Here is a 54,659-nt window from a genome sequence, read left to right as displayed (position 1 = left end):
CATCGAGTGGACTTCCGGGGGGACTGCGGGGGGGACTTCCGGGGGTGGGCTGCGGAGGCGAGCGGGATCAGGGACGGCGATAGGTCACCTGTGGATAAGTCTCGGCATTGGTGACGGTGGCGTGCACGTTGTATACCGTGCGCACCAGGTTCTCCGTGATCACAGTGTTCGGGGTTCCCGATGCCACGATGGTGCCGTGGTTCAGGACGATGATGCGATTGCAGAACATTGCGGCGAGGTTGAGGTCGTGCAGCGCGATGTAGCTGCTCAACGGTAGTCCTGCGACGAGGGTCAAAATCTCGAGTTGATGTTGGATGTCGAGGTGATTGGTCGGCTCGTCGAGCAGTAGTTCGGTGGGCTGTTGAGCCAGGGCGCGGGCGATCTGGACGCGTTGGCGCTCGCCGCCGGAGAGGGTGTGCCAGCGCCGGGTGGCTTTCGACGCCATGCCTGTGTCGGTGAGCGCTCGGGCTATTGCGGCGTCGTCATCGAGGGCGTTGCCGCCGAGGATTCCGTGGTGCGGGATTCGTCCGAGGCGGACGACATCGCGGACGCTGATGTCGACATCGGTGTCGGAATGTTGGTCGACCATCGCCACGCGCCTCGCGACGCGTCGTCGACGCAGTGTTCGGAGGCTCTGCCCGTCGAGCAGCACGTCGCCGTTGTCGGGGGCGACGATGCCCGCGAGGATTCGTAGAAGTGAGGACTTGCCCGAACCGTTGGGGCCGATCAAACCGATGGTCTCGCCTGGATCCGGCACGAAGCTGATGCCGTCGAGGATCGGATGTCCGCCGCGTGACCAGCGAATGTCTCTGGCGTGCAGTGTCATCGGGATCTCCTGAGCCGGAACAGAATGAGCGCGAAGGCAGGCACTCCGATGAGTGCGGTGACCACCCCGACGGGAATCTCTTGCGGCGCGAACACCGTTCGGGCGATGGTGTCGACCCAGACCATGAAGATCGCGCCGATCACCACCGTCGTCGGCAGCAATCGTCGGTGCCGCGCGCCGACGAGGAAGCGGGCGGCATGCGGGAGCACCAGCCCCACGAATCCGATGGCACCAGCTGCACTGACGAGGGCCGCCGTGATCAATGCGGTGATGACCAGCAACAGGATTCGCACCCATTTCACCGGAACGCCGAGGGAGGCAGCCGCGTCGTGCCCGAACGTGAATGCATCGAGGGCGGAGGTGCTGAACAGGCAGACCACCATTCCGACGAGCGCCACCGCGCCGCACAGCGCCACGTCTGTCCAGTCGGCACCGCTCAGGGACCCGAGCAACCAGAACAGCACCCCGCGGGTTTGTTCGGCATCGGCCGAGGAAATGACGATGAACGACGTCAGAGCCGAGAACAGTTGTGTGCCGGCCACTCCCGCCAGCACCACACGGTCGTTGCCGCCGCCCGCACCAGCGGCGAGGAGCATCACCAGCACGAACGACAGCAGCGCACCCGCGAACGCTCCGGTCGACAGCGACAGCGCACCGCCACCCACTCCGAGCACGGCAACCACGACAGCACCGGTGGACGCGCCCGACGAGATACCCAGGACGAACGGGTCGGCAAGTGGATTGCGCAACAGCGACTGCATGATGGCGCCACACAAAGCCAGACCGGCGCCGCAGACTGCTGCCAGCAGGGTTCGGGGCAGCCGCAACTCCCAGACGATGCCGTCCTCGATGCGACTCACCTCCGCTGCGCCGATCCCCATGTGTCCCAGTATCACTCGATACACGTCGGCAACCGACACGGTGGCCGGACCGATCGTCACAGCCACTCCGATCGAGAGCACCAACACCACACAGCCACCGAACAGGAGCGGGATCAGTAACCCGCGATCGGTTCGGCTCATCGGGTCGCGAATCCCCAATTCTGCAGAGCAGCAGCAACTTTCTCGACTCCGTCGACGGTCCGAATCGACGGGTTGAGATCGGCACCGTTGACGACGATGTAGCGCTTGTCCTCGACGGCGGTCAGCCGACTCGTGACGGCATTCGATTCGAGGAAGTCGATCTTGCTGTCGAGGGCGTCCCCGGTAATGCTGCGACGGCTCAGATCCGCCAGCACGAGCGCAGTGGGATTGCGATCGGCAACGCTTTCCCAATTCACCTGTGGCCATTCATCGGTGGTGTCGGCGTAGATGTTCCGAGCCCCTACCGAATCGGTGATGATGCCCGACGACCCGCAGCAGCCCGCCATGTACGGGGTGTCGGTGTCGGCGAACCAGTACGCCAACGTCGCACCCGATGCGTCGACGGTATCGGAGGCTTTCACGAAGCGGTCCTGCAACTCCGCGACGAAGATCTCGCCGCGGTCACGGACGTCGAAGATGGCCGCGAGATCGCGGATCTCCTGATACACGGTCTCGATCTCGAGTGGTGCCGTGCGCGCACCGTCGGAGTTGACGCTGTCGTCGGTCTTGCCGTTGCAGTCGGTCGGAGAGAGATAGCTCGGGACGCCGAGCTGCTGGAACTGGTCCCGATCGGCGACGCCTCCCGGCCCGAGGGTGCCGCCGAACGACGCGGAGACGAAGTCCGGTTCGGTGTCGAGCACCACCTCGAGGGAGGGCTTGTTGTCTGCCAGCCGGGGCACCCGCGCGTTCTCCGACTCGAGGTCGGCGCGAACGGGATCGGTCCAGGTGGCGGTGCCGACCATACGGTCGGCCAAGCCGAGGGAGAGCAGAATCTCCGTCGAACTCTGGTTCAGAGATACCGCACGCTGTGGCGGCGCATCGACGACGATGTCGCGGCCGCAGTTCTCCACGGTCAGCGGGTAATCGGCTGTGGCGGCGGCGGCAGTGTCGATCGTCGGTGGGGACGAGCAACCGGCCACGGCAAGGACGGAGACAGCGCCGAGTACGGCGAGTGTGGTGCGCATCGAAGAGCTTCCTGCTTGGGGCTCGTGTCGCGGAGCCGCGGGTGGGGGTGAACCACGACGCCCGAGCATTCGGACTTCGAGCTCTCACCCGTCACCGTTGCGCGCCAGCTCCGGATTTGCACCGGATTCCCTCGTTCGTCGCGTGCTGACCCTATCGTGTGCCTTACCCGAATGGTCAGCGTGCTGCTACCGTCACGGTCTCCGGTGAGACGGTGCGAGGAAACGTGTTGCGCGCCAGGACAACCACCAGCAGTGCTGCGACGACGAGAATCGTGGCGGCGGCGGTGACGGTCACGATGCCGCTGATGTCGACGAACACCCCACCCACCAGCGCACCCGTTGCGATGGCCAGCTGGAAGGCAACGACATAGATCGCCGACGCCTTGTCGGCGTCGGCCGAGGCCGCCCTGACCACGGCAGACTGAATGCACACCGGGATCGTGGTGAATGCCAACCCCCACAACGCAATGGCACCGATGGCGAACACAGCCAGTCCACCCGGCGCTCCGGTCAGAGTGCACCACAGGATCGCGACCGCAGCGGCGACCGCGCCCAGAGCCGCGATGGTGGAGTGCCGCGGCCACCGGTCGTAGCTTCTGCCGATCACCCAGATGCCGACCACCCCGAACAGGCCGTACAGCATCAACATCAGGGTCAGCGTCGTGCCCGCCGAGCCGATCGCACGGTCGACGATCAGTGAGAAGTACGTGTACGCGACGAAATGGCCGAGGACGGCCAGGAACGTCACGCCGCACAGAATGGCCAGGGTGCCGTCGAGCACCCGCGGTGTCTTTTTCTGTTCCGAGCTCGCTCGGGCGACCGGTAGCGCCGGAAGTACGAAATACAGTGCCACCGCGATGGCCGTCGCGACGACCCCGAGAATCGTTGCAGCCGTGCGCCATCCGAACCATTGCCCCATCGCTGCGGTGAGTGGGTTGCCCGCGACCAGCGCCAGAGAGGTGCCGGCGTACACCGTGGCGATGGCCTTACCCTGCTTTCCGGGCAACGCGAGCGACGCCGCGACGGGCGCGACGACGGCCCAGAATATTCCGTGCGTTGCGGCGCACAGCATTCGGGAGATCACCAACATCGGATAGCCGACCGATACCGCGGACATCAGTTGCGACAGTGCCAGTGCGGCAACGGTGATGACGACGACGCGTCGCCGCGGCCACTCCCGCACGACCCTGATCAACGGCATCGTCATGGCAGCGACGCCGTACGCGTAGAAGGTCAGCAGCAGGCCTACGGCCGATTCGCTGACACCCAGGTCGCCGGAAATCTCGGGGAGCAAACCCACGGGCAAAGTTTCCGCCGTGACGTAGATGAAGGCGGCCGCGCCGAGCACCAGCAACTTCGGTAGGGGTGAGGACATGTTGTGTAACGTTACACAGGACCTCGTTATCGCGCTACAGTTGCGAGGTGAGCAATCGGGTGACCATGGCGGATGTTGCAGCGTCCGCAGGCGTGTCCACCATGAGCGTGTCGTACACGTACAACCAACCGAGTCGAGTCTCGGCGGCCACCAGGGACCGTGTCCACGCGGCAGCGGCCCACCTCGGCTACACCGGACCCAACCGCGCTGCCCGCTCGCTGCGTAGCGGTAAGCACAACAGCATCGGCGTCGTACTCGGAGAAAAGCTCACCTACGCCTTCGAGGACCCGCAGGCTCGACGCTTTCTGTCGGGTATCGCCGACGCGTGCCTCGACGCCGACACCGCATTGGTGATGCTGCCGAACCTGCACCGGGACAACGACAATGCACGGATCCGGGACGCCCAGGTCGACGGGTACGTCGTGTGGACCACCGAGATCGACGACCCACTTCTCGACGTGCTTGTCGGTACCGGCCGCCCGACCTGCGTTCAGGGCGGGCCCCACCACCCCGGCCTCGAATGGATCGCCATCGACGACCGAGCAGCAGCCGATGCAGTCGCCACCGCCGCGTTGACCAGCCGCGCACACCCTGCGATCGTGGCTCTCCGACCTGATTCGCGACGCGAATCCACAGTCGTGCCCGGCGCGGACGCGTCGGACATCTCGATGCCGGTGACCCGAGCCCGGCTCGAGGGTTACCGCGATGCCTGCGTACGTCTCGGAATCGACTGGTCGACCGTGCCGACGCTGTTCACCACCCACAACGCTCGCGGAGAAGGCGACCGGGCTGCACGACTGTTGCTACAGGACGCCGTCGTCGACACATTGCTGGTGATGAGTGACGAGCTCGCCCTCGGGGCACTCGACGCTGCGGCGGCGACCGGAATAGAGATTCCGACGCGACTCGCCGTCACCGGGTGGGACGACTCCCCCGTCGCTGCAGCGGCCGGGTTGACCACCGTCGCACAGTCGTTGTTCGATCAAGGACGCTCGTCGGCCCGGTGGGTACTCGGACTGAGCGAGACGGTGGATGCAGCGGGATGGAGTGTCGAGAAGCGGAGATCGACAGGACGCGAAAACGACCCGCGAATCGAGGGCGGCGTGCTCTAATAGACCTTAAAAAGGGGATGCTCCCTGTTTATAGCGCAAAAGCAAACTCTTGGGCTACTATGACTCATGGCTGTCCGGCCACGAGGGGGAACAGTGAGCCGAGAGCACGACGCGCAGCGCCGTCATGTCGCCGGCCCTGGTTACGACACGCTGACCGGGCTGCCCAGTCGCAGCGAAATTCTCGCCCTCATCACCATCGAGCTCGACACCCAGCCCTCCGACCACCACTTCAGCGTCCTGCTCGTCGACATCGACGGATTCCGAGAATTCAACGACGCCCTCGGACCCGCCCAAGGTGACGCCCTGCTGTGCATGATCGCCGACCGACTCGCTGCGTCTCTGCGGCCCGGCGACACCATCGGCCGACTCTCGGGCGACGAATTCGTTGTTGTCGCCAAAGGATGTCACTCCATCTCCGCCCGCGCCATGGCCGCAGGATTCGCGAGCATCTTCGAGCCCGTATTCGAACTCGGCGAACGGCAACTCACCCTCACTGCCAGCGTCGGAGTCGCCTCCAGCAACGACACGGACATCAGCGCAACGCAATTGCTTCACAATGCCGCCGCAGCCATGCACGCCGCCAAAGCCGTCGGACGGAACAAATATCACGTCTTCACCGACGAGTTGCACCACACCAACCGCACCCGACTCGAACTCATCGAACGACTGCGCGGCGTCGCCATGATCGAACGCGAACTGACGATGGTCTACCAGCCCATCGTCGAACTCGCGACAGGATCCGTCGTCGGCGCGGAAGCGCTCATCCGCTGGAACCACCCCGAACTCGGCCTCCTGATGCCCGACGCATTCATCCCACTCGCCGAAGACGCCGACCTCATCGTGCCGCTGAGCATGTGGATCATCGCCGAAGTCGCCCACACGATCGCCGACTGGCAGGCCCGCAACATCCACCTACAGGTCGGGGTCAACATCAGCCCGGCCCACTTCGCCACCGGAACCCTCGCCACCGACGTCATCGACATAGTCGACACCTACCGCATCGAACCCGGACGGCTCGCACTCGAACTCGCCGAATCACAGACACTCCACAATCTCGACGCAGTCCACTACCAACTCCGCGACGTTCAGCGCCACGGCGTCCTCATCGCCATCGACGACTTCGGTGCCGGCTTCTCATCCCTCGAGCGCCTCGCGACCCTCCCCGTCGACACACTCAAAATCGACAAATCGCTCACCCAGCACCTCGACAGCGACAATCTCCACCGCCGCCGAGCCATGACCACGCTCTGCACCGCTCTCGTAAACGTCACCACCGAGCTCGGAAAAGACACCGTCATCGAGGGAATCGAGACCCCCGAACAACTCCAGATCTGCACCGACATGGGCGTAACCTTCGGCCAAGGACACCTACTCGGACGCCCCATGTCCGTTGCGGCACTCGAACAAATCCTCGCCCTACACAGCACCCACAGCGAATCCGCATAACCCGAGGACCCGAACGTGAAGATCGACAACGAAATTCAACGCTTCACCGACGCACCCCGAGCCCAACTCTCCACCATCAACCCCAACGGCACACCACACCTGGTACCGATCGTCTTCGCCGTCTCGCCCACCGGCGACCGTATCTTCACCGCCATCGACTGGAAACCCAAGACAACCCAGAAACTCCAGCGACTCGACAACATTCGCGCAGACCCCGCCGTCAGCCTCATCGTCGACCACTACTCCGACGATTGGTCACAACTCTGGTGGATCCGCGCCGACGGAAACGCGCACATCGTCGACACCGCCAGCGACGAAGGCACATCGGCAACAGACGCCTTGGTCGCCAAATACAGGCAATACAAGAACAACAGACCCGACGGGCCAGTGATCATCATCGACAAACTGTCGTGGAGATCCTGGTCCGCCTCCTGACCCGCCCCCCCGCCCACTCAATGTGACATTTGGTGGCCTTTTCGACTGTCAATGGCACATCGAGTGGACATGCCGGCGCTTACGCACGCAGAAAATCGTTCGCCGGTGTGTCGGGTTCCCGTCAGACTGTGCGGCATGGCCTGTGTACCCCCCGATCGAATTGTGACCGAACGCCTCGTGATTCGTCGCGAGTCGGTGCACGATGCCGATGTCATTGCCGATGCAATCGATCGCAATCGCACTCGGCTGCTGCCGTGGATGGGGTGGGTGACGGACGCAGCTGCCGAGGCTTCGACGCAGGTCGCTCGTATTGCAGACGCCGGCGAGCAATGGGAAGCCGGGGAGGTGTTCGACTACGGAATTTTCGAGCTCGCCGACGGCTCGTTTCTGGGCAAGATCGGTATGCATCGCAGGATCGGGCCATCCGGAATCGAATTGGGATACTGGCTCGACGTCAGGGCCGAGGGCCGTGGAGTGATCACCGAAGCCACCACTGCGCTCGTACGGGAGGCGCTCGAGCTGGAAGACATCGAGCGGGTCGAAATCCATTGTGATGCAGCGAACTCGAGGAGTCAGGCCGTACCGCGGAGGCTTGGTTTCGCCCTCGACAGGATCGAGAATCGACCGATAGCAGCTGCGTCCGAGACCGGCCGTCACATGGTGTGGGTATATCAACCGGACTGTCGGTAGTTCAGGTCCGTTCTGGGGCGCACCGTCACGTTGGGTCGGTCTCTGGCCCTGGCCTGGGCGTAGCGTGCTCGCAAGTCCCGCAGCACCCGTTCTGGATCATCACGAATATCACTCGGCAGATGGGTCACGACGATGAGACCGGCGTTCTGCGCTCGCTCGCGCCGCGCCACGGTCGCCCGGTGGGCCGCGGGCGACAGGTGAAATTCGAGTGAGTCGATCTCCCAGTCCAATGCGACGTCGTCGAGCCAATTGTCGGCGATCAGCAGGAGCTTGCCGTGTTCGTCGTACACGGCCACATTGTGTTGCATCGCCGGAAGTCCGCTGCGTCCGTACAGCTTCTGGGCCTGGGCTTCGGCCACAGAATGCGCGCCCGCGGCCAATTCCCTCAGCACTCGACGCGGCATCGCAGTCCCTCGCGTACTGCCGGCGTCGAGTTCTTTCATGATCGCGTCCACAGTGGCTGCCCCTCGCTGCACGACGCTCGCAATCAGCGCCATGCACTGCTCGGTGTTCCTCATCCGCCGAACCGCATCGCACAGGCACCGAACGATCGGCGCGACGCGAAGCCCCGACTTGATCTCCGCAGTCGGCATCCGCCACGTCCGCTCGATCGACGCGAAGCCCACCGACTTGCGATGTTGCGACTCGGGAATGAGTGCGAAGGTCTCCTCGAACGAGCCCGACGTGCCCAAACCGTGCAACGCCAACCCGGCACGGCCGCTGATGACCGCATCGCGCCCGCAGTAGATGGACACCGCGGTCGCGCGCTCGATCGGAGTCAACGGGCGATTCTTCAAGAACACCAACCCGGGCAGCGCGCGCGACCAGATGCCGTCGGGCAAGGTACGTCGAACAATTGTCTTGGACGCCACCCCGAGTTGGAGTAGATCAGCCGTCCTCACCAATCCGCGATCCGACGCAGCAGCGATCGCCTTCGCATCGATTCGTGCGCCGCCCCGCTTCATGCACATGATGATGCGCTGTCCGCACGACACGAATCAGACGCAACGATGGGAAACGAAAAGCCCTGTGGACAACTCACACCCTGTGGATAACTCGGGTCGCGACCCACGAGCCGCACTCCCCAATCGACAGTCCGAGTTGGCCGACAGGTCGACTCGGAGGTCCACTCGATGTGCCATTGACCGTCGAAAGGGCCACTGAACGTCACATTGAGTGGGCGAAATGTGCAGGCAGTGGTCGACTGACTCGGGGGCGACGGGGATACCGTCTACTTTGCATAGGTGCATTCTGACTTCGGGAGTGAGATATGACGGCGACAGCAGTTCCCTCGGAACGGTCCGGTTCTACGGCTCCGCGGTCGTTTGCTCCGCCGGAGCGCGGTCGTTTGCGTGAGGTTCCGCATATTGCGGGCCTGGTGCTCGGTGTGTTCGCGGTGCTGTTGTTTCTGTGGAGTCTGTCGCCGACTCTTCGTTTTCTGGTGCACGCCCCGCGCGAGTACGTGGACAACTATTACTTCGATGCGCCGGATACGAGTTTGTCGTGGGCTCTGGTTGTCGGGCTGTTGGCGGCAGCGTTGGCGAGTCGCAAGCGAATTGCGTGGTGGTTGCTGACGATTTATCTGGTGTTGCTGGCGATCACCAACGTCGTCGAGGGCATCACGGACGAGAGCATCAATTCGTGGATCGCGCTTGCGGTGCATGTGTTGATGGTGGGGTTGTTGATCGCAGCGCGCAAGGAGTTCTACACCCGGGTCCGGCGCGGTGCGGTGTGGAAGGCGCTCGGGGTGCTGGTGCTCGGTGCGGCGGTCGGGACGGTCGTCGGGTGGGTGCTGGTGGCGGCGTTCCCCGGGTCGTTGCCCGAGGGGCAGACGTTTCTGTGGGCGTTCAACCGCGTCACAGCGTTGGCGACGGTGGACAACGAGCAGTTCGACGGCAGGCCCAATGGCTTCGTCAACACTGCGTTGGGATTGTTCGGCGCGCTGGCGTTGCTCGGTGCCGTCGTCACGTTGTTTCGGTCGCAGCGGTCGGGCAATGCGCTCACCGGTCGCGATGAGTCGGCTCTGCGCGGCCTGCTGGACAAGTGGGGTGGCGACGATTCCCTCGGCTACTTCGCGACCCGCCGCGACAAGGGCGTCATCTTCGCCACCAGCGGCAAGGCGGCGGTCACGTATCGCGTCGAGGTCGGTGTGTGTTTGGCGAGCGGGGATCCGATCGGCAACCCCGAGGCCTGGCCCCATGCGATTTCGGAGTGGCTCGAGCTGGCCGAGAAATACGGTTGGACCCCAGCGGTCATGGGAGCCAGCGAGATCGGTGCCACGGCGTACAAGCGGGCCGGTCTGAGTGTCCTCGAACTCGGCGACGAAGCAATCCTGAAGACCAAAGATTTCAACCTCAATGGACGCGAGATGCGCCCCGTGCGTCAGGCGGTCAACCGGGCTCGCAAGGCGGGTGTCGTGGTCACCGTGCGTCGTCATCGCGATATTTCGCGCGAGGAGATGTCGGAGATCATTTCCTGCGCGGATGCGTGGCGCGATACCGAGACCGAGCGCGGATTTTCGATGGCGTTGGGCCGGTTGGGTGATCCGCTCGACGGCGATTGCCTTCTGGTGCAAGCAGTTCAGGGCGAGAAGGTGATCGGTGTTCTCTCGCTGGTGCCGTGGGGTCGTACCGGTGCGTCGCTGGATCTGATGCGCCGCGATCCGTCGTCGCCGAACGGGGTCATCGAGCTGATGGTGACCGAGTTGGCCACCGGTGCAGACAATTTCGGTGTCAGCAAGATCTCGCTGAACTTCGCGGTGTTCCGTGCGGCGTTCGAGGAGGGCAGCCGAATCGGGGCCGGACCGGTGCTGCGAATCTGGCGCGGCTTGCTGGTGTTCTTCTCCCGGTGGTGGCAGCTCGAGGCGCTGTATCGCTCGAACGTGAAGTATCGGCCCGAGTGGGAGCCGCGCTACCTGTGCTTCGCCGAAAATCGGGTGTTGCCCAAGGTCGGCGTCGCGTCGGCCATCGCGGAGGGCTTCGTGACTCTGCCGAGCTTCCGGCGCGCGTCGAAGCACACCGGATCCCATGTTTCAGTGCCGGCCGCGCTGGCCGACGCCGACCACATCCATCCCGACGGCAGTGGCCCCGACAGCGTGCCGGACGAGCCGACCCCGGCTCGTAAGCGCCCCGACCAGGTACGTGTACGCATGTCCAAGCTCGACCGCCTCGAACGCGACGGTGTCGAGGGTTATCCGGTCGCCTATCCCCCGACGCACACCATCGAGGCTGCGGCGGCATCGCCCCAGGGCACTACGGTGCGAATTGCCGGACGCATCCTCCGCATCCGAGATTACGGCGGCGTCGTATTCGCCGTGGTTCGGGACTGGTCGGCCGATATGCAGGTGCTTTTCGACCGCGATCGCGTCGGGGATTCGATCGAGAACTTCGGCTCCGATTTCGATCTCGGCGATCTCATCGAGGTCAGTGGCTCCATCGGTCGCAGCAAGCGCGGCGAGCTCTCGCTCATCGCTGCCGACTGGCGCATGAACGCCAAATGTCTGCACCCGTTGCCGGACAAGTACCGCGGACTGACCGACCCCGAGGCCCGGGTGCGGCAGCGCTACGTCGATCTGGCCATCAATCGTGACGCGCGTTCTCTGCTCATCGCGAGGTCGAATGTCGTGAAATCCCTGCGTGATTCGTTGGGAGACCGCGGCTACCTGGAAGTCGAAACGCCGATTTTGCAGCAGGTGCACGGCGGGGCGAACGCGGCCCCGTTCGTCACCCACATCAACGCCTACAACCTCGATCTGTACCTCCGCATCGCCCCGGAGCTGTATCTCAAGCGGCTGTGCGTCGGCGGCATGGAGAAGGTGTTCGAGATCGGCCGGGTGTTCCGCAACGAAGGGGCGGACTTCAAACACAATCCCGAGTTCACGATTCTCGAGGCCTACGAAGCTCACAGTGACTACGAGCGCGCAATGGTGTTGTGCCGTGAACTGATTCAGCGAGCGGCAGTGGCTGCGCATGGTCGCGAGATCATCCTGCGGCCCGACGGTCCGGACGGGGAGATGATCGAGATCGACATCTCCGGCGAATGGCCCGTCAAGACTCTGCACGGTGCCGTCGCCGACAAGTTGGGGGTGTCGGTCGAGCCGGCGACTCCGCTCGACGAGCTACAACGCCTGTGCGACGAGAACGACATTCCGTACGAGAAGTCCTGGGATGCAGGGGCCGTCGCCCAGGGAATGTACGAGCATCTGGTCGAGGACTACACAGAATTCCCCACCTTCTACAAGGACTTCCCGACGTCGATGTCCCCGTTGACGAGACCGCACCGCAGCATTCCGGGCGTCGCGGAGAAGTGGGATCTCGTCGCGTGGGGCGTAGAACTCGGCACCGCGTACAGCGAACTGACCGACCCCGTCGACCAGCGCAGACGCCTCACCGAGCAATCCCTGCTGGCGGCCGGCGGCGACGAGGAGGCGATGAGCTTGGACGAGGATTTCTTGCAGGCACTCGAACACGGGATGCCGCCGACCGGCGGGCTGGGCATGGGCGTCGACCGCGTCGTCATGCTGATCACCGGTGGAAGCATCCGGGAAACACTGGCGTTCCCGTTGGCCAAGCCACGTCAGTGACGGTCGGTCTCGACGGGACCGCTGGACGCGACGGCCAAAAACAAGGAGTATGACTGGAAACAGTGGCGAAAACCGGAAACGCGTCACCGAGATCGCCCTGGAGAAGACATGGACCGCGGAGCCCGAACCGAGCCGACTGCGTTGTTTCCCGTGAAACATCCCCCCGGACACTTCGTCGAAGTCGACGGCCAGCGCCTCCACATCCTCGCCCGAGGTTCCGGACCCACGATCGTGCTGTGCGGGGGGCTGGGCAGCAATTGGTTCGACTGGCAGGACACCGTGGAGATCCTCAGCGCCAGGCATCGCGTCGTGGTCATCGACCGTCCCGGATTCGGACTCAGCGACCCACTCCCGGCCGGCGCCACCCCTACCGTGAAAGGGGAGGCGGACCGCATCATCGGAGTTCTCGACGAACTCGACGTCACGGAACCGGCCGTCGTGGTCGGCCATTCCATTGCCGGCTTCTACGCCGAGGCCGTCGCGCGGCTGTACCCGTCGCGCATCCGCGGGGTCCTACTCCTCGACTCCAGCGCCGAATCCGATCCTCGACGTGTCATCCCTGCCGCCGTCCGGGTGAAAACCGCGCACATGATCGCGACGGCGCTCAGCAGAACCGGCCTGCAAACCCTGGCCGGCCCCCGCGTTCGCCGGGTCCTCAACCAAGCGACCCCGCCCGACGGCACACCGCAGGAGACGTTCGACTGGGTCGACGACATCTATCGCCGACCCACCTACCTCGCCGCCGCGCTGGTAGAGGACGTCGTCTATTCGGATCTCGCCGTGGAGCTGACACGTCTTCGCAAGAAGTCCCGGCTCGACGTACCCGTCATCGTGGCGGCCGCACACACGGGCCGACCGTCGCCGTGGGCCAAGAGATGGATCCGAACGCAACGGCGGCTCGCCGTGAAGTTGCGGGCCGATTTCACGATCCTCATGCCTGCACATCACCACGCCATGATCGACAAACCAGCCGAGGTGGCAGCCCTGATAACCGAACTGGTGTGACCCTCTCCGGCCGACGCACGTAACGTGTGTCACCGAGCCCGCAGCCCAAGACCCGAGCCGACGCTCGGCGATGGCGCGGTAGCACGAGAGGAAATCAAGCATGGGTGCGATCAGCACGACGCAGGGTCGACAGTCGAAACTACTCGGACTCGGCGTTCACCGCCCCGAGCGAGTAGTCACCAACGACGAGATCTGCGAATTCATCGACTCGAGTGACGAGTGGATTCAGACGCGATCGGGAATCAAGAACCGGCGCTTCGCCGAACCCGAAGAAAACGTCGTCCAGATGTCCATCTCGGCAGGGCGCAAAGCCCTCGAGGCCAGCGGAATCACGGCCGACCAGGTCGACACCGTCATCGTTGCCACCTCGACTCATCTGGAGCTGACACCCCAAGCGGCCGCGAAGGTAGCGCACGGACTCGGCACCAAGGGCCCGGCCGCATTCGACATCTGCGCCGGTTGCGCAGGCTTCTGCTACTCCTTGGCCGTCGCATCCGACCTGGTCAAGGCCGGAACTTCGAAGTACGTGCTGGTCATCGGCGCGGAGCAGCTCAGCGTCACCACCGACCCCTACGACCGCACCACGCGATTCATTTTCGCCGACGGCGCAGGTGCCGTCGTCGTCGGACAGAGCGACGAAACCGAGATCGGGCCCGCCGTATGGGGCTCGGACGGCTCGCAATCCGACGCCATCGTGCAGACCACAGACTGGTACGACTACATCACCAAAGCCGACTTGGAACGACCCTGGATCCGAATGAACGGCATCTCCGTCTTCCGCTGGGCCGCATTCGAGATGGGCAAGGCCGCGCAGAAAGTACTCGACGTCGCCGGCATCAAAACCGACGAACTGCACGCCTTCATCCCCCACCAGGCCAACAGCCGCATCACCGAGCTGCTGGCCAAGAGCCTCAACCTCGACGAGTCCACCCCCGTCGCCAACGACATCGCGGAAACCGGAAACACCTCGGCAGCCTCGATCCCCCTGGCAATGGAGGAACTCCTGCGAACCGGCAAAGCAAAAGCAGGAGATACCGCGCTGCTCCTCGCCTTCGGGGCAGGACTGTCCTACGCCGGACAGGTAGTCAAACTCCCCAACCTGTAGTCGATTCGGGACTGCACCAGAACCAGTGCACCCGGACCCCCAGTGCACTCGATGTGACGTTCAGTGGCCTTTTCGGCAGTCAATGTCACATCGAGTGGACTTGGGAGGCGGGTGTGGGCGCAATCGTGGTCAAGGCTGCCGTCGAGTCGTAGGGTTGTCGTATGCCGAAGCCTCCGCTGCCCGATGCCGCTGTCGAGTTGTTGAAGAAGGCGAATCCCGCTGTCATGGGTGTGGTTCGTGCCGATGGGACACCGATCACTGCGCCTACCTGGTATCTGTGGGAGGACGGGAAGATCGTGCTCAATTTCGACGCGTCCAGGAAGCGTCTCGAGCACATTCGGGCCAATCCGAAGGTCTCGGTTTCGGTGTTGGACGAGGCGAGTTGGTACACGCACGTGACGGTGCACGGTTCGATCGAGTTGCAGGGCGACCCGGATCTGGTGGACATCGATCGCATTTCGACGCACTACACCGGCAAGCCGTATCCGGTTCGGGATCAGCCGCGGGTGACCGGGTATGTGACCGTCGACGCGTATGTGGGCTGGGGCAAGCTCGGCTCGTAGCGTCGGTGGCGAACCGCTTGCGGCGGCAGTCTCGAGGTGTCACACTCCCGCAATGGTGAATCCGCAGGGCGAGGGCAGCGATCCGTTCGACGCATCGAACAAGGATCAGCCGTACCCGGGACAGCAGCAGTATCCGCAGTACCAGAACCCCCAATATCAAAACCCGCAGTACCAGAATCCCCAGTACCAGAACCCCCAGTACCCGTATGCCGGAGCGGGCTATCGGACTCCCGCGCCCACCAACACCCTGGCGATTGTCTCGCTCGTGTTGGCCGTTCTGGGGCTGACGTTTCTGCCGTTGATCGCATCCGTCTGTGCTGTTGTGTGCGGCCATATTTCGCGTGGTCAGATCAAACGCACCGGCGAAGGCGGGTCCGGATTCGCGACGGCAGGCATCATCGTCGGTTACGTGTCGATCGCGCTCTTCGTCATCATCGTGGGTGCGATCATTCTGTTCGCGGTCGCGGCGTCGACTTCATCCAGCTACTGAGACTTCATCCAGCTACTGAGACTTCATCCAGCTACTGAGACAGGCACGTCCAGGCGACTCTTCAGGCACGTCGCCCACACGCCTGCGATGAGGGCCAACGCAATGACGAACAGCGCCAACGCGTTCCATCCCAGGGATTGAAAGACGACTCCGCCGAGCCACCCTACGACGGACGATCCACCGTAGTAGAACAGGTTGTACAGCGAGGTCGCCTGGGCGCGGCCGTGCACGGCTCGTTGTCCCGTCCACCCCGATGCAATGGCATGGGCGGCAAAGAATCCCATGGTCAGGATCACCAATCCGATGAGGATCACGGCAAGGTTCGACGCCATGGTCAGCGCCACTCCGACAATCATCGTTGCGGTGGATCCGGCGAGAACTGCCGATCGCCCGTGCTTCGTCGCCAGCTTGCCCGCCACGCGCGAGGACACGGTTCCACTGAGATATGCCACGAAGATCAGGCTGATCAGCGATTGAGGGAGTCCGAACGGTACTGCTTCCAAACGGAATCCGAGGAAGTTGTAGATCGCGACGAATCCGCCCATCAGCAGGAAGCCCTGTCCGTACAGCGCGGCCATTCCCGGTTCACGCAAGTTCGTCCACAGCCGCCCCGGTAGGTCGCGGATCTCGCTGTGCACGAGCGTCGTTCGCGGCTTCGGGGCCAGCCACACGAACAGGGCTGCAGCCAGCGCTGCGATCACCGACACCGTCAACGTGCCGATGCGCCAATCGGTGTATTCGGCAACGGGTCCGGCGACGATGCGGCCCAGCAGCCCGCCCAGCGTCGTGCCCGAGACGTAGGTCGCGGCGGCCAGCGCGGTGTGACTGCGGTGCACTTCTTCGCTGAGGTACGCGATCGCGATGGCCGGGAGTCCACCCAGTGCAGCACCTTCGAAGAACCGAACGACCAGCAGCACCTCGAGCGACGGGGCAAGCGGTACCAGCAGGCCCAGCGTCGTCGCGGTGAGTATCGAGGCAGTCATCGCTCGCACTCGACCGATGCGGTCGGCCGCAACCGACCACGGGATCACCGACACTGCAACACCGACCGTCGCGAGACCGACCGCCAGCGAGGACTGCGACGGCGTGATGCCGAGATCGGCGGCGATCAGCGGCAGGATCCCCTGGACCGAGTACAGCTGAGCGAATGTCGCAACTCCGGCGAACAGCAACGCCAGCACGAGGCGTCGATATTCGCGTGATCCCCTCGGGTGTCCCTCCCACCCGAGGACGGTGGGCCGCGTCGTAGTCATACCGATCACGTTAGAAGTGCTTACGGTATTCGTCCAATGCATGAGAGGAACCCAACCGATACTGCGGCAATATGATTCGACCATGCGCCGCGAAACGATCGAGCTGCTCCCTCTGCTGCCGACCCTGGTCGCGGTGGCCGACACCGAACACATCACCGACGCCGCCCACGTCCTGGGCGTCCCGCAACCGACCGTCAGTCGTCAGGTCGCTCGCGCATCGACGATCCTCGGCACCGAGATCGTGGAACGACGCGGCCGCGGCATCGTGCTCACCAGCACCGGTCGAGTGCTGATCCCCTACCTGCAGCGGGCGTTGAGCGACATCGACGCCGGCATCGACGCCATGACCGAGCACGACGCCCGGGCCAGGGGCCGGATCGCCGTGGCGTTTCAGAACACGCTGGGCGAGGATGTCGTCCCCGCGCTGATTCGTCAGTTCCGCGTCGATCATCCGGCCGTGACGTTCGCGCTGGACCAGGGAGCACGCGCGCGCTGCCTGGAACGGCTCACCGACGGTGCGTCCGATCTGGCGTTCGTCTCGCTGAGCGCCGAACACACCGACGCCGATTCGTTCCAGCTCTACGACGAAAGGCTGATGCTCGTCGTCCCCGCCGATCACCGGCTGGCCGGCCGCAGATCGGTCGATCTTGCCGATACCGCCGACGAGGACTACATCGCGATGGGCCACGGCTTCGGGATGCGGTCGATCTGCGACGAGCTGTGGTCCGCCGCCGGCTTCACCCCGCGCATCGCGTTCGAGGGCCAGGACATCCACACCGTGCGCGGCCTCGTCGGTGCCGGCCTCGGTATCGCCATCCTGCCGCGAATACGCGCGCACGGGGGCGAGGGCGGAACCGTCGACATCGCGCTCAACCAGCCCGCGGCCCGCCGGCGCATCGGTATGGTGTGGAACCCGAGGGCCCACTCGCCGCGTCAGGTCTCGGCGTTCCGGTCCATGGTGCAGCGCAGTGGTCGGACACTCGTGATTAGGTGAGTCGATGCAACTGGTTCTGGTGCGGCACGCGCTGCCACAACGATCGGAGACCTCTGCCGATCCCTCTCTCGCCGAACTCGGCGTCGAACAAGCCCTGCGGGTGCCCGCTGCCGTAGCGCGGTTTCCGATTTCGCGGGTGCTGTCGAGCTCGCAGCTACGCGCCGTCCAGACTGCGCAGCCGCTCGCCGATCGGCTCGGAGTGACCGTCGAACCCGACGAGCGCTTGACCGAATACGATCGCGATTTCGGCGGCTACGTTCCCATCGAATCGGCCAAGACCGAGTTCCGCGAGGCATTCGACCGCATCAAAGCCGGGCATCTTCCCGAACAGGTCGATGAGCAGGCCTTTCGTCGACGCGTCCTGGCGGGGGTAGCCGACGTGGTGTCGACCAGCGCGCACACCGACACCGTCGCACTGTTCGCCCACGGCGGCGTGATCAACATTCTGCTGCAGGACATTCTGCAGACCCCGAAAGTCCTGGGGTTTCCGATCGACTACTGCTCGGTGACGCGCGTACTGTTCTCTCGCAGCGGTGCGAGGTCGGTCTCCTCGGTGAACGAGACCGAGCATGTGTGGGACCTACTCCCGCGCAACCGACAATCCACAGAGACCTCTTAGAGTCCCAGGTCAGCGGGGTCGAACCCTGCCCACCGAGTCGCTCGTTGGTCAATCCAGCCGCCGAGGGCAGTTAGCCTCGAACTCATCATGGGTGAATTGCGTATCTTCCGACGTCCTGCCGTTGCTCTCACCGCACTGGCGTTTCCTCTGGTAGCGGTGGGTGCTTTCGCCCTCGGCACCGGCTACGACCTCGGCGGCGAGTCCGCCTCGGAGAGCACCACCGTCGTCGCAGACACCGACCAGGCACCGGCGTCCGAACAGGCGACCGCGGATCCCCTCGCCAAGGCACGCAACAGCCTCAACAGTGCGTCGCTTCCCATCACGTTTCTCTCCAGTGGCATCGGCCAACTGACCGACGGCGGAACACAGCTCAACGACGGCGTCGGGCAGCTCGCCGACGGCATCACCCAGGCTCACGACGGAACCATCCAACTCGCCGACGGATTCGGACAGTACCGAGACGGAATCGGGCAGCTCGGCGACGGCGCGTCGCAGATCAGCGGTGGCGTCGACCAGGTCGTCGATCAGCTCGCCGGATTCGGAGCTCTGCAGGCCGACTTCACCGCGAAGCTCGCCGCCACGGCCGACCAGGTCGATCGCTTCCCGCACCCAGGATCCGACGCGGTCTCCGGTGAGATCCGCGGGGTGATCGACAACTTGAACACGCAGGCATTCGGTCCCGATACTCTCGCGCAGCTGCAGACCCTCAAGGACGGCGCTCAGCAGCTGTCCGGCGAACTCAACGACCCGAACAGTCAATTCCTCGGTGCCACCGCCCAGCTCGGCGACGCCACGGTGCAGCTACGGGACGGACTCGGCCAGCTCGATGACGGTGGACAACAGCTCAAAGCCGGTACCGATCAGCTCGTGACCGCCGTCAAGCCGGTCGAGGGCATCGTCAGCGGTATTGCCACCAACGTGCGCGACGCCTCCGCAGCACTTCCGCCGGGCACCGCTGCCGCCGGAGCGGACGAGACCACGTCCGATCAGAATCTCGCTGCCATCTCGACGTCCACCGGTACCGGTGCCACCCCGTACCTGATCGCCGCCCTGGTGGCCCTCGGGGCCCTCGGCTGCGTCAGTCTCGTGCGAGTGCTCGGCCGGGACAGCAAGCCGCGGTGGCTCGCCATCGGAGCAGCGGTGGCCGCAGTAGGGGTGAGCGCCGCATTCGCGTTTGCGTTCGCCACCGACGCGGCGATCGGACCGGTGGTCGGAGCAGGCGCATTCCTGGTCGTCTCCGCCGCCGCGTACCTCGCCGCCGCGGGTGCGATTCAGCGCGTGCTCGGGGCGGTCGTGGGGCAGATCGTCAACGTCGTTGCCCTCGCGGTGCAGGTCGTCGTCTGCGGTCTCGCGTACACCTCGACCGCGCCGATCTGGGGTGATCTCGCAGCATTCATGCCGATGAGCTACACCGCCGCCGGTGCCCGCATCATCGCGTCGGGCGAGATGAGCGGGACCGGCTGGCTCGCAATCGGTGCCACGGTGGCCTTGTTGGCCGTCTCGGCACTCGTCTACGCGAGCGCTCGGGGTGACTCAGCCGACGGGCCGGAGCGGGTGGATGGCGGGCGCGGCCGCGAGATGGGGACCGAACTCGCTTAGAGCCTTCTGCAGATGCGGAGTCTGCATATGCCCGTCCAGGTCCTCCTGCGACTTCCAGACCTCGATGGTGATGAAGGTGCCGGGCTCGACTGCCGACTCGAACAGCTTGTAGGAGACATTGCCGTCTTCTTTTCGTGATTCGGCGACCAGTGCCGACAGGCCGTCGCGGACGGCGTCGACGGCGTCCGGCTTGGCGATGATCGTCGCGACTACCTCGAGATCGTTGCTCATGATGAGTTTGTTCCTTCGTTCGGCGAGACACACTTTCCTCAACGAACGTACTCCCGGCCCACCTAAGCTGAGGTTGTCCACGCGGAAGGGAAGTCACAGTGAGCCACAGGGTCACCGAGCAGCGCGCCACGAAGAAGGATTGGCTCGGCCTCGCGGTACTGGTCGTACCCATTCTCGTCGTCTCGATGGATATGTCGGTGCTGTACCTCGCACTGCCGTTCATGACGGCCGACCTCGAGCCCAGTAGCAATCAGACCCTGTGGATTCTCGATATCTACGGATTCCTGCTCGCCGGCCTGCTCATCACCATGGGCTCTCTGGGCGACCGGATCGGCAGACGCGCCCTACTGATGATCGGCGCGGTCGTTTTCGGTGCCGCATCCCTCGCCGCGACCTTCTCCACCTCGCCCGAGATGCTGCTGGTGGCGCGCGCTCTGCTGGGCGTCGGCGGAGCTACCATCGCACCGAGCACCCTGTCGTTGATACGCAACATGTTTCACGACCCTGCTCAGCGCAAGGAAGCCATCGGCCTGTGGACGGCCGGATTCGCAGGCGGAGCCGCGGTCGGGCCTGTCATCGGAGGCGTTCTGCTCGAACACTTCTGGTGGGGCTCGGTGTTTCTGATCAACATCCCGATCATGGTGCTGCTGTTCGTCGCCGCCCCCTTGCTCGTCCCCGAGTTCAAGGACTCCGACCCCGGCAAGTTCGACCCGATCAGCGTGGTCCTCGCGATCTCCTCGATGCTCTCGATCGTCTACGCCATCAAACACGGTGCACAGGAGGGAATCGACGCGGCAACGATCACCACCGCCGTCGTCGGCCTGGCGCTCGGCACGGTGTTCGTCATCCGACAACGTAAAGCTGCGAACCCACTGATCGATGTGACGCTGTTCGCCGAACGTGCCTTCAGCGCAGCCGTTGTGGTGCAGTTCCTCGTCATCTTCGCCATGACGGGGTTCAGCCTGTTCGCCTCGCAGTACCTGCAGCTGGTCGTCGGGCTCGGCCCCCTCGAAGCCGGACTGTGGTTGTTGATACCTGCCGTCGCCGCGGCGGCCGGCGCCGTCCTGGCACCGACGCTGAGCAAGGTGATCAGCACCGGCACCATCATCGCGGGTGGCCTGCTGTTCATCGCGTTCGGTTGCGCAGCAATGGTGTTCGTTGCCGTGGACTCGGGGCTGCCGTTGCTGCTCACCGGTATGGCACTGCTGACCTTCGGGATCGGAGCTGCGTCGACACTCAACTCCGACATCGTGCTCACCGCAGCGGCACCCGAAAAGGCCGGAGCGGCATCGGCACTGTCGGAGACCGGAGCCGAACTGGGCGGCGCCGTCGGCATCGCCATCCTCGGCACTATCGGCAGCACGGTCTACCGCAACGGTATGGAAGACGCTATCCCAGCCGGGACGCCGGCCGAGATCGCCGACCCGGCGCGCGAGACCATCGGCGGTGCGGTCGCCGTCGCCGACTACCTGCCGGAACCGTTCGCCTCGCAACTGACCGACGTCGCCCACTCGTCCTTCATCGATGGATTCAACCTCGCGGCAGGTACCAGCGCTGTTCTGATGGCGGTCAGTGCAGTAGCAATCTTCGTGTTGCTACGACGTCAGACCGCGTCGGCGATGTAACGCGACAGCCATCGGGTTGCGGATTCACCGTTCTCGACGTCGTAGCTCTGGTACTCCTGGTGAACTCCCGAGCGGTAGAACGCTTCGATCTCGCGCGTGCGCTGCTCGTTGGCCTGGTCGGTGAGCTGACCCTGCAGCACCGGCAGGCCGCCTGCTGCCGCGAGATCGGCGATCAACGACTGCGCCTCCTGCGAGTACTGATCGGCCACATCGGGCGCTGGGTTGGAGGAGACCGCGAGGAAGCCGGCCACTCGCGCCACGTAATCGTCCTTGGGCGTCGAGCAATACAGATCGCCGACGGCGCAGAAGGTCCGCACCACCGGACTGACGTAGCCGAATCCACCGACGCGAGGTCCGCCGACGCCGGTACCCACCACGGCAGGCCCCACCAAAGCGTCGGTGTCGGAGCGCTTCGGGTCCGAGATCAGACCCACCGCTGCAATCCGATCCGCAGGCACGACGCCTACGCCGGTACCGATCGACGCGGCGAGATCACCGGCGGCATCGGCACCTTGGCTGTACCCGATGATTCCCAGTTTCGTTGCGCCGCAGCGATCGGCCATGGCCCTCAGCATGCCGCCCGCGTTCGTCACCGCGGCGGCGCGTGACTGCCCGTACACCTCTCCCTCCCACGGGAAAGCGGTGGCGGGGTACGAGACGTAGTCGGTGCGAATATCGCCACCGAGACGATCGGTGACGTCGGTGAGCATTCCCGGCTTCGGAGCGGCACCCGAGCTGGTCTCCCACGTTCCCGGGATGGCCACGACATACATCGACGGGCAGTCGCCTGGGTCGGCAACGGCGGGCGATGCCGCACCGACGATCGCACCGGACACGACAGTTGCCACGACGCCGATTCCGGCGCAGAACTTCTTGACACTCATGGGAGGGGGCCTCACTGGTGAAAGTCGAACCATCGTTGTTCGATTTCACAGTGCCAGGGGCCTGTGACCATCAGATGCCCACATGGTTAACGGACGTAACCGGGCGTCACATCGTCGTATTCGTTCGCCCCCCGGTTGGGATCAATGTGAGATTCAGTCACACAGAGTGCAACAAAGCCACATTGATCCCAACCGGGGGCGCAGTACGAACGCTCAACTACCGCTGCGGTGCCTGGGTGGGCACGATCGGTGCGGGCAGTGCCGTCACTCCCTGCAGGAAGGTATCGACGGCGGCCGCACACGAGCGGCCCTCGGCGATGGCCCAGACGATGAGCGACTGGCCGCGACCCATGTCTCCGGCGACGAAGACGCCGGGAACGTTGGTGACCCACTCGTTGGAACGCTCGACGTTACCGCGCTGGTTGAAGTCGACGCCCAGATCGCTGAGCAGGCCGCCCTTGGCCGGACCGACGAATCCCATGGCCAGGAGCACCAGATCCGCTTCGAGTGTGAACTCGCTGCCCTCGACCTTCTCGAACTTGCCGGCCTTGAATTCGACCTCGCAGGCTTCGAGTGCGGTGACCTTGCCGTCTTCGCCGACGAAACGCTCGGTGTTGACGGAGAAGACTCGCTCGCCACCCTCTTCGTGTGCCGAGGCGACCCGGTACATGAGCGGATACGTCGGCCACGGGGTGGACGTCGCACGCTCCTCGGGCGGTCGGGCCATGATCTCGAACTGGTGGATGCTCTCCGCACCCTGGCGGTGCGAGGTGCCCAGGCAGTCGGCACCGGTGTCGCCGCCGCCGATGATGACGACCTTCTTGCCGTGCGCGCTGACGGGAGGCTCGGTGATGTCGCCCTGCTGCACGCGATTGGCGTGCGGCAGGAACTCCATGGCCTGGTAGATGCCCTCGAGTTCACGGCCCTCGATGGGCAGATCGCGCCACGCGGTGGCTCCGCCGGAGAGGACGATGGAGTCGAATTGCTCCCGCAGCTCGTCCGCCGAGATGTCCACGCCCACATCGACGTTGGTGCGGAAGACGGTTCCCTCGGCTTCCATCTGCGCGAGCCGACGGTCGATGTGCCGCTTCTCCATCTTGAACTCGGGGATGCCGTAGCGCAGCAATCCGCCGATGCGATCGGCACGCTCGAAGACCGTGACGGTGTGACCGGCGCGGGTGAGCTGCTGTGCTGCTGCAAGTCCCGCGGGACCCGAGCCGACGACGGCAACAGTCTTGCCGGTGAGGTGCGTCGGGTAGACCGGGGTGACCCAGCCCTCTTCGAAGGCCTTGTCGATGATCTCGACCTCGACCTGCTTGATGGTGACCGGATCCTGGTTGATGCCCAGGACGCACGACGCCTCGCACGGAGCGGGGCACAACCGCCCGGTGAACTCCGGGAAGTTGTTGGTGGCGTGCAGTCGATCGATGCTGTCGCGCCACCGATCCTTGAACACCAGGTCGTTCCACTCGGGAATCAGGTTCCCCAGTGGGCAGCCGTTGTGGCAGAACGGAATACCGCAGTCCATGCACCGGCTGGCCTGGGTGCGCAGAGTGTCCTTCGAGAAGTCCTCGTAGACCTCTTTCCAGTCCATCAGGCGCAGGTCGACGGGCCGCCGCTTGGGCACCTCGCGGACGGTGTTCTTCATAAAACCTTGTGGGTCACCCACGAGCTGCCTCCATGATCGCTTCGTCCACGTCCGCGCCGTTCTTCTCGGCTTCGGAGATGGCCAGCAGTACCTTCTTGTAGTCGCGAGGCATGACCTTCACGAAATGGTTCACCTGTTGTGACCAGTCCGCGAGGATCCGCTCGGCCACCTCGGAGCCGGTCTGCTCCTGGTGACGAGTGACGATGCCGCGGAGCCAGGTGAACTCGTCACCCTCGAGCTCCTCGATATCGACCAGCTCGGTGTTGAGGTTGGCCTCGAACGTCTTGTTCGGATCGAAGATGAACGCGACGCCGCCGGACATGCCGGCACCGAAGTTACGGCCCGTCTCGCCGAGGATGACGACCTTGCCGCCCGTCATGTATTCACATCCGTGATCGCCGACACCTTCGACGACGGCCTCGGCACCGGAGTTGCGTACGGCGAATCGTTCGCCGACGACACCGCGAATGAGTGCCTCACCGCTGGTGGCTCCGAACAGGAAGACGTTGCCACCGATGATGTTGTCCTCGGCGACGAATCCCTTGGGAGCGTCCAGAGACGGCCGCAGCACGAGGTGTCCACCGGACAGTCCCTTGCCGACGAAGTCGTTGGCGTCACCGTGCAGACGCAGCGTCATTCCGGACGGCACGAACGCACCGAAACTGTTGCCGGCCGAGCCGGTGAACGTGATGTCGATGGTGTCGTCCGGGAGCCCGACGCCGCCGTAGGCCTTGGTGACCTCGTGCCCGAGCATCGTTCCGACGGTGCGGTTGACGTTGGTGATCTTGGACTCGAACGCGACCTTCTCGCCCTTGTCCAACGCGTTCCGGCTCGCCGAGATGAGCTGCTGATCGAGGGCTTTGTCGAGACCGTGATCCTGAACGCCCGTGTTGTAGAGGTTCTGGTTCATGAAGGCCGACTCGACCTCTTCGAGGATCGGCGACAGGTCCAGCTTGGACGCCTTCCAGTGCTCCTTGGCAGCGGTGGTGTCCAGCAGACCGACCTGGCCGACGGCCTCGTCGAGCGTACGGAAACCGAACTCGGCCATGAGCTCACGGACCTCTTCGGCGATGAACATGAAGAAGTTCTCGACGAATTCCGGCTTGCCCGCAAAACGCTTGCGCAGCAACGGGTTCTGCGTTGCAACGCCGACGGGGCAGGTGTCGAGGTGGCAGACCCGCATCATGATGCAGCCCGAGACCACCAGCGGAGCGGTGGCGAAACCGAACTCCTCGCCGCCGAGCAGAGCGGCAACCATGACGTCACGGCCCGTCTTGAGCTGGCCGTCGACCTGGACGACGATGCGATCGCGAAGACCGTTGAGCAGCAACGTCTGCTGGGTCTCGGCCAGACCGAGCTCCCACGGACCACCGGCATGCTTGACCGAGGTCAGCGGCGTCGCGCCGGTGCCGCCGTCGTGGCCCGAGATGAGCACCACGTCGGCGTGCGCCTTGGACACACCTGCCGCGACGGTACCGACGCCGACCTCGGAGACCAGCTTCACGTGGATGCGGGCCTGCGGGTTGGCGTTCTTCAGGTCGTGGATCAGCTGTGCGAGATCCTCGATCGAGTAGATGTCGTGGTGCGGCGGCGGCGAGATCAGACCGACGCCGGGCGTGGAGTGCCGCACCTCGGCAACCCACGGATACACCTTGTGAGCCGGAAGCTGGCCGCCCTCACCGGGCTTGGCTCCCTGTGCCATCTTGATCTGGATGTCGGTGCAGTTGGTCAGGTAGTGCGAGGTGACACCGAAGCGTCCCGACGCGACCTGCTTGATGGCACTGCGTCGCCAGTCGCCGTTCTCGTCCGGCTCGAACCGCGAGACGTCCTCGCCGCCCTCACCGGAGTTCGAGCGCCCGCCGAGACGGTTCATGGCGATGGCCAGGGTCTCGTGCGCCTCGGCCGAGATGGAGCCGTAGCTCATCGCACCCGTCGAGAAACGCTTGACGATCTCACTGGCCGGCTCGACCTCGTCGATCGAAATCGCTTGCCGCTCTTCGGTCTTGAAACGGAACAGACCTCGTAGCGACGCGAGCCGCTCGGACTGGTCGTCGACCATCTTCGTGTATTCCTTGAAGATGTCGTACTGACCGGTGCGAGTGGAGTGCTGCAGCTTGAACACTGTGTCGGGGTTGAAGAGGTGGTATTCCCCCTCCCGACGCCACTGGTACTCGCCGCCCGTCTCGAGCTCGCGATGCGCACGCTCCTGACGGTTCTCGAGGTACGCCACCGCGTGCCGCGCTGCGACGTCGTCGGCGACCTGATCGAGATCGATACCGCCGAGGTGGCTGTTGAGCCCGGTGAAGTACTCGTCGACCAGTTCCTGCGAGAGGCCGATGACCTGGAACAGCTGAGCACCGGTGTACGACGCCAGGGTCGAGATGCCCATCTTGGACATCACCTTCAGCACACCCTTGCCTGCGGCCTTGATGTAGTTCGCGACGGCCTTGTCGAGATCGATATCGGTGAGGGCACCGCGCTCGATCATGTCCTCGATCGACTCGAACGCCATGTACGGGTTGACCGCTGCGGCACCGAATCCGATGAGCAGAGCCATGTGGTGCACCTCGCGGGCGTCACCGGACTCGATGATCAGACCGACCTTGGTCCGGGTCTTTTCGCGGACCAGGTGATGGTGCACGGCAGAGGTGAGCAGCAGCGACGGAATCGGGGCGAGCTTCTCACTGGACTCGCGATCCGAGAGCACGACGATGCGCGCGCCGCCCGAGATGGCCGCCGACACTTGAGCTCGGATGGCCTCCAACGACTTTCGGAGACCCTCACCGCCCTCGGCGACCGGGTAGAGGCCGCGCACGACCACCGAACGAAGCCCCTCCTGGGTTCCTTCGTCGTTGACGTGCACGAGCTTGGAGAGATCGTCGTTGTGCAGGATCGGCTGCGGCAGCACGATCTGCTTGCAGCTGTCGGCACCCGGATTGAGCAGATCGCCCTCGGGTCCGATGGTGCCGCCGAGGCTGGTGACGATCTCTTCGCGGATCGCGTCGAGCGGCGGGTTGGTGACCTGCGCGAAGAGCTGCGAGAAGTAGTCGAACAGCATCCGCGGACGGGCCGACAGGACGGCGATGGGGGTATCGGTGCCCATGGAACCGATGGCCTCGGCTCCGGACTTGGCCATCGGCGAGACCAGCACGTTCAGTTCCTCGGTGGTGTAGCCGAAGATCTGCTGGCGAATGAGAACTCGATCGTGCGGCATGTGCACGTGCGGGCGCTCGGGCAGATCGTCGATCGAGGTCAGACCCTCGTCGAGCCACTGCTGGTACGGGTGCTCGGCAGCGAGCTCGTCCTTTATCTCGTCGTCGGAGACGATCCGGCCCTGCGCGGTGTCGACCAAGAACATGCGGCCGGGCTGCAGGCGTACCTTACGGACGACCTTCGACGGGTCGATGTCCAGAACGCCGACCTCGGACGCCATGACGACCAGACCGTCGTCGGTGACCCACAGCCGGCTCGGACGCAGGCCGTTGCGGTCCAGGACAGCTCCGATGACGGTGCCGTCGGTGAAGCACACCGATGCCGGTCCGTCCCAGGGCTCCATCAGCGAAGAGTGGTACTTGTAGAACGCCCGACGTGCGGGGTCCATGGACTCGTGCCGCTCCCAGGCCTCGGGGATCATCATCAGCACGGCGTGCGGAAGGCTTCGTCCGCCGAGATGCAGCAGCTCGAGCACCTCGTCGAAACGTGCCGTGTCACTTGCTCCGTGGGTGACCACGGGGAAGATCTTCTCGAGTGCATCGGAGCCGCCGAACACATCCGAGGTGATGAGCGCTTCACGGGCGCGCATCCAGTTCTCGTTGCCGGTGGCGGTGTTGATCTCGCCGTTGTGCGCGACGCGGCGGAACGGATGCGCCAGCGGCCACGACGGGAACGTGTTGGTGGAGAAGCGCGAATGCACCAGTCCGAGTGCACTTTCCACACGCTCGTCCTGCAGGTCCAGGTAGAAACCCTTGAGCTGAGGAGTGGTCAGCATTCCCTTGTAGACGAACGTCTGCGAGGACAGCGACGGGAAGTACACGGTTTCGCGGCCGGGGCCGTCCTTGCCCGCGCCCTCTTCGCCCAGCTCGTGCTCGACGCGCTTACGGATGACGAACGCCGTGCGCTCGAGATCGAGATCGGTAACGGAGCGGTCGGGTGCGGCGAAGAACAGCTGACGGAACGTCGGCATCGCATCGCGCGCGAGCGCCCCGAGAGAGGAGTCGTCGGTGGGAACATCACGCCACCCGAGGACGGTCATGCCCTCGTCGACAACGATCTTCTCGACACCTTCGCAGGCGCGCGCGGCGTCGCTGCGGCCTTGCGGAAGGAATGCAACTCCGGTGGCATACGCGCCCGCGGCGGGAAGCTCGAAATCCACGACGGCACGGAAGAATGCGTCCGGTACCTGGATCAGAATTCCGGCGCCGTCACCGGTGTTCGGTTCGGAGCCGGCAGCACCGCGGTGCTCGAGGTTGACCAGTGCGGTGATCGCCTTCTCGACGATGTCGCGACTGCGACGACCGTGCATGTCCACAACGAACGCGACACCACAGGAGTCGTGCTCGTTGATCGGATCGTAGAGGCCTTGCGGGCCCGGAGTGCGCTTCATACCTAGCCTTTTCGATAAGTCCAGCTTTCGAGTGCGCCAGAGCGGCTCGGCACAGATCGCCGACCGTCGCGGACGGCTGTCGGGTGCCATTCGCCGTTGAAGAAGCACCCCCGAACGTCGATCCTTGCCTACCGTCGAGCAGATCAGCTCTGGGCACACACAAGCCTCGGTCGGGCGGATCGGCCGTTTGTACGCCGGTCCGATGACAAACGATAAATCAGCTACCAGGTAACACTGAAATAAGGTAAGCCTAATAACGCCCCGGAGCTGGGGGTTAGTAAATTTCTCTTCGGGCTCTTACCGACCTCTGCGCTCGGTTTTCCTACTCGCGAAGTAACTCGAGACCCGGCTGCTGACAAGGGGCTTTCCGAACAACATCGGTGTAATTCGTTGCCTCACCGCGGACCTGTACTCATCCTGTTCCTACCGAGCACACGGACGGTAGGGCACAGTTCGGTCATAACCGGGTTGCACTCGGCGAACGATGCACCGTGCCATGGTTATCCGTGACCTCGGGTTCGACCCGGCAGTGGCGGATCCGGTCTTCGCACGCGGGTCGATGGGGCGCGGCAGTCGACCGAAACGAGGCGCCTCGAACTGGATCCACCGATATCGTCGATCGAATTGTCGCAGCTCGAAGGGCCCGCAGCCCGGCTCCCCAGGACTAGGTTGAAGACAACGAACGCGCTATCTCCACTATTGCTGTGCTGATGAGCACAGTGCCGACACCACCATCCGGGGTCGCAGGCAACAGAAGGGAACAGATTCGTGAGTTCATCGGTCGAAAGATCCGAGCAAGATGTGGCCGACGAACCGGAGGCGCGATCGCGGGTGAACTGGCGGGTCTTCGTACCCGCCGCACTGTTCACACTTGCGATCACGGTCTGGGCGCTGATCGCACCGGAGAACGCGGAGAGCGTACTGGGCACCGCAGTGGAGTGGACCTCGGACTGGTTCGGATGGTTCTACGTGGCACTGGTCGCGATCGTGCTCGTCTTCGTCATTTACCTGGCGCTCTCGGGATTCGGCAAAATCAAGCTCGGGCCCGCGCACTCGCAACCCGAGTTCGGCCTGCTGTCCTGGGCGTCGATGCTCTTCGCTGCCGGCATCAGCACCGATCTCATGTACTTCGCCGTCTCCGAGCCGGTGACGCAGTACCTCCAACCGCCGAGCACAGAGCCCGGTACGGTCGATGCTGCCCGTGAGGCGACCGCATGGACGCTCTTCCACTACGGAATCAGTGGATGGAGCCTCTACGCTCTGATGGGTATCGCGTTGGCCTACTTCGCGTATCGGAAGAATCAACCACTGGCGATCCGCTCGGCACTCGCTCCCATCTTCGGCAAACGCGTCAAGGGTGTGTTGGGAGACACTGTCGATTTTGCTGCGCTGCTCGGCACGATCTTCGGCGTAGCGACGTCGCTGGGCATCGGTGTCGTGATGATCAACGTGGGGCTGAATGTAATTTTCGGACTGGAGGTCAGCACCGGCGTCGAAGTCGCCATCGTCGCCTGCGGTGTGGCAATTGCCACGCTCTCGGCCACCTCGGGCGTGGACAAGGGCATCAAGATTCTCTCGCTTCTCAACGTGTTCCTGGCATTCGCGCTGTCGATCTGGGTGCTCGTCATGGGCCAGACCCAGTTCTTGCTCGACGCCCTCGTTCTGAACGTCAGTGATTTCGCTCGACTGTTCCCCAACATGGTCGGTCAGACCTTCGCGTTCGAGGACACCGGCACGTGGATGACCGACTGGACACTGTTCTTCTGGGCCTGGTGGATCGCATGGGCCTCGTTCGTCGGCCTGTTCCTGGCGCGGATCTCTCGCGGCCGCACCATCCGACAGTTCGTGCTCGGGACCTTGACGATCCCATTTCTGTACATCCTCATGTGGGCCTCGGTCTACGGAAACTCTGCCCTCGAGCGGGTTCGTGGCGGTGACAGCGAATTCGGCGAACAAGCGATCCTCAACCCGGAGGGCGCATTCTACGAACTTCTCCGGGATTACCCGGCTTTCACCTTCATAGCTGCCCTCGCGACGTTCACCGCTCTGCTGTTCTACGTCACTTCCGCGGACTCGGCCGCACTGGTCATGGCCAATCTCTCGTCGCATCTGCCGAGCCCGCAGCACGACGGGAACGCGCCGCTGCGCATCTTCTGGGCGCTGGCGACAGGCGGTCTGACGGTGGCCATGCTCCTCATCGGCGGTGTAGGAACTCTGCAGAGTGCTGCGGTGATCATGGGCTTGCCCTTTGCCTTCGTCATCATCCTGGTCATGATCGGTCTCTATCGATCGCTCAGAGTGGAAACTTTCCGAAACGAGAGCGTCGAACAGAGTTTGCCGGGTTCGCTCTCGGTCCGCACCGGCGGAAACCGCGGAACCGATTGGTCCTGGCGCCACCGACTCAGTCGGGTGCTCAGATTCCCCGGTGAGGATCGTGTGCGCGAGTTCGGCCGCGAGGTGGTGTTGCCGAGTTTCGACGAGGTCGTAGAAGAAATGCAGGCGCAGGGGATCGATGCTCGATGCGGTCATGTCAACGGCACCGAGGACTCCGACATGTACGAACTCGAGGTGGGCGCAGACCACGCTCATCCGTTCCGATATCAGGTGTGGCGACGCAAGGTCGCCATCCCGTCCTTCGGGTTGACGATGCCTCGCAACGAGGACGAGTACTACCGGATGGAGGTCTATCTGGACGGCGGTTCCGGTCAGGGTTACGACATCATGGGTTACACGAAGGATCAGGTCATCGAAGACATACTCGACCACTACGAAGGGCATCTGACCTTCCTGCAGCTCGAGGAGAACAGCGGCGGCTCCTGACTGTTCTGCCCACACGACCTACCCAGCGCACGACCTACCCAGCACAACCCACGCAGCAAGGAGACCAGCCTCATGCCCCAGACGTTGTTCATCGACGGTCAGTGGACCTCTGCGATCAACGGTGGAACTCGGGAGATCCGCTGCCCGGCGAACGGTGAGCTCGTCGACACCGTCGACGAAGCAGATGGTGCCGATACCGCTGCCGCAATCGCAGCCGCCCGGCGTGCATTCGACGCGGGAGTATGGAGTTCCACTCCTGCGACCGAACGTGGTGCGCTGTTGTTGGGGGTCGCTGATGCGATCCAGCAACGCAAGGACGAGTTCGCCCGCGCGGAGTCACTCGATACAGGCAAGCGCCTGGTGGAGAGCGAAATCGACATGGACGACATCACTGCCAGCTTCCGCTATTTCGGCGTGCTCGCCGGGCAGCAGGCAGGGCGGGTCGTGGACCCGGGCATGGCCGACGTCGTGAGCAAGGTCGTGTACGAGCCCGTCGGCGTCTGCGGAATGATCACCCCCTGGAACTACCCGCTGCTGCAGGTGGCGTGGAAGGTGGCACCCGCTCTCGCAGCGGGCAACACGATCGTGCTCAAGCCCAGCGAACTCACCCCGCACACTGCAATGCTTCTGATGGATGTGCTCGATGGGCTCGGACTACCGGCGGGCGTGGCGAACCTCGTGCTCGGCGCCGGTGCCACCGCGGGCGCGCCGCTGTCGGAACATCCCGATGTCGACATGGTCTCGTTCACCGGCGGACTGGCGACGGGCCGCGTCGTCGGGGCCGCGGCAGTGCAGACGGTCAAGAAGGTAGCGCTCGAACTCGGCGGGAAGAACCCCAATGTCGTATTCGCCGACGCCGACTTCGATGCCGCCGTCGACAACGCCCTCAACGCAGCCTTCGTACACAGCGGTCAGGTGTGCTCGGCAGGATCGCGTCTGATTGTCGAAGAATCCATTCACGATCGCTTCGTTCAGGAGTTGATCCGTCGCGCCCAGCAGATTCGTTTGGGCGGGCCGTTCGACGAAGCCGCCGAGACAGGTCCGCTCATTTCCGCGGACCATCGTGACAAGGTCACCGCCTACGTCGACGCAGGCATCGCGGAAGGGGCCGTCGTCGGGTGCGGCGCCGAATGGGGCACGGGTGAGCTCGAGGCGGGCTTCTACTACCTGCCGACGGTGCTGGACGGCTGCAACACCACGATGTCGGTAGTTCAGGAAGAGGGCTTCGGTCCCGTCGTCACCGTAGAGACCTTCCGCACGGAAGACGAGGCGATCGCTATCGGCAACGACACTCGGTACGGGCTCGCTGCGGGCGTGTGGAGCCAGGACGCCGGAAAGACCGAGCGCGTGGCAGCACGGTTGCGCCACGGCACGGTGTGGATCAACGACTTCCACCCCTACCTGCCACAGGCCGAGTGGGGCGGATTCGGGATGTCGGGTAACGGCCGCGAACTGGGTCCGACCGGACTGGCCGAATACCAGGAGATCAAGCACATCTACCAGAATCTCCGGCCGGCTGTCACCGGCTGGTTCCCACAGCACTGAGCTCACCCCGGATTGTCGATTCGAGGACAGGCGTCAACATGTCCGAAAAACGATTCGATTACGTGGTCGTCGGCAGCGCCCGTGCGGCCGTGGCGGCACGTCTCGGTGAGGACTCGTCCGTCACCCTCGCGCTGATGGAGGCAGGCCCAGCGACGTAGGCGTTCGTCTCGGCCGGTGCGATCGACTCCCCCAAGCTACTCATGCTCTCCGGCATCGGACCTGCCGACCACCTCCGCGAAACTGGCGTCGAGGTAGTGGTGGACGCACCCGGAGTCGGCTCGTACATGCAGGATCACCCAGAGCGCGTCATCTGGTGGGACGCGAAGAAGCCGATGGTCACCGAGTCGTCGCAGTGGTGGGAAATCGGAATCTTCACCCGCATCGACAAGGAACGCGACCGACCGGACCTGAGTTCCACTTCGGCAACACCCCCGTTCGACATGCACCCGTTGCGCTAGGGCTACCCCACCTCGGAGAACGCGTTCTGTCTGCCCCCGAACGTAACGGACGCACGTTCGCGCGGCACAGTCCGCTTGCGCATCCGAGACTTCCGCGACAATCCGCAACCTGCGCGTGGCCGACGCGTTCGTAATGCCGAAAATCGTGGCCGTGAACCCCGACATCACCACGATGATGATCGGTGGAAAGGGCGCGGAAATGATCGAGAAGGGCGACTGACCGGGCCTTCTTCGTGTTCATCGCGCCATCTGGGTCTTCAACGAACAACTGGCCGTAGCGATCGAATCAGCTACGGCCAGTGTGGTGGGCGGAGGGGGACTTGAACCCCCACGTCCCGAAGGACACTGGCACCTGAAGCCAGCGCGTCTGCCATTCCGCCACCCGCCCGGGTGACGGCCAGAACACTAACACGCACACCGCCCCGCTCGAAAATCGCGGCCTCCGGCCATCGAAGGCGAACAGCGGGACGCGGTCTGCGTCGGCTGCACCGTATATCATGCTGGGAGCGCGACTTCGTGATGACACGCGGCCGTCGGGTCCTGCGCACCTGCAGGCACATGACGGTGGCTCGAGACAGTGAGAGGAGGGGTCGCGATGGGCATTGTTCAGCGGTTCGAGCGCAAGCTTCAAGGCGCTGTCGGCGACGTCTTCGCCCGCGTTTTCGGCGGTGGCGTCGTACCGGCCGAAGTAGAGGCGGCGCTCCAACAGGAAGTGTCCGATCTGGTTCGTCCACTCGCCGGCGGCCACTACCTGGCACCCAACAGTTTCGTGATCACCATCAACAGCTCGGACCACAGCGAGCTCGCAGGCGACAGAGAACTCACGGTCAAGGCGTTCTCCCGCCACCTCGACGATTACATCCGAGATCAGGGGTGGCAGACCTACGGTGACGTGGCGGTTCGCTTCGAGCCTTCTCCTACGCTTCACACCGGTCAGTTCCGGGCCACTGGCTCGGTCGATCCCGATGTGGGACGATCGGCGACTGCTACGCGGAACACGTCCGCGCCGCAGGGCGCCTCGGCCCAGCAGAACGTATCGGCCCAGCAAAACGTGTCGGCCCAGCCAGCACCCAGTCCCGTCCCTTCAGCTACGCAGCGACCGTCTGCCCCACCGATGTCGATACCAGGAGCCGGCCACATGACGCAGAACCCAGGCTACGACCCGCAGCGCGATCCCGCGGACGGTCATCGTCCCGATCCACGCGCTCGCAACGGTTATGCCGGTGGTCAGGATCCGCGCTACTCAGGGCATCAGCAGAACGGCTACGAAGCGCAGTCGTACGCGCCTGCCGATTACGATCCGCGCTACGACCAGCAGTCCTCCAACGGACAGGGCTACGACGAACAGCCGTACGCCGACCACGGTCAGGCGTACAGCGCCGCAGGTGGACAAGATCAGGGCTACGACCCCCACGCCTACGGCAACCCCGACGGCCAGGACCAGGGCTACAACGCTCAGGGATACAGCGCACAGGGTTACGACGCTCAGGGCTACCAGGCCCAGGGCTACAACGGTCAGGGTTACGACGGCCGGGGCTACGACTACAACGGAGCAGAGCAAGGCGCTGCGTATTCCGAGGCCCCCTATCAGGAGCAGGCCTACGGCGAGCCGTCCGGGCACTACGCCGAGCCGCGCGCGGCCGGCTACCAGCAGCCCGGCTACGACTACCCGCCCGCACAGGCCCCCTATGGCCGCGGCTATTCGCAAGGCGCAGGCGACCGGGGGGACGGGTACGGCTACGACCAGCCCGCTGCGTACTCCGGGCAGGCCCAGGCGCTCGCAGCCACGCTGCAACTCGAAGACGGCAGCGGTCGCTACTTCCAGCTCCGTGACGGTCAGAACATCATCGGCCGTGGCCAGGAGGCGCAGTTCCGGTTGCCCGATACCGGTGTCTCGCGGCGACACATCGAGATTCGCTGGGACGGTCGGGTTGCGATGCTCTCCGACCTGGGTTCCACCAACGGCACCACCGTCAACGGGGCTCCGGTACAGGATTGGCAACTGGCCGACGGTGACGTCATCAGGGCTGGTCACTCCGAAATTCTGGTCCGGATCGTCTGACGCTCGGCGTGGGCTGGGCGCGAGTAGAGCCTGCGGGAAGTAACGGCGATGTTCACTTCGTCGACTTTCGTGCTCGTCCACCCGTATGTCGTCCACACGAGCGGCTTCACCCTATGATGCTGCGAGGCAACCATGTCTGCCGCGCGGCAGCGGTGAAGTGCGTCGGATACAGGTTCGATCGCGAAGGAGGAGGTGAATCGTCGTGCAGGGATTGATTCTGCAGCTGACCAGGGCTGGTTTTCTGCTCCTGCTGTGGTTCTTCGTGTGGGCCGTACTTCGCACCCTGCGCAGCGACATCTACGCGGCCGCGGGCATGCGAGTGCCCGCTCGCTACTCCGGTGGCTCGAAGGTTCTCCCGTCGTTCAACAAGCAGAAGGTGGCCAAGTACCTCGTGGTGACCCAGGGCGGTCTCGCTGGAACGCGCATATCGCTCGGCACGCAGCCTGTCCTCATCGGCCGCGCAGACGACTCGACTCTCGTTCTCACAGACGACTATTCGTCGACGCGACACGCACGTCTGTCGCCGCGCAGCGGTGATTGGTACGTCGAGGACCTCGGTTCGACCAATGGCACCTATCTGGACCGCGCGAAAGTGACCACCGCTGTTCGCGTCCCCCTGGGAACCCCTGTCCGTGTCGGCAAGACCGTGATCGAGTTGCGCCCGTGACCCTCGTCCTACGCTATGCCGCCCGCAGCGATCGCGGTCTGGTTCGATCCAACAACGAGGACTCCGTGTACGCCGGAGCCCGGCTGCTTGCCCTGGCCGACGGTATGGGCGGTCACGCCGCCGGTGAAGTGGCCTCGCAATTGATGATCGCTGCGCTGGCTCACCTCGACGACGACGAGCCCGGTGAGGATCTGCTGGGCAAGCTCGAAGCCGCCACCCGTGAGGGCAACGCGTCCATCGCCGATCAGGTCGAGGACGAACCCGAGCTCGACGGCATGGGAACCACACTGACCGCAATCCTGTTCGCGGGCAAGCGAATCGGATTGGTCCACATCGGTGACTCCCGCGCATACATGCTGCGCGACGGATCGCTCACCCAGATCACCCGCGACGACACCTTCGTTCAGTCACTCGTCGACGAGGGCCGCATCACCGCCGAGCAGGCGCACACGCATCCACAGCGTTCACTGATCATGCGGGCCCTCACCGGCAACGAGATCGAGCCGACGCTCACCGTTCGCGAAGTACGAGCGGGTGATCGCTACCTGCTGTGCTCGGACGGACTCTCGGACGTGGTCAGCGACGAGACCATCGAGAACACCATGGGCGAGGGCGAAACCGGCCCGTGCGCCGATCGCCTCATCGAACTCGCGCTGCGCAGCGGCGGGCCGGACAACGTGACCGTCGTCGTCGCCGACGTGATCGACCTCGACTACGGCCAGAGCCATCCGATCCTCGGCGGTGCCGCCAGCACCGAGGACGAGGAGGACGCCCCGCCGCCCAACACCGCAGCCGGCCGCGCCGCAGCGATGCGTCCGCCCCGTTCGACGCCCAAGCGCGTCGCCACTCCGGTGGTCACCCCCGAGAAGAAATCGCACAAGCTGCGCTGGACATTGATCGCCCTGACCCTGATCGTGCTGGCGGGTATCGGTGTGCTGGTGGCCAATTCGGTCATCAAGGGCAATTACTACGTCGGTGCCGACAACAGCAAGGTCACCGTGCTTCGCGGTCTGCCCGGCTCGGTTCTGGGGTACTCGCTGCAGAGCGTGGAGCTGATCGGCTGCCTCGAAGACGACGGTGCCGTCACCCTGACTGCTCCCGATGCCGCCCCGGCGAACTGCAATCCGTTCGAGATCGACGACCTCCTGCCCGCGGCACGCGAGCAGGTCACAGCCGGGCTGCCGTCGGGATCCCTGGACGACGCGCGCGGCCAGGTGGAACGCTTGGCTTCCGGTGACCTCCTGCAGGTGTGCGCGACCGAGCCCGTCGTCACCACCACCGTCGAACCGACCCCGACGACGATCATCCCGCCACCCGGGGTGCCGTTGCCACCGGCCGCACCCGAGTCCGTCCCGGCACCCGCACCGACCACCACCGCGGTGCCGACACCGACGGTTCCACAGATTCCGGGCCAGAACTGCAGGACCGGTACTCGATGAGTTCCAATGCCTCCACGGGAGGGCCCTTTCCGAGTCCGCCCGGAGGGTTCGCTCCCGCGCCGATCCAATCGAATCGGCGCGGTGTCGAGTTGCTTCTGCTCGGGGCCGCGGTCCTGATCACCACAATCTCCTTGGTGCTGGTCGAGGCCAGCCAGGAGCAGACCATCACCTGGGATCTCGCCAAGTACGCGCTCGCGTATCTCGCGCTGATGACGGTGGCGCACCTGGCCGTACGACGTTTTGCGCCGTACGCCGATCCGCTGCTGCTCCCGATCGTGGCGCTGCTCAACGGACTCGGTCTGGTGCTCATTCACCGACTCGACCTGGCCGATCAACAGCAGGCGCAATATCTCGGCGACCCCATCCCCTCGCCGGACGCCAACCAGCAGGTCCTCTGGACGACACTCGCTATCGCCGGTTTCGTGGCGCTGCTGGTGTTGCTGCGTGATTACCGCACGCTGGCTCGTTACGGCTACACACTCGGTCTCGCGGGCTTGATTCTGCTGGCCATTCCAGCCCTGCTGCCGTCGGCGTTCTCCGAGGTCAACGGCTCGAAGATCTGGATTCGGTTGCCCGGCTTCAGTTTGCAGCCCGGTGAGTTCGCCAAGATTCTGCTGCTGATCTTCTTCGCGTCGCTGCTGGTGTCCAAGCGCGAACTGTTCACCACTGCCGGCAAGCACTGGCTCGGCATGGACTTTCCTCGCGCTCGCGATCTGGGGCCCATCATCGTCGTCTGGATCGTCTCGGTCGGCGTGCTGGTGTTCGAGAAGGACCTCGGCACATCCCTGCTGATCTTCGGCACGGTGTTGGTGATGATCTACATCGCCACCGAACGCGTGGGCTGGATCATCATCGGTAGCGGGATGTTGCTCGTCGGATTCTTTTTCGCCTACCAGGCCTTCAGTCACGTTCGTGTTCGCACACTGACCTGGCTCGATCCGTTCGCCGATTACAACGACACCGGCTATCAGATCTCCCAGTCGCTGTTCGGGCTGGCCACGGGAGGCCTCGCCGGCACCGGCCTGGGTAGCGGTCGCCCGTCCCAGGTACCGTTCCCCAAAACCGACTTCATCATCGCCACGGTCGGCGAAGAGCTCGGCCTCATCGGTCTGGCCGCGGTCCTGATCCTGTACCTGCTGTTCATCATTCGCGGAATGCATACCGCGCTCGCCGTTCGAGACAGCTTCGGTAAGTTGCTCGCGGCCGGGCTGTCGTTCACGGTCGCAATTCAGCTGTTCGTCGTCGTCGGCGGCGTCACCAAGCTGATCCCGCTCACCGGCCTGACCACCCCGTACATGTCCTACGGCGGATCCTCGCTGCTCGCGAACTACCTGTTGGTGGCCCTCCTGATCAAGATCTCCGACGCCGCCCGTGAACCTGCGACACCCAAGAAGAAGCCCGCTGTGGCCGCCCCGATCGCCGAGGCGCCGACCGAAATGGTGAAGCGCGCATGAACACTCCCCTACGCCGGGTCTCCATTGCCATCATGGTGATGGTGGTCGCTCTGCTCGCCAACGCCACCTACGTACAGGTGATCAAAGCCGACAGTCTGCGTACCGACCCCAGAAACTCCCGGGTGTTGCTCGACGAGTACTCACGCCAACGCGGTCAGATCTCGGCAGGCGGCCAGGTTCTCGCCTCCTCCGTCGCCACCGACGACCGCTACAAGTACCTGCGCACCTATCCGCAGAACTCGATCTCCCCCGCCAGCCCCGAGGCCAACGCGCCGATCACCGGCTACTACTCGATGCTGTACTCGAGCAACGGCCTCGAGCGCGCCGAGGACCAGGTACTCAACGGGTCCGACGACCGCCTCTTCGGCGGACGGCTGTTCGACCTCATCTCGGGTCGAGATCCCCGCGGCGGCAACGTCGTCACCACCATCGACCCCGTCGTTCAGCAGGTCGCATACGACCAGTTGACCGCCAAGGGATACACCGGCTCGGTGGTGGCCCTCGACCCCGCTACCGGCAACGTTCTCGCCATGGCCAGCACCCCGAGCTACGACCCCAACCTGCTGGCCAGCCATGACGGTCGCACCACGACAGCGGCGTGGGAGAACCTGAGCAACAATCCCGAGAAGCCGATGGTGAACCGAGCGATCTCGCAGACCTACCCGCCCGGGTCCACCTTCAAGGTGATCACCACCGCCGCCGCACTCCAGGCAGGCGCGACACCGGACGACCAACTCACGGCCGCGTCGAACATCACGTTGCCGGGAACGACGACGACGCTCGAGAACTACAACGGTTCGACATGCGGTGGCGGTCAGACGGCAACGCTGCGTGAGGCATTTGCGCGCTCGTGCAACACCGCCTTCGTCGAGCTCGGCATCGACACCGGCGTGGACAAAATGCGTGAGACCGCCGCAGCATTCGGTATCGGAGAGGACACCGCCATTCCGCTCCCCGTGGCCGACAGCACCATCGGTGCCATCGACGACGATGCGGCTCTCGGCCAGTCCAGCATCGGCCAACGCGACGTGGCACTGACCCCCCTGCAGGATGCGGTCATCGCCGCCACCGTCGCCAACGGCGGCGTGCGGATGGCTCCGAACCTGGTGCAGCAGTTGCAGTCTCCGGACCTGTCTGTCCTGTCGAGCTCTAAGCCCCAGGCCATGGGGGAAGCCATCAGCTCCGATACCGCGGCAACTCTGACCGATCTGATGATCGGCTCCGAGAACAACACCAGCGGCGAAGGCAAGATCCCCGGAGTGCAGATAGCGTCGAAAACCGGTACCGCGGAACACGGTTCCGACCCACGCAACACGCCACCGCACGCCTGGTACATCGCGTTTGCACCCGCGGAGGATCCCAAGGTCGCCATCGCGGTCATCGTCGAGGACGGCGGCGATCGAGCCCTCGCCGCCACCGGTGGATCCGTGGCCGCACCCGTCGGGCGCGCAGTCATCGCAGCCGCATTGCAGGGGAGGTGAACTAGGGTGCCATTGAGCAACGGGCCGTCATAGCCCAGCGCTACCGACTGCTGCGCCTTATCGCCACCGGCGGTATGGGGCAGGTGTGGGAAGCGATGGACAATCGCCTGGATCGCCGAGTGGCGGTCAAGGTGCTCAAAGCCGAGTTCTCCGAGGACCCCGAGTTCCTGCAGCGCTTCCGGTTCGAGGCCCGGACCACCGCGCAGCTCAACTACCCGGGGATCGCCGGGGTCTACGACTACGGCGAGACCCGCGACGGCGCAGGCGAATCACTGGCCTACCTGGTGATGGAACTGGTCAACGGTGAGCCGCTCAACGCCGTGCTGGGTCGGATGTCCCGATTGCCCCTCGGCCATGCCCTGGACATGCTCGAACAGACCGGGCGCTCCCTGCAGATTGCCCACACGGCCGGCGTCGTGCACCGCGACGTCAAACCCGGCAACATTCTGATCACCCCCACCGGGCAGGTCAAGATCACCGACTTCGGCATCGCCAAGGCTGTCGACGCCTCCCCGGTGACCAAGACCGGAATGGTGATGGGCACAGCGCAGTACATTGCCCCCGAACAAGCTCTCGGCGAAGAAGCCACGTCGGCCTCCGACGTCTACTCGCTCGGGGTCGTCGGATACGAGGTACTCGCAGGCTCGCGGCCTTTCGTCGGTGACGGCGCGCTGACCGTCGCGATGAAGCACGTTCGAGAGGCACCGGCGCCCATGCCGGGCGATCTGCCACCCGCCGTCCGAGAACTCATCGAGATCACGATGGTCAAGGATCCCGCCGCCCGCTACGCGAACGGCGGCGAATTCGCCGACGCCGTGGCCGCAGTGCGAGCGGGTCGACGTCCGCCTGCACCCGGCAACGCCCGCGGCTCGGGTACCGGACGGGTCATGATGCCCGGGATCGTTCCGAGCCCGCAGCCACCTCCGCCGTCGAGCACCCAGATGATGCCGACCTCTCAGCGCGAGTACCGCGGCCCCGCCACCGGAACGGCTGCGGCCGCCACTGCGGAGCCGGCCGGAATGTCGTCGGCGCAGAAGGCACTCGCCTGGGCCGGTGGGGGGCTACTGCTCCTCGCCGTTCTCATCGGCGGTTACGTACTGCTGACCGGGGGTAGAGACGACACGCAGACACCGTTCGTGCCGCCGACCACCACGACGCAGCAGACCACCACCGAACCCACCACGACGACCACCGAAGAAACGACGACCGAAGAGACGACGACCACCGACGAAACGACAACCGAGGAAACGACAACCACCACCACACCGGAGCCGACCACCACGAGCCCCACCACCACATCGGCGGAGCCCACCCAGACGACGACGACCCCCAGGCCGCTGTTCGAGAATCCGTTTCAGCAAGAGCCACAAGGACAACCATGACGACTCCCCGGACGCTCTCCTCTCGCTACGAGCTGGGCGAGATACTCGGTTTCGGCGGCATGTCCGAGGTTCATCTGGCTCGGGACACACGGCTCGATCGTGACGTGGCCATCAAGGTTCTGCGCGCCGATCTCGCCCGCGACCCCACGTTCTATCTGAGGTTCAGACGCGAGGCCCAGAATGCTGCGGCCCTGAATCATCCCGCCATCGTCGCTGTGTACGACACCGGTGAAGCGGAGACCGAAGCCGGTCCGCTCCCGTTCATCGTCATGGAATACGTCGACGGCGACACTCTGCGGGACATCGTGCGCGGGGAAGGACCCATGCCGCCGCGTCGGGCCATGGAGGTCATCGCCGACGTCTGTGCCGCACTCGACTTCAGCCATCGCAACGGCATCGTGCACCGCGACGTCAAACCCGCAAACATCATGATCAACAACGCGGGCGCAGTGAAGGTGATGGATTTCGGCATCGCGCGCGCCATAGCCGATTCCTCGTCGCCGATGACGCAGACTGCCGCCGTCATCGGAACCGCCCAGTACCTCTCACCCGAGCAGGCCCGCGGCGAGCAGGTCGACGCCCGATCGGACGTGTACTCCCTCGGATGCGTGCTGTTCGAGATTCTCACCGGCGAGCCGCCGTTCAAGGGTGACTCACCGGTTGCCGTCGCCTACCAGCACGTGCGCGAGGATCCCCAGCTGCCGTCTCTGGTCAACGACACGGTGCCGCGTGAACTCGATTCGATCATTCTCAAGGCGATGGCCAAGAACCCTGCCAACCGCTACCAGAGCGCCGCCGAGATGCGGACCGATCTGGTTCGCGTACTCGGTGGTCAACGTCCGAGCGCACCGATGGTGATGAACGACGAAGACCGCACCACCATTCTGGGGTCGGTCGACGCCCGTCAGGCCGATTACGCGGGCAAGGACCGGCCCGCCGCGGTCGCTGCGCCGAACCGCCCATCGCGGCACGCCGAACCAGAAGCCGAAGAACCGAAGAACCGTCGTGGCCTGAAGATCGCGCTCATCTCGGTCGCGTCCATCCTCGTCGTCGCGATCGTCGGCGCATTTCTGTGGTCGCTCGGCCCCGGAGCGGACCCCAAGACCGTCACCGTGCCGACCGTCGTCGGACTGGCCGCAGACGAAGCGCAGCGCCAGTTGGAGGACTCCGGCCTTCGCGTCACAGTGCAGGAGAAGCCCGACGCGTCGGTGCCGGAAGGAGCGGCTATCGGCACCAACCCGGCCGCGGGGTCACAGACCGAGTCGCCCGGAGCCATCCAGCTCGATGTCTCTTCCGGACCCCAGCAGGTGCAGGTTCCCCGGCTGACCGGACGAACACAACAGCAGGCATCGGACGCCTTGAGCGAGGTCGGACTCGAGCTCGATCCCACGATCGCCCGCGCTCCGTCGACACCGGAGAACCTGGACAAGGTCGTCGAACAGAACCCCTCTTCGGGCGTGAGCATGAACGCCAACTCGCAGGTCCGCATCACGCTCGGTTCCGGGCCGGCGCAGGTACGCATTCCCAACGTCGTCGGCCAGCTCGTCGATGTGGCGCAGCCCAACGTCGAGGGTGCCGGCCTGCGCGTCGAGATTCAGAACATCGACTCCTCACAACCGATGGGCCAGGTCGTGTCCACCGACCCCGCCGGCGGTACGAACGTCGCCGAGGGCACCGTCGTGACCCTGCGGGTGTCCAACGGCGACAAGATCCCGATGCCGGATCTGTCCGGACTCACCGAAACGCAGGCCCTGGCCGCGTTGGAATCGGCCGGATGGACCGGAACCCGATCGAACCTGTCGACGTCCAGCCAAGCGCAGCTGGACCCACGGATGGTCGGCAGGATCGTCAATCAGGCTCAGCCGGCAGGTTCGGAGATCAGCAAGTCCGACACCATCACCGTCAGTATCGGTGTGTTGGGTATCCCCACCGGGCGCTAGCCTCGGCCGTTCAGGCGAACGCTTCGGCGACCTGAGCTTCGAGCTTGGCGACGAGTCCGGAGTCGGTGGGCATGCCGCACACGGCGAGCCAGTTGGCCAGCATGCGGTGCCCGCCCTCGGTGAGGATGGATTCCGGGTGGAACTGCACCCCGTGGATCGGCAGGTCGGTGTGCCTCATCGCCATCACCAGACCGGATTCGGTACGGCCGATGATCTCGAGTTCAGCCGGGATGGTGTCCTCGCGGACGGTCAGTGAGTGGTAACGAGTGGCGGTGAACGGGTCACTCATTCCCTCGAGAACACCCACGCCCGAATGGTGCACCAGGCTGGTCTTCCCGTGCAGCAGCTCCGGCGCCTTCTCGACGGTGGCACCGAAGACCGCTCCGATGGCCTGGTGACCGAGGCAGACTCCGAGCAGCGGCGTCTTCGTACGCGCGCACGCCGAGACCAGGTCCATCGTGGCACCGGCACGCTGCGGTGTGCCCGGGCCGGGGCTGAGCAGAATGCCGTCGAATCGAGCAGCGACAGCATCGCGGTCGGTGAGGCGTTCGTCGTCGTTGCGCCAGACCTCGACATCGACGTTCAGCTGGCCCAAGTACTGGACGAGGTTGAAGACGAAGCTGTCGTAGTTGTCGACGACGAGAATACGCATGTCGACAGCGTACTCAGCCTGGCTGCGCGTACCTCATGCGCACCGTTTCGGTGTAGGCCGGCACCGACACGTCCTCGGAGGTCGCAACGTCGTAGCGCAGGCCGTACCGCAGCGCGTACTGCTGATACAGGCGTACACCCGGCTCGTTCTTCAACGCAGCGCTCAGCCGGTTCTGGTCGCCGATCGCCGTCATCACGTAGGGCGGACTGTACGTCCGACCGCCGAGCAACAGCGTGTTTCCGATGCAGCGCGGCGCCGACGACGCCACCAGCCGTTGATCCTGCATCGCGATGGCCGACGCCCCACCCGCCCACAACGCGTTGAGCACGCTCTGCACGTCGACCTGATGGACCACCAGATCGTCGGGGGACGCGTCGGATGCATACGAGCCGTCCGGTCCGCGGGGGGCGTCGGCCATCGTGACGGTCAGGCCGGCACCCGACGCGGCCTCCCGGCCTGCCGCGTCGGCCAGGGCATCGATGCGGTCCAACGCGTCGGCGACGTCGGTGTCGCCTGTCGCCGAACGCAGTTGACTGGCGTCGACCTGCTGTTCGAGCGAATCCCTGCTCCGCTGGGCATCCTCGCTGCTGCGCTGAGCCGAGTCGACGAGGTCGGCGAGCCTAGTGGTGTCCCCGCCACGAAGCTCGACTCCGTCCGAGGCATGTCTGGTGGTGCCGAGCAGCAGGCCTACGGCAGCGCAGACCACGACGGCGAGAACCCACCAGCGGGTCTCGGCGGAACGGGTCGATCGTCGTGTCACAGGTGCTCTCGATTTGTCCGGTGGGTCGGTGCTGGGCTCACCTGGGTTAGCGTGTACAGCAACCGGGTCGGTGACCGTCACGGTCCTCGAGCCGACAATAGCCTGGGGACGCGCGGCACCGCCGATTCACAGGTTCCGTCGTCAGTTGTCCACAGGTACGGCCGCAGTGCCGATGACCGTCACGAACGCGAAGAGGAAGCAATGCCGAAGTCGAAGGTACGCAAGAAGAAGGACTACACGATCAACCCGGCAAACCGCACGCCGGTGAAGGTCAACGCGGGGCCGTCGCCGATCTGGTACGTGGCGCTGATGCTGGGATTCATGGTGGTCGGGCTGCTGTGGCTGATCGTCTACTACCTCGCTGCCGACGACATCGCCTTCATCGGAAACCTCGGTGCCTACAACTTCTTGATCGGCTTCGGATTCATGGTCGTCGGGCTGGTCATGACCATGCGGTGGCGTTGAAAGTCGATCGACTTACATCCATGTCATTCATCCCCAATGTGGATAAACCCTGTGGATAACTTTTCGAACCATCCACAGGGTGTGTACCGACAGCAATGGGCGACGCCCATCGTCGCCATCGGTGCCCTGGTCGCGGGCGGAATCGCCCTCGGAATCGGTGCCGCACTCTCATCCACCGACGCAGCCGGAACCTTCCTCGTCGGACTCGCCGCCGTCGGAATGTGGGTGATCGCGGTACTCGCCGCCGTACAACGCCCCCGTCTGGCCATAACCCACGACGGATCACTGGTGATCAAGCGCCTCACCGGCGTACGCACGTACAACCGCACCGACATCGTCCGCATCAAAATCGTGCGATACCCGCGACTGGGCCGACGCGTCCCCATGCTCGAACTCGACATCCACCCACCCGGTGAGGACGACGATCGCTTGATCATCTTCGGACGATGGGACCTCGGCACCGACCCTCAGGATGTGTTCGAGACACTCGACATTCACGGTCTGGTGCCCCGCAACTCCTGACAGCCGGAGTCCTCGGGGTACTCAATGTGACGTTCGGTGGCCTTTTGGGGGGTCAATGGCACATCGAGTGGACTTCTTACAGGCCCATCTGGGCGCGGAGGTCCAGCACTCGTACCGCAATGATTCCAAGACACACGACGGCGACCGCGATCACCGAGAGCCATGCCAAGGACACTCCTGCCGAGCCTCGTGATTGTTCCGGCCCGCTTCGCCGGTTGGGGAGAAACACCAATCCGGCAGTGACGGCGGCACCGGCGACGAGCCCGCCCATGTGGCCCCACAGCGAGATGCTGGGAATCGAGACGCTGATGAAGATGTTCAGCGCGATGATGATCAGCACCGGCGCAGGGCTGCGCTTGAGCCGCAAGAGAATGACCGCCTGCGCGCCGAGCAGGCCGAACACCGCGCCCGATGCGCCGGCGGTAGCCGCGAGTGGGTTCTCCAACACCATGACCGACGCGCTGCCGCCGAGCAGCGACAAGAAGTAGACGGCCAGATATCGACTGCGCCCGAGGATCAGTTCGACATCGCGGCCGATGAGGTAGAGGGCGAACATGTTGACCAAGAGGTGAATCGGTCCGATGTGGACGAATCCGCTACCGATGAGCCGGAACAGGTCACCGTTGGCCACGAGCACACTGTTGAGAGACCACTCTCTGGCCAGCGGCGAATTGAAGTTGCTGGTGATGCTGCCGGACTGCGCGGCCGTGATACCGAAGATCACGACGTTGACGGCGATCAGGGCGAAGGTCAACGGGGTTTTGGCGGATCGCGCGACGGGCGCTCCGGCGACGGTCTGCGCCGTACGCACGTTCTTGTTGCCCTCACGCACGCAATCGACACAGTGCTGACCTACTGCGGCGGGTTGCAGGCACTGCGGACATGCCGGTCGGCCGCAGCGCGAACAGGCCAGACCGGTGGGGCGATCGGGATGTCGGACGCACACCGACTGGGGTGGGTTCGGTTGTTCGCCGCCCCAGCCGGGGTTCGTCATCGTGAAACTCTCCTGTGAAACGTGATCAGGCGATGGTGACGCTGTTGATGACGACCTCGTCCACGGGACGGTCGCCGCGGCCGACCTGAGTACCCGAGATCGCGTCGACGACCTTCTTCGACGCATCGTCGGTGACCTCGCCGAAGATGCTGTGCTTACGGTTCAGGTGTGGGGTCTTACCGGTGGTGATGAAGAACTGCGAGCCGTTGGTGCCGGGGCCGGCGTTCGCCATGGCCAACAGGTACGGACGATCGAAGGAGAGCTCGGGGTGGAACTCGTCCTCGAACTTGTAGCCCGGTCCGCCTGCACCGGTGCCGGTCGGGTCGCCGCCCTGGATCATGAAACCGTCGATGACGCGGTGGAACACTGCGCCGTCGTAGAACGGTCCGGTCTTGGCACCCGACGCGTTCTGCGTCGTGTACTCCTTGGATCCGTCCGCGAGGCCGACGAAGTTCGCGACGGTCTTGGGGGCGTGATTGCCGAACAGTTCGATGACGATATCGCCGCGGTTGGTGTGCAGCGTGGCCGTTTGGGTCTTGTTTGGTGAAGTCACGCCCACCATCGTGCCATCTCAGCCGACTGGGCGATTCACGGCGGTGTTTCGAGTGGGGTGTATCAACAGAGTTCGGCAGGGCATCTTGTGGAAAGGTGATCACTATGACGAGCACAACGAAGTCCGATCGGGTTCGGTCGATCACCGGCACCACAGGAGTGGAGCGTGCGAAACGACCCAGGAGGGCCCTTCGGGCGTCCGCGCTCTTCGGTGCCGCGTCCGCGGCGAGCAAGGGTCCGGCCGGAGTCGGCCTGCTGTTGGCCAAGCGGGGTTACGGTCTGGCCCGCAAGCAGGCTGCCCAGCGCCGCGCCGCGACCGCGGCTCGGATCGCCGAAGCAAACCGGACCAGAGTGCAGCTCACGGCCCCGTCGGGATCGCGAAAGACGCGACGCATTCTGGTATTCGGCGGCGCTGCTGCCGTGGTCGCAGGGGTGGTGTTCTTCCTCGGCCGTCGTCGCAACGAAGTTCCGCCGCCTGCAGATGTTCCGCCGAGCCTGAACGATTACGAAGACACATCGTCATGAATAGAGGATTTTCTGCAGCAGATCGAACAGAGCCGGCCTGGTTCTGATCACAGCATCCTCGCTGCGGTCGGCGACGACCAACGCCGTGTTGTACCGACTGGTCGTCGCCTCGGCGAGGTAGTCGTTGTGACCTATCGAGCTGCTCTGGCCGTCGGATCCGTCGGTCGAGAACAAGGTGATCCCGTCCAATGCGCCAGGATCACGGCCGAAGGCGCCGAGGTCGGCCACGACATCGCCCGTGGCCTCCGCGACGAAGACGTGCCCGGCAGGTAACTCGAGATCGGCGACGGTGGGTGTGCCCAGGCCCGGTGATCCCAGCGCCACGAAGTCGTCCACCCCGGTGCCCTCCTGTAGAGCGGACGCCGCGGTGAGCGATCCGTAGGAATGACCCAGTACCGACAGATGCGGATCATCGATGCGCGCGGCGTCGAGTCCGTCCAGAAACGGAACGAGCCGACCCGATCCCGCTTGGGCAGCCAGGCCGGACACGACGCTTCGGTCGGGATCGAGCAAGTTCCAGCCGAGCTGAGGGGCTTGGTAGTTCATCCACGTCACGGCTGCCACATTTTCTGCCGGTCCTCGTGGAAGTAGTTGCTGTGCAGCCAATTTCAGACCCTCTATGTCGCCGTCGTAGCGTTCGAGGTCACCGTGCACAGTCGAACCGAGTCCAGGCACGAAGACGGCCACGTGCGTCGCCGTATCGACATCACCCACCGCAACTGCCGCCATCGTCTCCTCGTACGAGGAATTGTCGAGTACCAGAAGCTGTCGAGCCCCTTGTGCCAGCGTCGATTCGATCGCGTCGAGAGATGCCAGACGCATGCGGGTCTGCTGGAGTCCGGCATCTGCGTCGATGAAGATTCCGCCGAACACGTTGTCCTCCAGCTCTTTCCGCAGCTCAGTTTCGGCGGCGCGCAAACGAAGACGCTCGGCGGCCAGGACCCGCCTGTTCGCGCTGTCACGCACCCGGGCAGGCAGACCGTCGAGGTTGCCGATTCGTTCGGGCTGCTCGACGATCAGTCGGGTCCGTGCCGCGGGCGATAGTGCACTCCAGAACGCCGAGTTGGCTGCTGGTGTCGCTTCGCGGGGAACCGAGGCCACCACTGCCGACGCGACGAACGTCGCGGGTAGCTTCGCATCGGCCAGGCGTCGGGCCAGGGCGTCGTCGAATGCCGTGGCCATGCGCACCAACTGCGAGATTCGTTCGGCCAATTCCTCACGCAGTCGGTGCCGATCTCGCATCGTCGACCACACATCTGCGAGCGCAACGGAATACGACGCGACCGAATCGGTCACCGAACCGTCGGATCCGACGCCGAACCGGGCTTCGGTGGCGTCCTGCTCCACCGCATGCAGCGCAGCAAGCAGACTTGCCATGTCTATCGAGGCCTCGGCGATGCATGTCGCGACCCGAAGCAGCTCGGCCGAGGCACCACGCAGATCGGATCGGACACCTCTGATCGCCTCGCGCGCGGCATCAGCGGCCGGACCGACCCACCCGTCGGCGACAACCTCGTCGGTCCACGAGGCGTGCACGACGGCCAATTCGCGCCACCGCCGCATCAGGTCGTCGGACGCGGCCATCAGCGAACTGCTGTCCCATGATCTGACGTCGTCGAGAGCGACCATCGTGTTTCCCCCGCAGCGTTGTCGTATTCGACCAGTCAACGCGAGGGCAGTACGGGGATCTGGAATCTATCCCCAGCCTGTGGATGAAATCTGGGGATCGATGGTGCGGCGTGCGAACATCACCGAGCTATTCTGCGAACCGGATCGCTGTAGCCGGTCTCCGGGTTGGTCTTCCCTCTGGTCCGCGGGGGCCTACTTCGCTTTGCCCGGTACAAGTCGGCGTCGGCCGCCCGGTAGATATCGGCCCAACGGTTACTGGCCGGCATGCACGCCAGACCGACGCTCCACTCGGCGCGATGAGAGCGGTGCAGTCGATCGATGATCTGCAACGCTTCCTTTTCGAGAACTCCCGGCATGAACAACACGAACTCGTCTCCGCCGAGCCGACCGAGGACATCGCGTTTGGTGAGCTGCCCCTTCCACGCCTTCGAGACACGAGTCAGCAGAACATCACCGGCAATATGGCCGTACTCGTCGTTTATCTCTTTGAAGTGGTCAAGATCGAGCACCGCCAGACTCACCGACAGGCCGCGTGCGGCACAGGCCGGCAGCATCTTCTCGATCTTGGACTCGAACCCGAACCTGTTGAGCAGGCCGGTCAACGCATCGTGCGTCGAGAAATAACGCATCCGACGCGCAAAGACGCCGAACACCTCCGTCGCACCGACGATGCCGAGCGCGACGAGAATGTAGCTGATGAACGGTGTTCCGTACGGCGCGATCGCGGCCCCGACCACTGCCGAAACGGCAAGTACTGCAACCCAAATACCGGCATTGCGCTCGGACCAGAAGGCACCGATATGCATCCCGAGGAACATGGCCGCCTGCACACAGATCAAAAAGGCGGGCATGGTGTCGCTGCTCCCCAGAGCACACGCAAGGGCCACCACCGACAGCGCAGTCGCGTACCCCACCGCCCGTTTGGGACTCGGCGTACCGGCCCTCGCCAGAACGACGATTGCTACGGGCCCCAAAATCAAAGCCAGTGCTGCCAGAACTCGCTGAGTACCAGCCAGATTCGACCACGATGCCACTGCACTCGCGGCGTAGAGAACGGTGGTGACTGCCGCCAGCACGGCAAGCATGCGCCCGGACTCGTCGAACCTCGGCCTGATCACCCGTCGATGCCAGCCGCGAACGGCAATGACTGCGCCGCCTCGAGGCAACACACACCCGATGAGGCCTCACCACTCACCTGATACCCCCCAGGCAACATCGGCCCTCCCCCAAGCACTATGGCCATCGCTTCACATGACCCAACGATGCCCGGACTCTAACATCTTCGAGCCACGACCACGACTCTATGGAGGGAAGACGTCCCAGGTCAGGAAGCCTTCTCGGCGCGCTCGGCCTCTCTGGCGAGCAACCGATCCCGGGACTCCTCGAACTTGGTTGCCTTGGTCTCCAAGTCCTCGACGAAAGTGGCAAGACGATCGCGGTCGCGCTCGCCCTCACCGGTGAAATCGTTGCGGTCGAAAATCTGCCATTTACGAAGCACCGGCATCAGCACCTCATCCAGGTGCTGACGGAGATCGTAGATTCCGTTCTTGGCCAGGATCATCGCGTTCTTGCGGAAATTGGGCATGTTCAGCCCGGGCATCTGGAAATCCGTAGCCACGTCGGCAATGGCGCGAACCATCTGATCGGGCACCAGATCCAATGCCGCCTCACCGAGATTCCGATAGAAGATCATGTGCAGATTCTCGTCCGCAGCAACACGAGCCAACATTCGATCCGCCACCGGATCGCCACAGGCCAGACCTGTATTTCGATGCGACACCCGCGTCGCCAGCTCCTGGAACGTCACATACGCCACCGAATGCAGGAAGTTGGCTCCGTCCATCGGTGCATCGACACCCACCGTCATGTGGTGCATCCGAGCCCGCTCCAACTCCACAGGGTCGACCGCACGCGTCACCACGAGGTAGTCGCGCATCACGATGCCGTGGCGGTTCTCTTCCGCAGTCCATCGACCCACCCAGGTGCCCCATGCACCGTCCAAGGAGAAATTGTCTGCCAGCCCACGGTGGTACGACGGCAGATTGTCCTCGGTGAGCAAGTTGGTGATCATCGCCGTACGAGCCAGCTCCGACAACGACGACTGTTCGAGCGACCAGTCCTCTCCGCCCATCGCCGCAAAGTTCCGCCCGAGATCCCACGGAACATAGTCATGCGGATGCCATTCCTTCGCCATCGACAGGTGGCGATTCAAATTGGATTCCAATGTGCCGTCGAGTTCGGTCAACAGCTCTTCATGATCGAGAACACGCGTCATCTGCGGGGCTCCTCCAAAGCTATGGGTGCCCGAACCGCCAACCGATCCGAGACAGTGGCGAACACGGTTCGCCGAGATCTGACGACGGCACACCCCCCCTGCGGTGCGCCGTCGCGACCGTTCGCATCGATCCGAGGACCGACGTTCTTACACGGCGACAACGCTATGGACCCTGCCCTCGATGCGACACAGAACAGGCGAGGGTCTGGACATCTGGGTGCCGAAGACAGCCAGGAATTGGGGTAGATCACAACCGCCCCTCGCCGGCCCCTCGCCGGCCGCCGCGGTCCCCGTGGCACTCAATGGCACATTCAGTGGACTTTTCGGGGGTCAATGGCACATTCAGTGGACTTGGGCACCGATCAGTGGGCTTGGGCTTCGATCAGTGGACACGAAAAAGGACGCCCACCGAAGTGGACGTCCTTTGATTGTGGAGCCTAGGAGATTCGAACTCCTGACATCTGCCTTGCAAAGGCAGCGCTCTACCAACTGAGCTAAGGCCCCGGGTGTAGCGGGTTATCGTGGACGAACTTTACACGTCCACTCCGAGCGATTGTCACGCGGTGGGGATGCTGTGCCAGACCCCGTCCGAGCTGCGCATGGAACGCACCTTCGATACTGTCAGCACTGCGATCACCACCGACGCGACGAGAAGAAGGATTTTCACGTCCTACCTCTTTTCGTTCGTTCGGTGTGGGCCTAGGAGGACTTGAACCTCCGACCTCTTCCTTATCAGGGAAGCGCTCTAACCGCCTGAGCTATAGGCCCTCATCACTGATTCGGCTCGAAGAATTGCACTCCTCGAACCGAGGGATGAGGTTACCGTATCGGGCCGCTCACTTCCAAAACGGCCCGATACGGCCCTCGATGGTGCAGGTCAGTCGCGGTCTGCCAGTGTCACTTCGACGCCACCGACCAGGTCCGAGGACAGGTTGTAGATGAAGGCGCCGATGGTGGTGATGGCGGTGAAGAGTACGACATTGATCACACCGATGACCGCTGCGTAGCCGAACACCTGCCCGGCGCTCACCAGTCCGCCGTCGCCGGATTCGTTGACGATCTCGGTGAAGGCGCTGTTGAGACGGTCCCAGACGCCCATGCCGTCGAGCACGGCGTAGAGCAGCCCCACTGCCACCATCCACACGAAGAACAGTGACACGGCGATGACGAGCGCGATCTTGAGCGTCGACCACGGATCGATCTTGCGGAGCTGGATGGTCGCGCGCAACGGATCGCCGTCCGCGCTGGACATCGCCGTGATGGCGGTGGGAGCAGCGCGCTCGGACTGGGGCGGCTCGGGATGCCGGACGGCGGACAGATCGGGCATGTCCTTCGCCAGATCCTTGCGTTCGATGTGTCGGGTCGGTCCGTCGATGCCCGCTGCTTTCGCCCGAGCGGTTTCACGCCGTTCGGTCTTGTCCTCGGTGGCCTCGCGCTGGCTGGGCTCGGCTGTGGTTCGAGGGGTCCGATCGAACTCGGCATTCGGAGGAAGGGCCGCGCCACGACCGGACAGATTCGTCTGCGGCTGATTCTGGGGCTGATTCTGTGGCTGCTGGCGGTCGTCCGTGCCCTGCGGCGTCGGACGCTGGCCGGCACCGCGCTGCCACGGCGGTGTTCCCGAACCACCCTGCGAACCGTCGACCTGTTGGGCCGGCATCGCCTGAGTGGCAGCGGGCCCCCCATCACGAGCCGGCACAGCAGTCGACTGCGACGGACGAGCCGCCTCGCCAGATCCCTCCTGTGTGCGCGTGGTCTCGGCGGGTGCCGGACTCCGCGGCGGAGCCGGGCGAGCCGGCGCGCCGGTCGGTGCCTGCCGCTGCGGCGGTTGACCACTGCCTTGGTGGCCACCGTTCGGTTGACCGGAAGAAGGTTGACCGGAAGAAGGTTGACTGGAAGAGGGCTGCC

General features: G+C 64.4%; 44 protein-coding genes, 3 tRNA genes, 1 pseudogene and 1 riboswitch. Of the genes and pseudogenes, 27 read left to right on the top strand and 21 right to left on the bottom strand.

The genetic code is table 11. The features are described 5' to 3' along the window. Positions 1-67 precede the first annotated feature (67 nt). From RHODMAR_RS04465 to RHODMAR_RS04450, 4 genes are all read right to left on the bottom strand, one after another. On the bottom strand, positions 68-826 hold the full coding sequence (locus tag RHODMAR_RS04465; RefSeq protein ID WP_008711719.1) for an ABC transporter ATP-binding protein: 759 nt from the start codon (positions 824-826) through the stop codon (positions 68-70). Beyond that, positions 823-1,848 (bottom strand): FecCD family ABC transporter permease, encoded by a 1,026-nt coding sequence (locus tag RHODMAR_RS04460; RefSeq protein ID WP_008711717.1) that lies wholly within the window; start codon positions 1,846-1,848, stop codon positions 823-825. The genes RHODMAR_RS04465 and RHODMAR_RS04460 overlap by 4 nt, the downstream gene beginning before the upstream one ends. Then, on the bottom strand, positions 1,845-2,873 hold the full coding sequence (locus RHODMAR_RS04455; protein WP_008711715.1) for an ABC transporter substrate-binding protein: 1,029 nt from the start codon (positions 2,871-2,873) through the stop codon (positions 1,845-1,847). Before RHODMAR_RS04455 ends, RHODMAR_RS04460 begins: the two co-directional genes overlap by 4 nt. Before the next feature lie 6 nt (positions 2,874-2,879). Beyond that, positions 2,880-3,003, bottom strand: a riboswitch (cobalamin riboswitch). 45 nt (positions 3,004-3,048) lie between these two features. Continuing rightward, a complete protein-coding gene (locus tag RHODMAR_RS04450) occupies positions 3,049-4,248 on the bottom strand; it encodes an MFS transporter (protein ID WP_008711713.1) in 1,200 nt (399 codons plus the stop codon). Between the two features lie 47 nt (positions 4,249-4,295). Here RHODMAR_RS04450 and RHODMAR_RS04445 point away from each other — a divergent pair, with 47 nt between their 5' ends. From RHODMAR_RS04445 to RHODMAR_RS04430, 4 genes are all read left to right on the top strand, one after another. Further along, positions 4,296-5,360 carry a LacI family DNA-binding transcriptional regulator gene (locus tag RHODMAR_RS04445; RefSeq protein ID WP_232433575.1) on the top strand — a complete coding sequence of 355 codons (1,065 nt, stop codon included), beginning with the start codon at positions 4,296-4,298 and terminating at the stop codon, positions 5,358-5,360. Positions 5,361-5,453: 93 nt separating this feature from the next. Continuing rightward, positions 5,454-6,806, top strand: coding sequence for a putative bifunctional diguanylate cyclase/phosphodiesterase (locus RHODMAR_RS04440; RefSeq protein ID WP_008711708.1), 1,353 nt, complete (start codon positions 5,454-5,456; stop codon positions 6,804-6,806). A gap of 15 nt (positions 6,807-6,821) precedes the next feature. Then, entirely contained in the window at positions 6,822-7,241 is a 420-nt protein-coding gene (locus tag RHODMAR_RS04435) for a TIGR03668 family PPOX class F420-dependent oxidoreductase (RefSeq protein ID WP_008711706.1), read from the top strand. Between the two features lie 135 nt (positions 7,242-7,376). Next, on the top strand, positions 7,377-7,931 hold the full coding sequence (locus RHODMAR_RS04430) for a GNAT family N-acetyltransferase (protein ID WP_008711703.1): 555 nt from the start codon (positions 7,377-7,379) through the stop codon (positions 7,929-7,931). Here the strand turns inward: RHODMAR_RS04430 and RHODMAR_RS04425 are convergent. Next, positions 7,913-8,896 (bottom strand): hypothetical protein, encoded by a 984-nt coding sequence (locus RHODMAR_RS04425; RefSeq protein WP_042937962.1) that lies wholly within the window; start codon positions 8,894-8,896, stop codon positions 7,913-7,915. The two genes, RHODMAR_RS04430 and RHODMAR_RS04425, sit on opposite strands and share 19 nt — an antisense overlap. A 305-nt stretch (positions 8,897-9,201) precedes the next feature. Here RHODMAR_RS04425 and lysX point away from each other — a divergent pair, with 305 nt between their 5' ends. From lysX to RHODMAR_RS04400, 5 genes are all read left to right on the top strand, one after another. Continuing rightward, a complete protein-coding gene (lysX, locus tag RHODMAR_RS04420) occupies positions 9,202-12,513 on the top strand; it encodes a bifunctional lysylphosphatidylglycerol synthetase/lysine--tRNA ligase LysX (protein ID WP_008711699.1) in 3,312 nt (1,103 codons plus the stop codon). A 108-nt stretch (positions 12,514-12,621) separates the two neighbouring features. Further along, positions 12,622-13,518: an alpha/beta fold hydrolase gene (locus RHODMAR_RS04415; protein WP_008711696.1), complete on the top strand. Its 897-nt coding sequence runs from the start codon at positions 12,622-12,624 to the stop codon at positions 13,516-13,518. Positions 13,519-13,618: 100 nt separating this feature from the next. Continuing rightward, positions 13,619-14,623 (top strand): beta-ketoacyl-ACP synthase III, encoded by a 1,005-nt coding sequence (locus RHODMAR_RS04410; RefSeq protein ID WP_008711693.1) that lies wholly within the window; start codon positions 13,619-13,621, stop codon positions 14,621-14,623. A gap of 161 nt (positions 14,624-14,784) precedes the next feature. Continuing rightward, positions 14,785-15,186, top strand: coding sequence for a PPOX class F420-dependent oxidoreductase (locus tag RHODMAR_RS04405; protein ID WP_008711691.1), 402 nt, complete (start codon positions 14,785-14,787; stop codon positions 15,184-15,186). Between the two features lie 52 nt (positions 15,187-15,238). Beyond that, positions 15,239-15,676 (top strand): DUF4190 domain-containing protein, encoded by a 438-nt coding sequence (locus RHODMAR_RS04400; RefSeq protein WP_008711689.1) that lies wholly within the window; start codon positions 15,239-15,241, stop codon positions 15,674-15,676. Positions 15,677-15,699: 23 nt separating this feature from the next. Here the strand turns inward: RHODMAR_RS04400 and RHODMAR_RS04395 are convergent, their stop codons facing one another. Then, complete coding sequence (locus RHODMAR_RS04395; protein WP_051047780.1) at positions 15,700-16,929, bottom strand: MFS transporter; 1,230 nt, start codon at positions 16,927-16,929, stop codon at positions 15,700-15,702. A gap of 82 nt (positions 16,930-17,011) precedes the next feature. Here RHODMAR_RS04395 and RHODMAR_RS04390 point away from each other — a divergent pair, with 82 nt between their 5' ends. The 3 genes from RHODMAR_RS04390 to RHODMAR_RS04380 all read left to right on the top strand — a co-directional run bounded on the left by RHODMAR_RS04390 (position 17,012) and on the right by RHODMAR_RS04380 (position 20,141). Further along, positions 17,012-17,923 (top strand): LysR family transcriptional regulator, encoded by a 912-nt coding sequence (locus RHODMAR_RS04390; protein WP_008711685.1) that lies wholly within the window; start codon positions 17,012-17,014, stop codon positions 17,921-17,923. 4 nt (positions 17,924-17,927) lie between these two features. Beyond that, a complete protein-coding gene (locus RHODMAR_RS04385) occupies positions 17,928-18,542 on the top strand; it encodes a histidine phosphatase family protein (protein ID WP_008711683.1) in 615 nt (204 codons plus the stop codon). Positions 18,543-18,629: 87 nt separating this feature from the next. Beyond that, positions 18,630-20,141, top strand: a complete 1,512-nt coding sequence (locus tag RHODMAR_RS04380; protein ID WP_008711681.1) for a phage infection protein — start codon at positions 18,630-18,632, stop codon at positions 20,139-20,141. Here RHODMAR_RS04380 and RHODMAR_RS04375 read toward each other — a convergent pair. Next, on the bottom strand, positions 20,076-20,372 hold the full coding sequence (locus RHODMAR_RS04375) for a putative quinol monooxygenase (protein ID WP_042937947.1): 297 nt from the start codon (positions 20,370-20,372) through the stop codon (positions 20,076-20,078). The genes RHODMAR_RS04380 and RHODMAR_RS04375 overlap by 66 nt on opposite strands. Positions 20,373-20,470: 98 nt before the next feature. Between RHODMAR_RS04375 and RHODMAR_RS04370 the strand changes: the two genes are divergently transcribed. Next, positions 20,471-21,997 carry an MFS transporter gene (locus tag RHODMAR_RS04370; RefSeq protein WP_008711679.1) on the top strand — a complete coding sequence of 509 codons (1,527 nt, stop codon included), beginning with the start codon at positions 20,471-20,473 and terminating at the stop codon, positions 21,995-21,997. On the opposite strand, the gene RHODMAR_RS04365 is transcribed toward RHODMAR_RS04370, so the two are convergent. The 3 genes from RHODMAR_RS04365 to gltB form a co-directional block, all read right to left on the bottom strand. Continuing rightward, entirely contained in the window at positions 21,976-22,881 is a 906-nt protein-coding gene (locus RHODMAR_RS04365; RefSeq protein WP_008711677.1) for a cutinase family protein, read from the bottom strand. The genes RHODMAR_RS04370 and RHODMAR_RS04365 overlap by 22 nt on opposite strands. A 217-nt stretch (positions 22,882-23,098) precedes the next feature. Next, positions 23,099-24,550 carry a glutamate synthase subunit beta gene (locus tag RHODMAR_RS04360; protein WP_042937946.1) on the bottom strand — a complete coding sequence of 484 codons (1,452 nt, stop codon included), beginning with the start codon at positions 24,548-24,550 and terminating at the stop codon, positions 23,099-23,101. Continuing rightward, positions 24,543-29,132 carry a glutamate synthase large subunit gene (gene gltB / locus RHODMAR_RS04355; RefSeq protein WP_008711673.1) on the bottom strand — a complete coding sequence of 1,530 codons (4,590 nt, stop codon included), beginning with the start codon at positions 29,130-29,132 and terminating at the stop codon, positions 24,543-24,545. Before gltB ends, RHODMAR_RS04360 begins: the two co-directional genes overlap by 8 nt. A gap of 768 nt (positions 29,133-29,900) precedes the next feature. Between gltB and betT the strand changes: the two genes are divergently transcribed. The 4 genes and pseudogenes from betT (at position 29,901) to RHODMAR_RS29550 (ending at position 34,175) form a co-directional block, all read left to right on the top strand. Continuing rightward, positions 29,901-31,952, top strand: coding sequence for a choline BCCT transporter BetT (betT, locus tag RHODMAR_RS04350; RefSeq protein ID WP_008711671.1), 2,052 nt, complete (start codon positions 29,901-29,903; stop codon positions 31,950-31,952). A 72-nt stretch (positions 31,953-32,024) separates the two neighbouring features. Further along, on the top strand, positions 32,025-33,497 hold the full coding sequence (locus RHODMAR_RS04345) for an aldehyde dehydrogenase family protein (RefSeq protein ID WP_008711669.1): 1,473 nt from the start codon (positions 32,025-32,027) through the stop codon (positions 33,495-33,497). Positions 33,498-33,661: 164 nt separating this feature from the next. Then, a pseudogene (locus RHODMAR_RS27410) lies at positions 33,662-34,063 on the top strand (GMC family oxidoreductase N-terminal domain-containing protein); the annotation flags it as partial. 7 nt (positions 34,064-34,070) lie between these two features. Continuing rightward, positions 34,071-34,175 (top strand): hypothetical protein, encoded by a 105-nt coding sequence (locus RHODMAR_RS29550; RefSeq protein WP_442970026.1) that lies wholly within the window; start codon positions 34,071-34,073, stop codon positions 34,173-34,175. 82 nt (positions 34,176-34,257) lie between these two features. Here RHODMAR_RS29550 and RHODMAR_RS04335 read toward each other — a convergent pair. After that, positions 34,258-34,343: transfer RNA gene (locus RHODMAR_RS04335), tRNA-Leu, on the bottom strand. A gap of 207 nt (positions 34,344-34,550) precedes the next feature. Here RHODMAR_RS04335 and RHODMAR_RS04330 point away from each other — a divergent pair. The 7 genes from RHODMAR_RS04330 (at position 34,551) to pknB (ending at position 44,380) form a co-directional block, all read left to right on the top strand. After that, the gene (locus RHODMAR_RS04330; RefSeq protein ID WP_008711664.1) at positions 34,551-36,017 is read left to right on the top strand and encodes a DUF3662 and FHA domain-containing protein; all 1,467 of its coding nucleotides are present in this window, start codon (positions 34,551-34,553) and stop codon (positions 36,015-36,017) included. Positions 36,018-36,219: 202 nt separating this feature from the next. Next, entirely contained in the window at positions 36,220-36,684 is a 465-nt protein-coding gene (locus tag RHODMAR_RS04325) for an FHA domain-containing protein FhaB/FipA (RefSeq protein ID WP_008711660.1), read from the top strand. Continuing rightward, on the top strand, positions 36,681-38,123 hold the full coding sequence (locus tag RHODMAR_RS04320) for a PP2C family protein-serine/threonine phosphatase (protein WP_008711659.1): 1,443 nt from the start codon (positions 36,681-36,683) through the stop codon (positions 38,121-38,123). The genes RHODMAR_RS04325 and RHODMAR_RS04320 overlap by 4 nt, the downstream gene beginning before the upstream one ends. Further along, complete coding sequence (locus RHODMAR_RS04315; protein WP_008711658.1) at positions 38,120-39,577, top strand: FtsW/RodA/SpoVE family cell cycle protein; 1,458 nt, start codon at positions 38,120-38,122, stop codon at positions 39,575-39,577. Before RHODMAR_RS04320 ends, RHODMAR_RS04315 begins: the two co-directional genes overlap by 4 nt. Next, a complete protein-coding gene (locus RHODMAR_RS04310) occupies positions 39,574-41,058 on the top strand; it encodes a peptidoglycan D,D-transpeptidase FtsI family protein (RefSeq protein WP_008711653.1) in 1,485 nt (494 codons plus the stop codon). The genes RHODMAR_RS04315 and RHODMAR_RS04310 overlap by 4 nt, the downstream gene beginning before the upstream one ends. 11 nt (positions 41,059-41,069) lie before the next feature. Next, positions 41,070-42,440, top strand: coding sequence for a serine/threonine-protein kinase (locus RHODMAR_RS04305; protein ID WP_042937942.1), 1,371 nt, complete (start codon positions 41,070-41,072; stop codon positions 42,438-42,440). Then, entirely contained in the window at positions 42,437-44,380 is a 1,944-nt protein-coding gene (pknB, locus tag RHODMAR_RS04300; protein ID WP_008711648.1) for a Stk1 family PASTA domain-containing Ser/Thr kinase, read from the top strand. Before RHODMAR_RS04305 ends, pknB begins: the two co-directional genes overlap by 4 nt. A gap of 10 nt (positions 44,381-44,390) precedes the next feature. Here pknB and RHODMAR_RS04295 read toward each other — a convergent pair whose 3' ends face one another. Together RHODMAR_RS04295 and RHODMAR_RS04290 are read right to left on the bottom strand one after the other, a co-directional pair. Further along, positions 44,391-45,032 (bottom strand): aminodeoxychorismate/anthranilate synthase component II, encoded by a 642-nt coding sequence (locus RHODMAR_RS04295; protein WP_008711646.1) that lies wholly within the window; start codon positions 45,030-45,032, stop codon positions 44,391-44,393. Between the two features lie 13 nt (positions 45,033-45,045). Beyond that, entirely contained in the window at positions 45,046-45,792 is a 747-nt protein-coding gene (locus tag RHODMAR_RS04290) for a DUF881 domain-containing protein (RefSeq protein ID WP_008711645.1), read from the bottom strand. Between the two features lie 201 nt (positions 45,793-45,993). On the opposite strand from RHODMAR_RS04290, the gene crgA reads away from it, so the two are divergent. Both crgA and RHODMAR_RS04280 read left to right on the top strand, forming a co-directional pair. Beyond that, positions 45,994-46,257, top strand: a complete 264-nt coding sequence (gene crgA / locus RHODMAR_RS04285; RefSeq protein ID WP_008711643.1) for a cell division protein CrgA — start codon at positions 45,994-45,996, stop codon at positions 46,255-46,257. Positions 46,258-46,293: 36 nt separating this feature from the next. Beyond that, the gene (locus RHODMAR_RS04280; protein ID WP_008711641.1) at positions 46,294-46,779 is read left to right on the top strand and encodes a PH domain-containing protein; all 486 of its coding nucleotides are present in this window, start codon (positions 46,294-46,296) and stop codon (positions 46,777-46,779) included. Between the two features lie 76 nt (positions 46,780-46,855). On the opposite strand, the gene RHODMAR_RS04275 is transcribed toward RHODMAR_RS04280, so the two are convergent. After that, positions 46,856-47,773 (bottom strand): rhomboid family intramembrane serine protease, encoded by a 918-nt coding sequence (locus RHODMAR_RS04275; protein ID WP_042937939.1) that lies wholly within the window; start codon positions 47,771-47,773, stop codon positions 46,856-46,858. Between the two features lie 25 nt (positions 47,774-47,798). After that, entirely contained in the window at positions 47,799-48,335 is a 537-nt protein-coding gene (locus RHODMAR_RS04270; protein WP_008711637.1) for a peptidylprolyl isomerase, read from the bottom strand. Positions 48,336-48,430: 95 nt separating this feature from the next. Between RHODMAR_RS04270 and RHODMAR_RS04265 the strand changes: the two genes are divergently transcribed. Continuing rightward, on the top strand, positions 48,431-48,850 hold the full coding sequence (locus RHODMAR_RS04265) for a hypothetical protein (protein WP_008711636.1): 420 nt from the start codon (positions 48,431-48,433) through the stop codon (positions 48,848-48,850). On the opposite strand, the gene RHODMAR_RS04260 is transcribed toward RHODMAR_RS04265, so the two are convergent. From RHODMAR_RS04260 to RHODMAR_RS04230, 6 genes are all read right to left on the bottom strand, one after another. Then, positions 48,845-50,479, bottom strand: coding sequence for an alpha/beta hydrolase (locus RHODMAR_RS04260; RefSeq protein ID WP_008711634.1), 1,635 nt, complete (start codon positions 50,477-50,479; stop codon positions 48,845-48,847). The genes RHODMAR_RS04265 and RHODMAR_RS04260 overlap by 6 nt on opposite strands. Before the next feature lie 119 nt (positions 50,480-50,598). Then, a complete protein-coding gene (locus RHODMAR_RS04255) occupies positions 50,599-51,597 on the bottom strand; it encodes a GGDEF domain-containing protein (protein ID WP_232433573.1) in 999 nt (332 codons plus the stop codon). A gap of 206 nt (positions 51,598-51,803) precedes the next feature. Further along, positions 51,804-52,754 carry an acyl-ACP desaturase gene (locus RHODMAR_RS04250; protein WP_008711629.1) on the bottom strand — a complete coding sequence of 317 codons (951 nt, stop codon included), beginning with the start codon at positions 52,752-52,754 and terminating at the stop codon, positions 51,804-51,806. A 431-nt stretch (positions 52,755-53,185) separates the two neighbouring features. Next, positions 53,186-53,258, bottom strand: a tRNA-Ala gene (locus tag RHODMAR_RS04240). Between the two features lie 190 nt (positions 53,259-53,448). Next, positions 53,449-53,522: transfer RNA gene (locus RHODMAR_RS04235), tRNA-Ile, on the bottom strand. Between the two features lie 109 nt (positions 53,523-53,631). Next, complete coding sequence (locus RHODMAR_RS04230) at positions 53,632-54,411, bottom strand: DUF3566 domain-containing protein (protein WP_081605892.1); 780 nt, start codon at positions 54,409-54,411, stop codon at positions 53,632-53,634. Between the last annotated feature and the right edge of the window lie 248 nt (positions 54,412-54,659).

Origin of the sequence: Rhodococcus sp. AW25M09 (assembly GCF_000333955.1) — a bacterium.
Taxonomy (GTDB): Bacteria; Actinomycetota; Actinomycetes; order Mycobacteriales; family Mycobacteriaceae; genus Rhodococcoides.
Note: the sequence above shows the minus strand (reverse complement) of the source record. Positions and strands in the feature narration are given on the sequence as shown.

Excerpts from the sequence above, each read along its gene's own strand:
- RHODMAR_RS04385 (WP_008711683.1), top strand. The coding sequence starts at position 17,928 with ATGCAACTGGTTCTGGTGCGGCACGCGCTGCCACAACGATCGGAGACC.
- RHODMAR_RS04415 (WP_008711696.1), top strand. The coding sequence starts at position 12,622 with ATGGACCGCGGAGCCCGAACCGAGCCGACTGCGTTGTTTCCCGTGAAA.
- RHODMAR_RS04270 (WP_008711637.1), bottom strand. The coding sequence starts at position 48,335 with ATGGTGGGCGTGACTTCACCAAACAAGACCCAAACGGCCACGCTGCAC.
- RHODMAR_RS04450 (WP_008711713.1), bottom strand. The coding sequence starts at position 4,248 with ATGTCCTCACCCCTACCGAAGTTGCTGGTGCTCGGCGCGGCCGCCTTC.
- RHODMAR_RS04330 (WP_008711664.1), top strand. The coding sequence starts at position 34,551 with ATGGGCATTGTTCAGCGGTTCGAGCGCAAGCTTCAAGGCGCTGTCGGC.
- RHODMAR_RS04315 (WP_008711658.1), top strand. The coding sequence starts at position 38,120 with ATGAGTTCCAATGCCTCCACGGGAGGGCCCTTTCCGAGTCCGCCCGGA.
- pknB (WP_008711648.1), top strand. The coding sequence starts at position 42,437 with ATGACGACTCCCCGGACGCTCTCCTCTCGCTACGAGCTGGGCGAGATA.
- RHODMAR_RS04365 (WP_008711677.1), bottom strand. The coding sequence starts at position 22,881 with ATGAGTGTCAAGAAGTTCTGCGCCGGAATCGGCGTCGTGGCAACTGTC.
- RHODMAR_RS04460 (WP_008711717.1), bottom strand. The coding sequence starts at position 1,848 with ATGAGCCGAACCGATCGCGGGTTACTGATCCCGCTCCTGTTCGGTGGC.
- RHODMAR_RS04310 (WP_008711653.1), top strand. The coding sequence starts at position 39,574 with ATGAACACTCCCCTACGCCGGGTCTCCATTGCCATCATGGTGATGGTG.
- RHODMAR_RS04400 (WP_008711689.1), top strand. The coding sequence starts at position 15,239 with ATGGTGAATCCGCAGGGCGAGGGCAGCGATCCGTTCGACGCATCGAAC.
- RHODMAR_RS04265 (WP_008711636.1), top strand. The coding sequence starts at position 48,431 with ATGACGAGCACAACGAAGTCCGATCGGGTTCGGTCGATCACCGGCACC.
- RHODMAR_RS04280 (WP_008711641.1), top strand. The coding sequence starts at position 46,294 with ATGTGGATAAACCCTGTGGATAACTTTTCGAACCATCCACAGGGTGTG.
- RHODMAR_RS04230 (WP_081605892.1), bottom strand. The coding sequence starts at position 54,411 with ATGCCGGCCCAACAGGTCGACGGTTCGCAGGGTGGTTCGGGAACACCG.
- RHODMAR_RS04390 (WP_008711685.1), top strand. The coding sequence starts at position 17,012 with ATGCGCCGCGAAACGATCGAGCTGCTCCCTCTGCTGCCGACCCTGGTC.
- gltB (WP_008711673.1), bottom strand. The coding sequence starts at position 29,132 with ATGAAGCGCACTCCGGGCCCGCAAGGCCTCTACGATCCGATCAACGAG.
- RHODMAR_RS04395 (WP_051047780.1), bottom strand. The coding sequence starts at position 16,929 with ATGACTACGACGCGGCCCACCGTCCTCGGGTGGGAGGGACACCCGAGG.
- RHODMAR_RS04465 (WP_008711719.1), bottom strand. The coding sequence starts at position 826 with ATGACACTGCACGCCAGAGACATTCGCTGGTCACGCGGCGGACATCCG.
- RHODMAR_RS04345 (WP_008711669.1), top strand. The coding sequence starts at position 32,025 with ATGCCCCAGACGTTGTTCATCGACGGTCAGTGGACCTCTGCGATCAAC.
- RHODMAR_RS04425 (WP_042937962.1), bottom strand. The coding sequence starts at position 8,896 with ATGAAGCGGGGCGGCGCACGAATCGATGCGAAGGCGATCGCTGCTGCG.
- RHODMAR_RS04455 (WP_008711715.1), bottom strand. The coding sequence starts at position 2,873 with ATGCGCACCACACTCGCCGTACTCGGCGCTGTCTCCGTCCTTGCCGTG.
- crgA (WP_008711643.1), top strand. The coding sequence starts at position 45,994 with ATGCCGAAGTCGAAGGTACGCAAGAAGAAGGACTACACGATCAACCCG.
- RHODMAR_RS04250 (WP_008711629.1), bottom strand. The coding sequence starts at position 52,754 with ATGACGCGTGTTCTCGATCATGAAGAGCTGTTGACCGAACTCGACGGC.
- RHODMAR_RS04410 (WP_008711693.1), top strand. The coding sequence starts at position 13,619 with ATGGGTGCGATCAGCACGACGCAGGGTCGACAGTCGAAACTACTCGGA.
- RHODMAR_RS04375 (WP_042937947.1), bottom strand. The coding sequence starts at position 20,372 with ATGAGCAACGATCTCGAGGTAGTCGCGACGATCATCGCCAAGCCGGAC.
- RHODMAR_RS04275 (WP_042937939.1), bottom strand. The coding sequence starts at position 47,773 with ATGACGAACCCCGGCTGGGGCGGCGAACAACCGAACCCACCCCAGTCG.
- RHODMAR_RS04430 (WP_008711703.1), top strand. The coding sequence starts at position 7,377 with ATGGCCTGTGTACCCCCCGATCGAATTGTGACCGAACGCCTCGTGATT.
- RHODMAR_RS04260 (WP_008711634.1), bottom strand. The coding sequence starts at position 50,479 with ATGGTCGCTCTCGACGACGTCAGATCATGGGACAGCAGTTCGCTGATG.
- RHODMAR_RS04295 (WP_008711646.1), bottom strand. The coding sequence starts at position 45,032 with ATGCGTATTCTCGTCGTCGACAACTACGACAGCTTCGTCTTCAACCTC.
- lysX (WP_008711699.1), top strand. The coding sequence starts at position 9,202 with ATGACGGCGACAGCAGTTCCCTCGGAACGGTCCGGTTCTACGGCTCCG.
- RHODMAR_RS04405 (WP_008711691.1), top strand. The coding sequence starts at position 14,785 with ATGCCGAAGCCTCCGCTGCCCGATGCCGCTGTCGAGTTGTTGAAGAAG.
- RHODMAR_RS04380 (WP_008711681.1), top strand. The coding sequence starts at position 18,630 with ATGGGTGAATTGCGTATCTTCCGACGTCCTGCCGTTGCTCTCACCGCA.